The following is a 56,629-nucleotide window of genomic DNA, read 5'->3' as shown; positions in this document are numbered from 1 at the left end:
ACCGATGCCGCCTATGCCGAAGCTTGCGCCGCGATCCTCAGGAACGATCCGCACACGCGCGGCGTGGTCGTCCTTGGGCTCGACGCGCCGGAAGAGGCGCTGGTCGCCTCGCTGGAACGGGCGGCGGCGCATCCGCTGGTCAAGGGGTTCGCCATCGGGCGCACCATCTTTGGCGAGGCCGCGCGCGGCTGGCTCAGGGGCGATCTGGACGATGCCGAGGCGGTCGCCATGATGGCCGCCAACTATGAAAGGATGTGTCGCGTCTGGGACATGGCGCGATCCCGGAAAGGACTTGCCGCATGACCACGATCCGATTGACCGCAGCCCAGGCGATGGTGCGCTGGCTGGCCGCGCAGAAGACCGAAACCGGCGAGACGTTTCTTGCCGGATGCTGGGCGATCTTTGGCCACGGCAACGTGGCGGGCCTGGGCGAGGCGCTTCAGGCTGCGGGCGATGCCTTTCCCACCTTCCGGGGGCAGAACGAACAGTCGATGGCCCATGCCGCCATCGCCTATGCCAAGCAGCTTGGCCGCGCCCGCGCGATGGCGGTGACCTCGTCGATCGGGCCGGGCGCCACGAACATGGTGACGGCGGCGGCGCTGGCGCATGTGAACCGCCTGCCGGTCCTGTTCATCCCCGGTGATGTCTTCGCCAACCGTGGCCCCGATCCGGTGCTGCAACAGATCGAGGATTTCGCCGACGGGACCGTCAGCGCGAATGACTGCTTCCGCCCCGTCAGCCGCTATTTCGACCGGATCACGCGGCCCGAACAGTTGCTGACCGCACTGCCGCGCGCCCTGCGGGTGATGACCGATCCGGCCGATTGCGGCCCGGTGACACTGGCCTTCTGCCAGGATGTGCAGGCCGAAGCCTTCGACTGGCCCGAGGCCTTCTTTGCCGAACGGGTCTGGCGTCTGCGGCGGGTGCAGCCCGATCCGGTCGAACTGGATGCGGTCGCGGGGCTTCTGCGCACGGCGCGCCAGCCGGTCATCGTGGCGGGCGGCGGGGTGCATTACGCCTTTGCCACCGATGCGCTGCGCGAATTTGCCGAACGCCACGGGATTGCTGTCGTGGAAACCCAGGCGGGCAAGTCCGCCTTGCCGTGGGACCATCCGCTGAACCTGGGTCCGGTCGGGGTGACGGGGGCATCCAGCGCCAACGCGCTCTGCGAGACGGCGGACGTGATCCTGGGGGTCGGCACGCGGTTTCAGGATTTCACCACCGGAAGCTGGGCGCTGTTCAAGAACCCCGCCCGCCGTCTGATCAGCCTGAACGTCAACGCCTATGATGCGGTGAAGCACGGGGCGGTGCCGCTCTGTGCCGATGCGATGGTGGGGCTTCAGGCGCTTGGTCAGGCGCTTGGCGCGCAGCGCTTTGTCGAACCCGATCCGCGGCTCAAGGCGGATTGGTTCGCCGCCGTTGACCCGCTGTGTGCCGCACCGGGCGAGGGCAACGCGCTGGCCACCGACCAGCAGGTGATCGGCGCGGTGCAGCGTGCCGCGGGCCCCGACACGGTGGTGATGTGCGCGGCCGGCACCATGCCGGGCGAGTTGCACAAGCTGTGGAAGGCCACGCGCCCGATGTCCTATCACATGGAATACGGCTATTCCTGCATGGGATACGAAATTGCGGGCGCCATGGGGATCAAGATGGCCGAGACCGACCGCGATGTGATCTGCATGGTGGGCGACGGCAGCTACATGATGATGAACAGCGAAATGGCGACTGCCGCCATGCTGGGCGTTCGCTTCACCGTCGTCATCACCGACAACCGTGGCTACGGCTGCATCAACCGCCTGCAGATGGGCACCGGCGGGGCCGAGTTCAACAACCTCTACGCCCATGCCCGCGTCGCCCGTCAGCCGCGGATCGATTTTGCCGCCCATGCCGCCGCGATGGGGGCCGAGGCGGTGAAGGTCGCCAGCGTGGCCGAGCTTGAGGCCGCGCTTGCCCGCCGCGCCGGGGTCGATGGCCCCTATGTGATCGTGATCGACACCGATCCCTATCCCTCGACCCCGCACGGGGGCCACTGGTGGGATGTGGCGGTGCCCGAGGTCAGCGCGCGCAAGGAAGTTGCCGCGGCGCGCGAAAAATATGAAGAAAAAACGTCCAGCCAATGGCTTGGACACTGAACATAAGGTGATACATGATCCTTTTCGGCACCAACCCCATCGCTTGGGCCAATGACGACGACCAGACCATCGGCGCCGATATCCCCACCGCCCGCATCCTCGACGAGGCCGGGCGGCAGATCGGCTTTGACGGGATCGAGAATGGCCATCGCTGGCCGGACGACCCCGAGGAATTGCGTTCCTTGTTGGGCTCTTACGGGTTGAAGTTCATTGGTGGATGGTATTCGACGAACCTTCTGATCCGGTCGGTCGAAGAAGAAATCGCTGCCTGCCGGCACCATCTGGCGAAGCTGAAGCACAACGGCTGCACGGTCTTCATCGCCTGCGAAACGTCGAACGCCATCCACGGCGATCCGGCGCGGCCCGTGAACGACCGGCCGCGACTGTCGCCGGCGGAAATGACGGCCTTCTGCGAAAGGCTTGAGGCGTTTTCGGCCCATATCGCATCCGAAGGGCTGACGCTGGTCTATCACCACCACATGGGCACGATCATCGAAAGCCCCGAAGAGATCGACGCGCTGATGGCGAACACCGGCCCGCATACGCATCTTCTGTTCGATGCGGGGCATTGCGCCTTCGGGGGCGGCGATCCGGTGGCGGTGCTGACCCGGCATGTCGCGCGGGTCCGGCATTTCCATGCCAAGAACATCCGTCCCGATGTCGTCGCCAGGGTGCGTGCGGAAGGGCTTTCCTTCCTGCAGGGTGTGGTGGCCGGCGCCTTCACCGTGCCGGGCGACCAGGAAGGCGCGGTCGACTTCGGGCCGCTGCTGAAGATCCTTGCGGGCGCGGGATATGACGGCTGGATCGTGATCGAGGCCGAACAGGACCCCAAGGTGCGCAACCCGCTTCTGTATCAGACGCTGGGTCTGGCCACGCTGAAGCGTCTTGCGCGCGAGGCGGGGCTTGGCACGGCGTGACGACTGCGGCAGGATCGGCCCGTCATGCTGAATCCCGACTGGCCCCTTGCCATCCGCCTTCTGGTCGTCGCGCTTGCGATCGCCGCGGCGGCCCTGTCCTTCGCCAACGGCTCCGTCCTCTTCGGGGCCATTTTCACGGGTGTCCTGGGCTGGGTGTTCAACGCCCTGTTCATGCGCCCGCCCGGAGATGACACATGACGCTTCTGCGCCGCCCCGTGGCCGATCACGGCAAGGTCCATGACATCACGCCCGAAACGGCCGGGTGGGGCTATGTTGGCTTTGGCCTTTACCGGCTGAAACCGGGCGAGGCGGCCGCCGAGCCGACCGGCGACCGCGAGGTGATCCTTGTCCTGGTCGAGGGCAAGGCCCATGTCACCGCTGCCGGGCAGGACTGGGGTGAGATGGGCGACCGGATGGACGTGTTCGAACGCACCCCGCCGCATTGCCTCTATGTCCCGAACGGGCAGGACTGGCAGGCGGTGGCCACCACCGATTGCACGCTGGCGGTCTGTTCCGCGCCCGGAAAGGGCGGCCATCCCGCGCGCCGCCTTGGCCCCGAGGGGATCGAACTTACCCCGCGCGGGCAGGGCGCAAACACGCGCCATATCAACAACATCGCCATGGAGGCGCGCGAGGTCGCCGACAGCCTTCTGGTGACCGAGGTCTTTACCCCGAACGGCAACTGGTCGTCCTATCCCAGCCACCGGCACGACGAAGATGATTTTCCCCGGATGACCTATCTGGAGGAAAGCTATTACCACCGCCTGAACCCGGCACAGGGCTTCGGCATCCAGCGGGTCTATACCGAGGATGGCAGCCTCGATGAAACGATGACCGTGAAGAACCACGATGTGGTTCTGGTTCCGAAGGGCCATCACCCCTGTGGCGCGCCATATGGCTATGACATGTATTACCTGAACGTCATGGCGGGACCCCTGCGCAAGTGGCGGTTCCAGAACGATCCCGACCATGACTGGATCTTCCGCCGCGACAATCCCGGCGCCTGACCGGCCAGGCCAAAGGGGGGCCGCAGGCGGGTGCGCAAGCCTTGCGGTGCGGCCAAGCCTGCGGTAATCAGCGGCGAGGGGTGATTAGCTCAGTTGGTAGAGCGCTTCGTTTACACCGAAGATGTCGGCGGTTCGAGTCCGTCATCACCCACCATCTAATCCATGAAAGACAATGGGTTGCGGGGAAGTTCTCACGCGGTTTCGTGGGCTTCACCCCTGTCGTTCGGTGATGGTGGCCCCGTCGGTCAGGGTGCTGGCCGGGTAGATTACCACCTCGTCCCCTTCGGCCAGCCCCTCGACGATCTCGGCCCAGCCTTCGGACTGGCGGCCCACGGTGACGGGGGTCAGGCTTGCCCGCCCGTCGCGGCGGACGAAGGCGGCCCAGCCATCCCCCTGCCGGAACAGCGCGGCCTGCGGGACCTGAAGCAGGTTTTCCGCCTCCCAGACGATCAGGCGCACATGCACGCGGAAGCCTTCGCCAAGGCCGGGACGCGCCTCGGGCGGGGTCAGAAGATCAAGCCACAGCCGGACCCGCTGTTCCTCGATTCCGAGCGCCGAGATGCGGGTGAAGGCGGCCGGGTCGATCCGCCGCAGCCGCGCCTCAAGGATGCCCTCGCCGCCCCAGCGGTCGATTTCGGCCCGCGCGCCCGGCGGCACCTGCACGGCATCGGTGGACAGAAGATCCAGCTCGATCTCCATGTCGTCGAGGTCGCCGAGCGTCAGCAACGGTGCCCCGGCCTGCACAAGCCGCGCGCTTTCGTCGGCGACCTCCAGCACGATGCCGCCCTGCGGGGCAAGGATGCGCAGGCAACATTCCGCGCCATCGGCAAAGGGGATCGTGGTGCCTCCGGGGCCCAGCAGTTGCGCCTGCGCCCGCAGAAGCGCCGCGCGGTTCAGGTCAAGCTGCGATTGCGCGGCGGCCAGCGTCTGGCCCGCGGTTTCGAACCGCGCCGCAAGGTCATCGAGCATGCTTTGCGGGATGGTGCCGCGCGCCGCCAGCGCCTTGCCGCGTTCGTATTCCTGCGTCGCATGGGCCAGCGCGGTTTCCGCCTGGCGGCGGTTCGTGTCGGCCAGGGCGACGGCGGCTTCGGCCTCGGCAACGGCGGCTTCGGCCTGGGCGCGGCTGCGGGCGTCCATGAAGGCGGGGTCGGGGGGGCGGATCTCGGCCACAACGGTTTCGCCCGCGATGACGGGATCACCCACCTCGACCGGCGACCGGGCAAGCGTGCCGGTGATCGGCGCGGTGATCGCGTAGGGTTCGCGCACCCGCGTCACGCCCTGCGCGGCAAGCACCCCCTGCATCGGTCCGCGTTCGGCCTGTGCAAGATCCACCTGCACCGGCTGCGGCCAGAGCGCCCAGACCAGCGTGCCAAGAAGGCCCGCAGCCGCCGTTGCCATTCCGGCCCTGCGCAATGCCGACATCCGACCCTCCTATTCCCGCGCCTTCAGCGCGGTCGTCATTTCCATTTGGTCCAGCCGTCGCCGGACCACCATAACTGACCCGAGCGCGGCCAGAAACACCGCCATTGCCGCCAGCGCATAGGTGCGTCTTGTGACAAGGAAGGGGATCTGGATCAGATCGGTCGACATCGCCCCCACCAGCCCCCTGGCAAGGCCGTGGCCCGCAATCCAGCCAAGCGGGATCGCCAGCAGCGTCAGCAGCATCATCTCGCCCACCAGTACGAAGGCGACCTCGGCCCTGGTGAAGCCCAGAACACGGAGCGTCGCCAGTTCGTGGCGGCGTTCCGAAAGCTGGATGCGCGCGGCGTTATAGACGACGCCGATCGCGATCAGCACCCCGATCAGCGTGTAGATCGCCACCATCGTCAGAAGGTTCTCGCTGAGTGTGGCGTCGAACTGGCGGCGCACCTCGGACCAGTCGGCAAGACCCGCAACGGCCGGGGTTTCCTTGATCGTGGCGTTCAGGCGCGCCATCGCCTGCGGATCGACGGCAAGGTGGATCATGTTCACCTGCGGCGCCACCTGCATCGCCCGGAACAGCGCCGGTGCCGCGATATGGGCCTCTTGCCCCATGCCCTGCGCGATGATCGCCGTCACCGGCAGGGTCAGCACCTCGCGCGGGGGGGCAAGCATCTCGACCCGAAGCAGGTCGCCCCGGCGCAGGTCCAGCGCGCGGGCCAGCATCTCGGGCAGGACCAGCCCGCGATCGGGCAGCGGCACGACGCGGCCTTCGTCGTCGATCAGCCGCGCCAGTTCCGCGCCCTCGAAATGCGCCTGCAATGCCGTCAGCCGCGAACGGTGGCCGTGGATCAGGCGCACGGGCATGCCAAAGCCGCCCTCGGCGCGGTGCACGCCGGGCAGGGCGAGCGCATCCATGAGGGCCGCCTCGCCCTTCGCCTGCGACAGGCTCAGCGTGACCTGCTGGCGGTTGGCCTGGGCAAAGACGCTGTCGGCCAGGCGGTCGACGGAATCGAACATGAAATAGGACATCACCAGCACCGCGACCGAGGCCGCGACCCCAAGCCCGGTGACGGCGGCGCGCCCCGGCCAGCGCAGGATCGACCGGAAGATCATCATCGTCGTCTGCCGCAGCCCCAGCCGCGACAGGACCCGGTCGGTCGCGCTTTGCGCAAAGCGGGGCGGGGCGGGGGGAAGCATCGCCTCGGCCGGGGGCAACCGCATTGAGGCCCAGACCGCGCGCCCGGCCCCCACAAGCACCGTCGCAAGCCCCAGAAGCGCGGACACCGCCAACGCCCCGCTGCCGAAATCGCGGATGATGAAGGGAAAGCGGAAGTAATCGCCGTAAAGCCCGATCATCGCGTCGGCGATCCACCAGCCGAAGCCCCATCCGAGCGCGACGCTGATGACGCCGATCAGCAGCGCCAGCTTGAGGTAATGCGCGGCGATCTCGGCCCGGCTGTAGCCGATCGCCTTTAGAAGCCCGATCTGCGTCCGCTCCAGCGCGATCAGGCGTCCCAGAACCATGTTCACCAGAAAGCCCGCGACGATCAGGAAGATCGGCGGCATGTAGGCGGCCATCACGCCAAGCTGCTGCATCTCGCCATCCAGGAAGGCGTGCGACATCTGCCGGTCGCGGCCATGGGCGCCGGTCCCGCCATAGGGCTCCAGAAGCCGGTCGAGCGCCGCGATCACCGCCCGTTCGTCCGCCCCCCGCGCCAGCCGCAGGCTCAGGTCGTTGACCGCGCCCGTCATGTCGGCGGCCGAGGCGGCGGCGGGTTCGGTCATCCAGATCAGGCCGAAGCGGCGGTCATCGGGCATCATCGACCCGGGCGCGATGGTGTAGACGAATTCCGGGCTCAGAACCCATCCCGTCACCTCAAGCTCACGCAACTGGCCGTTCAGGACCGCGCGGAAGGTCCGGCCGGGAACAAGTCCATGCGCCTCGGCGAAAGGTTCGTTCAGCGCGACCTCGGCCGCGCGGTCGGGCAGGGGCAGCCGGCCCCGGCGCACCAGCGGCAGGTTCAGCGCCGGGCCCTCGGGGGAAAGCGACAGGATGCGCGCCGTCGCCGGTTCGGCCATTCCGGCAATGTCGAGAACCGCCTGAAAGGCGATCCGGCCCTCGGCCCGGGCCACGCCGTCGATCTGTTCGGCCGCCTCGACGATCGAGGCGGGCGCGCGCGTGGCCCCGGCAAAGACATCGGCAAAGCGGTGCCTGTCGTAATAGGCGCTGCGGCTTTCCTCGAGCGTGGCCTGCGTGGCCTGCGCGCCCACCAGCACCATGATCCCGCAGCCCATCACCAGCGCGATGGCCAGAACCTGCGGCCAGAGCCGCCCCAGTTCGCGCATCATCTTGCGGTCCAGCGCCGTCACCAGCTGACCTCCGCCGGCAAGACGCGGGCTGCGTTGCGTTCGTCGCGCACCACCTTGCCGTCGGCCAGCACGATCACCCGATGTGCGATGCGCTGGATCGCGGCGTTGTGGGTGATCAGCACGGTGGCCGTTCCCAGATCGCGGTTCACCTCATAAAGCGCTTCCAGCACCTGCACGCCGGTCGCGCTGTCCAGCGCCCCGGTCGGTTCGTCGCACAGAAGCACGTCGGGCTGCTTGGCGATGGCGCGGGCGATGGCCACGCGCTGCTGTTCGCCGCCCGACAGCTCGGCTGGGAAGTGATCCATCCTGTGCGCCAGACCGACCCGCGCCAGCGCCTCTTCGGCGGGCATCGGGCGGCGGGCGATCTCGGTCACAAGGGCCACGTTTTCCCGCGCCGTCAGGCTTGGCACCAGATTGTAGAACTGGAAGACGAATCCCACATGGTCGCGCCGGTAGGCGGTCAGTTCCCGGTCGCTGGCGCGCGACAGGTCCTGACCACGGAAGAAGACACGCCCGCTTGTCGCAAGATCGAGCCCGCCAAGGATGTTGACCAGCGTCGACTTGCCCGACCCCGAGGCGCCCAGAAGGACCACCAGTTCGCCTTCCGCAAGCGTCAGGTCCACCCCGCGCAGCGCCCAGACATCCACCGCGCCGGTGCGATAGACGCGGGTCACGGCTTCAGTCCGGAAGACGGGAGGGGAATCTGGGCTTTCTGACATGGCCGAACCTCGCCCGACAGTGAACGCGGGTCGTTGACGCAGGTCAAGCGGCAGGCCGCGCCTTTCGCCTTCGGCTTCAGCCTTCGGGCGCGACGCCGCCCCTTCTGCGCCCTTCGGCGAGGTAGGGCGCCAGCCGTTCGGCCACACCCTCGCAGGCGGCGGGGGGTGTGAAGTCGGCCAGCACGCGCTGCCAGATCGCGGTGGCGCGCTGATCGGCGGTCAGGCTGCCGTTCTCGCGCCACTGGCCGTGGTTCGACAGATCGGCCACCAGCGGCGCATAGAAGGCGGTCTGGTAGCGTTCCATCGTGTGCTGCGCGGCAAAGAAATGCCCGCCCGGTTCGACCTCGGCAATCGCGTCATAGGCCAGCGCCGCCATGTCGGCGGGGGCCTTGCGGCAGAGTTCGGCCACCGTCTGAAGCGCCTCGATGTCGATGATGAATTTCTCGTAGCCGAAGGTCAGCCCGCCCTCCAGCCAGCCCGCCGCGTGGATCGTCACCGTGGCCTGCGCCAGAAGCGCCCCCCAGAGCGCCATCACCGTTTCCTGCGCGCCCTGCGCATCGGCCACGTTCGAGGCCGCCCCCGAGGCCGACCGCCACGGCAGGCCGATGTGGCGGGCAAGCTGGCCGGACCCGAGGTTCGCGCGGATGTGTTCGGGCGTGCCGAAGGCCGGTGCGCCGGATTTCATGTCCACATTCGAGGCAAAGCCGCCATAGGCCACCGGCGCGCCCGGCCGGGCAAGCTGCGCCAGCGTGATCCCGGCCAGCGCCTCGGCATGCTGCAGGACCAGCGCGCCCGCCATCGTGACCGGCGCCATCGCCCCGGCAAGGCAGAAGGGGGTGATCAGGCTCAACTGCCCGGCGCGGGCAAAGTCGATGATCCCGCGCGCCATCGGCACGTCAAGCTGGCGCGGCGAATTCGAGTTGATCACCGTCGTCGCCCAGACCCCGTCCTGAAACGCGGCCTCGTCAAGGTTGCGGGCCAGCCGGATCATCTCGAACGACTGTTCGACCTGCCCGCGCCCGCGCGCATAGACGAACAGCGGCTTGGTGCAATTGGTCAGCTGATCCTCCATCAGCGCGTAATGGCGCAGATCGGTCGGCACGTCCTGCGGTTCGGCGGACGGCCCGTGCATGTGGATCACGTCGAAGGATTGCTGAAGGCGCAGCGTCTCGACATAGGTTTCGCGCGACCCGGCGCGGCGGCCGCGCAGCCGGTCGGTGACATTGGGGCAGCCCGACCCCGCCTCAAGCAGCAGCGCGCCCGGCTCGAAGCGCTGTTCATGGCCGGGATCGGCGGCGCGCAGGCGGATCGACCGGGGCGCCGTGGCCAGCGCCGCCTCGACCATCTCGCGCCCGATGCGAACCATCTGGGCGCTGTCATCCACGATTGCACCGCCCGCCCGGTAAAGCGCGCGCGCCTCGTCCAGCAACACGCGGATGCCAAGGTTTTCCAGAACCCGCAGCGCGGTGTCGTGCATCGCCGCAACCTCGTCTTCCGAAAAGGTGCCCTGCGGCGCGAAAGGGTGGCGCAGGTGGCCATAGCCCGCGCGGGCGGGCACCTCGGACCGGTCGCGGCGGCGGTGGCGGTGCTGCGTGGTCATCGGGCGGGCCTTTCGCGAAAGCGGCGTTCGGCGCCAGCATGCAACGCCGGCCCCTGCGCTTCAATGGATGGCGTGAATTCCACCGCTGTTCCGGGGGCTTGCGCCGGGTGGGGCGCCCGATGTGCCCTCATGCACAAGACCCGTGCGGGGGGCGGGCCGGTTTCAAGGGTGAAAACCCACGGATCGGGGTTATCTTTTCGGGCAATGAAAGGATATGCGAGATGAGCTGGAACCCCGTTCTCGACCCGGAAATCCCGATCGGCGATGCCGTCGATGCCATTGAAACGGTCATCGTGGCCCGCGCCCGCGACCTTGGCGGGTTCGAGGTGCGCCGCGCGCTGCCCTCGGCCCGGCGGCAGATGGTGGGGCCGTTCATCTTCTTCGACCAGATGGGCCCGGCGGAGTTCCTGACGGGGCAGGGGATCGACGTGCGCCCGCACCCGCATATCGGGCTGGCGACCGTGACCTATCTGCTGAAGGGCAAGCTCCATCACCGCGACAGCCTGGGAACCGACATCTGGATCGAGCCCGGCGCGGTGAACCTGATGACGGCGGGGCACGGGATCACCCATTCCGAACGCACCGACGGCGATCTGCGCCACAGGCCGCATGCGATGTTCGGCCTGCAAAGCTGGATGGCCCTGCCCAAGGACGCCGAAGACGACCCGGCCGCCTTCCTGCATGCCGGGTCCGACCGGCTGCCGGTGCTGGAGGGCGAGGGAAAGTCCGTCCGCCTGATCCTCGGCTCGGCCTGGGGGGAAACGGTGCCTGTGCCGGTCGCCTCGGAAACCTTCTACGCCGACGCGACGCTGGCCCCCGGCGCCGCGCTGCCGCTGCCCGACAATCACGAGGACCGGGGCGTCTATGTCCTGACCGGCGAGGTCACGGTGGCCGGGCAGGGCTTCGGGCCGGGCCAGATGCTGGTGTTCCGGCCCGGCGACCGGATCAGCGTCAAGGCCGGCGCCGAGGGGGCACGGCTGATGCTGCTTGGCGGGGCCACGATGGACGGGCCCCGATACATCTGGTGGAACTTCGTCGCCTCTTCGCAGGAACGCATCGACGCCGCGCGCGAGGCATGGCGGGCGGGGGACTGGGCGCATGGCCGCTTCCGCCTTCCGCCCGAGGATGACGCCGAATTCATTCCCGCGCCACTGCGCTGAACGACGGGGTGAAAAATCGCGTCGCGGGCGCTTGACGTCCCCCCAAGGGATGCGTAAACACCCCCCACGTTCGGTCCTTGGGCCGGGCAGCAGACGCGCGGTTGTAGCTCAGTCGGTTAGAGTACCGGCCTGTCACGCCGGGGGTCGCGGGTTCGAGCCCCGTCAACCGCGCCACTGCCTGCCCATACACAGACCAGACGCCCCAATGCGCGGTTGTAGCTCAGTCGGTTAGAGTACCGGCCTGTCACGCCGGGGGTCGCGGGTTCGAGCCCCGTCAACCGCGCCACTTTCTTCCGCAAGGGCCGCCCACCGGGCGGCTGTTCGCTTTACGCGGGGCTTCGAACGCCGGATGCGGATGCGGCCGCAGGCGATACGGTTATTGCCACAGGCGACACGGCAAGCGCCACTTGCGCGACCGGTTGCAGGATCACCCGTCCGTTCCGTCCGCCGTGACCGCCCGCCATGAACGGGGCCCGCTTCACATCCCCGTCACAACGAATTCCCGCCGGATCCCCGCCGTGGCCTTTCCCCAGAGTGAGGCGCGCGTTCGGGTCTGATGGGCGGTGAAGGCGGCGGGATCGGCGAAGGTTTCCTCGACCTGCCAGACCATCGGGTCCGCCGTCCCGGTCACCTCGAAAGACAGGCAACCGGGTTCCGCGCGGGTCAGGCGGATGTGTTCGGGCAGGTGGCGCAGCACCGTTTCCGCCTCGGCTTCGGTTGCACAGATCAGCCGGCCCGAAAGCCGGACCTCGCCGGATGTGGCCGTCCTGTCGGGGGTGGTTTCCATCGGTGATGTCCTTTCCGGGGTCATGTGCAGGGGCAGGGGACGCTGGTGCCAGTCCGGACGCTTCCGTCCAGGGGTTTCATATTCCTTACCGTGAATGTATAAGCGGGCCGAAACCGGAGACGCCCATGCAATTCCTCGACTCGCTGCCGTTGAACATCCTGATCCTCGCTTCGCTGACACTGGGCCTCGCGCCGTTCTTCCCCGAGCCGCATATCGTGGAAAAGCTCAGGATGCTGGCGCAGGGGCAACTGACAAAGCCAATCGACATCGGCGACCTTCTTATGCATGGCGCGCCCTGGGTCCTTCTGCTGGCCAAACTGGCGCGGATGGCGCTTGTCAAAGGATAGCGCCGGCCCGCATCAAAGCGGCATTCGATACCGGATATGGCCGTCGCTTTCGGTGAACCGGTCATAAAGCGCCCGCGCATCTGCGTTTGCGGCATCCGTGTTCCAGTAGAGCCGCCTCCACCCCCGGGCGCGGGCGATCCCGATCAGATCCTCGATCAGCGCGCGGGCCACGCCCCGGCGGCGGGCGTGCCCGGCGACGTAGAGGTCTTCGAGATAGCAGTCGCAGCCCTTCACCCAGGTCGAATCGTGATGGTGATGGATGGCGAACCCCGCCATCCGACCGTCAAGGAAAGCGAGCCGCGCCGACAGCCTGTTTTCGGGGTCCATCAGCCGCGCCCAGGTGTGATCCGTCACCTCCGGGTCAAGCGTGACGCCGTAATAGGCCAGAAACCCCGCCCAGAGGTCGCGCCAGCCCGCTTCATCGGCGGGCATGGCATCCCGGATCTCAAGACCGGGGGGGCCGGGGGGACCGGAGGGGCCGGGGCGGGACGCGATGTCGCTCATCCGGTCAGCCCGGCCAGAACCCGCGCCCAGGACCGGATCCCCTTGTGGAAGCATTCCAGATCGTATTTCTCGTTAGGGCTGTGGATCTGGTCATCGTCCCGGCCGAATCCCAGAAGCATCGCATCCATCCCCAGGATCGACTTGAAATAGCCCGCGATCGGGATCGACCCGCCGCAGCCGACATAGGCCGCAGGCCGCCCCCATTCCGCCGAAAGCGCCCGCCGTGCGGCATCGAAAGCCGGATGCCCGATCTGCATCTGCCCCGCAGGGCTGGCGCCGTGGTCCTGGAATTCGACGCTGCAATCGGGGGGAAGCTGGGCGCGCACCCAGTCGCGGAAATGGGTTCTCAGCGCCTGAGGGTCCTGCCCGCCCACCAGGCGGAAGCTGACCTTGGCATGGGCCTCGGAGGGCAGCACGGTCTTGAACCCGTCGCCGGTGTAGCCGCCCCAGATGCCGTTGATCTCGGCCGTCGGGCGCGACCAGATCATCTCGAGCGGCGTGCGGTCCTGTTCGCCCGCGGGCTGCGACAGGCCCACATCGCCCAGAAACCGCGCATGATCGAAGGCCAGCGCCTGCCACTGGGCGCGAATCTCGTCCGGCAGTTCCGTCACCCCGTCATAGAAATGCGGAATCGTGATGCGTCCGGCGGCATCATGCATGTTGGCCAGAATCCGCGACAGCACCCGGATCGGGTTGATCGCAGCCCCGCCATACATCCCCGAATGAAGGTCCTTCGACGGGCCGCGGATCGTGATCTCTTCGCCCAGGAGCCCCCGCAGCATGGTCACAATGGCGGGCGCGGTGTCCTGGAACAGGCCGGTGTCGCAGATCATCGCGATGTCCGCGCGCAATTCTTCGGCGTTCTCCTGCATGAACGGGATCAGCGAGGGCGACCCCGATTCCTCTTCGCCCTCAAGGAAGATCGTGATCCGGCAGGGCATCTCGCCGTGGACGGCCTTCCAGGCCCGCATCGCCTCGATGAAGGTCATCAGCTGGCCCTTGTCGTCGGAGGCGCCGCGCGCGCGGATCACCCGGCCCTTTGGCGTCTCCTGCAACTCGGGGTCGAACGGGTCGCGGTCCCACAGGGACAGCGGATCGACCGGCTGCACGTCGTAATGCCCGTAGAACAGGAAATGCGGCGTGGCACGGCCCTTCGGACCCTCGGCATGTGCGACCACCATCGGATGCCCTGGCGTCGGTCGGCTCGACGCGTCGAAGCCAAGCGATTTCAGGTCCTCGACCAGCCAGTCGGCGGCCCGGGCGCAGTCGGCCGCATAGGCCGGGTCGGTCGAGATCGACGGAATGCGCAAGAGCGCCATCAAACGGTCGAGCGCTTGGGGAAGATCGGCGTCGATACGGGTCAGAACGGGATCAAGCGTCATGCGGGCCTCCTTCGCAGCGGTGGCGCCACGCTAGCAGGTGGCACGGCACTGTCCAGACCGGCACTGTCCAGACCGGCGCTGCCCGGACCGGCGCTGGCAGCGGGCTCTGCCCCCCTCGCCGCCTGCGGCGGCTCACCCCCGGGATACTTGAGCCAGTGTGAAGCAAATTTGACTTAAAATGTCGTTCAACCTGAAGAAAATCCCCTCGGGGGGTGAATTTGGCGCAGCCAAACAGCGGGGCAGACAGCCCCCCTTGCCTTCGCCGGGGAACGGGGGCGGCAAATTGACCGATATTCGAGTCATGATTTGACCGATATCAAGGCAATGTGCAAAAGGGGGCGCTACCCCTGAACCCAGCCTGCCGGAGCGAACCCGGCGCAAGGGAGACTGAAATGGACTATTCCGCCGCTCTGGACGCCGCCCTCAACCGCCTGCACGAAGAGGGGCGTTACCGGACCTTCATCGACATCGAGCGCCGGCGCGGCCAGTTTCCCAATGCCGTCTGGAAGCGCCCCGACGGAAGCGAGAAGGCGATCACCGTCTGGTGCGGCAACGACTACCTGGGCATGGGCCAGCACCCCGAGGTTCTGGCCGCCATGCACGAGGCGCTGGATGCCACCGGCGCGGGGTCGGGCGGCACGCGCAACATCTCGGGCACGACGGTCTATCACAAGCGGCTCGAGGCCGAGATCGCCGATCTGCACCAGAAGGAAGCGGCGCTGATCTTTTCCTCGGCCTACATCGCCAATGACGCGACGCTGTCGACGCTGCGCACGATCTTTCCGGGGCTGATCATCTATTCCGACGCGCTGAACCACGCCTCGATGATCGAAGGCGTGCGGCGCGGAAACGGGCTGAAGCGGATCTTCCGGCACAATGACGTGGCGCATCTGCGTGAACTGATCGCCGCCGACGATCCGGCCGCGCCCAAGCTGATCGCCTTTGAATCGGTCTATTCGATGGATGGCGATTTCGGGCCGATCGCCGAAATCTGTGACGTCGCCGACGAATTCGGCGCGCTGACCTATCTGGATGAGGTTCATGCCGTTGGCATGTACGGCGCGCGGGGCGCCGGTGTGGCCGAACGCGACGGCGTGATGCACCGGCTCGACATCATCAACGCCACGATGGGCAAGGCCTTCGGGGTCTTTGGCGGCTATATCGCGGCCAGCGCAAAGATGGTGGATGCGATCCGGTCCTATGCGCCGGGCTTCATCTTCACCACCTCGCTGCCGCCGGTGGTGGCGGCAGGCGCGGCGGCCTCGATCCGCTTCCTGAAGGGCGAGGGCGGCGCCGCGCTGCGCGAGAAGCACCAGATGCATGCGAAGGTGCTGAAGATGCGGCTCAAGGCGCTTGGCCTGCCGATCATCGACCACGGCAGCCACATCGTTCCGGTCCATGTCGGCGATCCGGTGCATTGCAAGATGCTGTCGGACATGTTGCTGGAACAGTTCGGCGTCTATGTGCAGCCGATCAACTTCCCGACCGTGCCGCGGGGCACCGAACGGCTGCGCTTCACGCCCTCGCCGGTGCATGACCTGGGCGAGATCGACCGGCTGGTGAAGGCGATGGACAAGCTCTGGCAGCATTGTGCGCTGAATCGTGCCGAGGTCTCTGCCTGACGGGTTTCTGCGGATGCAAATCCCCTTGCCCTGTGCTAGTTTCTAACCAATAGAAACGTTGATGAGTCGTTACTTGAAGCGACTCGCGCGGTAACGGGGCAGGATGGGGCACGCATGATCTGGCGGAGGAACACTCCTTCCACCACGGATGAGGACAAGCCGAAGGGATTCGACGATTTCGAACTGCGTCTGGGGGACCTGATGCGGGGCGAACGGGCCACCCTTGGCAAGTCGCTTCTGGACGTGCAGCGGGAGCTGAAGATCAAGGCCACCTACATCGCCGCGATCGAGAACGCGGATGTATCGGCCTTCGAGACGCCCGGCTTCATCGCCGGTTATGTCCGGTCCTACGCGCGCTATCTGGGCATGAACCCGGACGAGGCGTTCCAGCGGTTCTGCCGCGAGGCGAATTTCGAGGTCGCGCATGGCATGTCGGCAGCCGCCAGCACCGCGTCGGTGACGGCACTGCGCAGCCGTGCGACGCTGTCCGAGGCACGCGATCCCTTTGCCGACCCGAACGCCAGCTTCATTCCCCGCAGCGAAAGCATCCTGTCGCGGATCGAGCCCGGCGCGGTCGGCTCTCTGGTGGTGCTGGTCGGCCTGATCGGCCTGATCGGCTATGGCGGCTGGTCGGTCCTGCAGGAGGTCCAGCGCGTCCAGCTGGCCCCGGTCGAACGTGCGCCCGCCGTCGTGGCCGAGATCGACCCGTTGCGCAACGTGGCCGTGGCCGATCCGCAAGGTGCGGCTGCCCCCGCCGATGCGCTGGTGACAGCCGAGGCCCCCGGCATGACGCCGGCGCCCGGCTCGGCCGAACTGATGAACCGGCTCTACCGCCCGCAGGCGCTGGATGTGCCGGTGCTTGTTTCGCGCGATGGTCCGATCGCCAGCATCGATCCGCGGCAGACCGGCACGCTGGCCCAGACCGCCGCCGCCGACACAACCGCAGGCGCGGTTCCGGGGCAGGCCGATGCAATGCCCGGCGAGCCGGCGCAACCGGGCCCGGTGGTCGTGGCTGCGGCGAAACCGGGGGTGGAGCTTTTGGCGGTGCGCCCCTCGTGGGTGCGCGTGTCGGCCGCCGACGGGACCGTGCTGTTCGAAAAGATCCTCGACGCCGGGGAACGCTACGAAGTGCCGATGATGGAACAGGCGGCCCAGCTTCGGTCGGGCAATGCCGGTTCGGTCTATTTCGTGGTGAACGGTGAAACCTACGGCCCTGCGGGCGACGGCCCCTCGGTCGTCAAGGGCGTGGCGCTGTCGGCGGATGCGCTGAAGCAAAGCTATGCGCTCGCCGATGTGACGGGCGATGCCGATCTCGCTGCGGCGGTGGCCGTGGCGCAGGCCGTGACGCCTGATGCCGGTGGCCTCGCGCAGGAGTGATCCTTTCCCGCGGAATTGAACCCAAGGGCGCCCCGGCAGCATTGCTCCGGGGCGTTTTCACGTCTATTTCTGGCGCGTCCGTTCGGGAAAGAGGCCGCACATGTCGCTGAACCACGTTCGCCCCTGGCGCAACATCTATCGCCGCAAGTCGCGTCAGATCATGGTGGGCAAGGTTGCCGTGGGCGGCGATGCGCCGATCTCGGTCCAGACGATGACGAACACCATCACCTCGGATGTCGCGGCCACCATCGAACAGGTCCAGCGCTGCGCCATCGCCGGGGCGGATATCGTCCGCATCTCGACGCCCGACGAGGACAGCACCCGCGCCCTGCGCGAGATCGTGGCCGAAAGCCCGGTGCCGATCGTGGCCGACATCCATTTCCACTACAAACGCGCGATCGAGGCGGCCGAGGCGGGCGCGGCCTGCCTGCGCATCAACCCCGGCAACATCGGGGATGAAAAGCGCGTGCGAGAGGTGATCCGGGCGGCGAAGGATTACGGCTGTTCCATCCGCATCGGGGTGAACGCCGGGAGCCTGGAAAAGCACCTGCTGGACAAGTACGGCGAACCCTGCCCGGATGCGATGGTGGAATCCGGCATGGATCACATCAAGATCCTGCAGGACAACGATTTCCACGAATTCAAAATCAGCGTGAAGGCCTCCGACGTGTTCCTCGCCGCCGCCGCCTATCAGCAGCTGGCAGAGGCGACCGATGCGCCGATCCACCTTGGCATCACCGAGGCCGGCGGCCTGATGTCGGGCACGGTGAAATCGGCCATCGGCCTTGGTAACCTGCTGTGGATGGGGATCGGCGACACGATCCGCGTGTCACTGTCCGCCGATCCGGTCGAAGAGGTGAAGGTCGGCTACGAGATCCTGAAATCGCTTGGCCTGCGGCATCGGGGGGTGACGATCATTTCCTGCCCGTCCTGCGCGCGCCAGGGGTTCGACGTGATCAAGACGGTGGCGGCGCTGGAGGATCGTCTGGCGCATGTCACCACCTCGATGAGCCTCAGCATCATCGGCTGCGTGGTGAACGGCCCGGGCGAGGCGCTGATGACCGATATCGGCTTCACCGGCGGCGGGGCCGGGTCGGGGATGGTCTATCTGGCGGGCAAGCAAAGCCACAAGATGACCAACGACCAGATGATCGACCATATCGTCGAACTGGTGGAACGGCGCGCGGCGGAAATCGACGCGGCCGAGCGGGAAAAGGCCGACCAGCCCGCCTGATGCTACGGCAGGCGAAACCGGGCGGGAACCGTCTCGCCGGGTTCGTGTCCGGTGTTCATTCAGGCGGTAACGACCGTCTGGAATGACTGGAAAATCAGATGTTTGCCAAGACCCTTGCTGCCGTTTCGGCGACCAGACTTTTGTTGTCTTGCGCCGCCTTCGGCCAGACGAGGGGGGTGGCCACGTGCCCTGATCCGAACCTGCGTGCCGCGCGACAGATCCATGCCGTCGGGGGCCGTCCGGATCGTCACCGCAATCCCGAAATCCACGACCGGACCCGAAAAACCCTGCATGTTCATCAGGGTGTTTGCTGCGATCTGCACCAATGCACCCTCTGGCCTGAAGGCTGCCCGGGCATCCCGGTCACGGGGCGTGGCGATGGCGGAAATTCGGCACCTGGGGGTGCCGAAAATTGATCGCGAATTTCGGAAATTCCGGTCTCAGCCGTCCTTGCGCTGGCCGTCGACGATCTGGCGCATCCCGTCCAGCGGCACGTAGCCGCGCACCATCGTCTTGTCGATCACGAAGGTGGGGGTGCCGTTGATCTGCAGGCGGCTTGCCAATGCGTGGTTCGCGTCGATGATCGCGGTCACTTCGGCCGCATCCGCCCGCGCCGCGATGGCCGCGCCGTCAAGGCCCAGATCGTTGGCGAGCGTCGTCAGGTTTTCCGCCGTCGCATTGCCCCTGAGCGCGATCAGCGCGTCATGCATCTTCTTGTAGGCCTCGTCACCCGCCACGAGCCGCGTTGCGATGGCAAACCGGGACGAGATCACCGATTCCTCGCCGAGGATCGGGAATTCCTTCAGCACGAACCGGATGTTGCCGTCCGAGGCCACCAGTTCGGCCACCTCGTCATGCGCCTTGCGGCAATAGCCGCAGCGGTAGTCGACGAATTCCACCAGCGTGACGTCACCGTCGAGGTTGCCGCCGACCCAGGAATTCGGATCGTTCATGATCTCGTCGCGATTGGTTTCCAGAAGCGCCAGATCGTTTTCCATCGCCTCTTGCTGCTGGCGCTGTTCCAGAACGCCGATCGCCTCCATCAGCACCTCGGGGTTTTCCAGAAGATAGGCGCGCACGGCCTCGCCGAAGGCAGCCTTGTCCGTATCGGTCATCGCGGCGGGGTCGAAGGCATGGGCGGGCAGGGCAAGGCCGAACGCCAGGGCGGTGCTTGCAAGGAAGCTGCGGGTCATCATCACTCCGTTTCCGGCGGATGGCCCGCCTTCTAAGTCCGTCATTCATGCGTCCGGCGTACACTGCCCGCAAGGCGACCCGTCTGGCAAGCAGGTCGTTGGGTTCTTGACGTCGCAGGGGGGACGCGCCAGTTTCGCGCGACCATAACGGGGGCAACATGCGGCTTTCAAGACGCGGGGACGTCGATCCCTTCATTGTGATGGATGTGATGGAGGCCGCGCGTGCGGCCGAGGCCGCGGGCCGCCACATCATCCACATGGAAGTCGGCCAGCCCGGCACGCCGGCACCCGCAGGCGCCCGCGCGGCCCTTGCCCGCGCAATGGAGGCGGGGCCGCTTGGCTATACCGTGGCGCTTGGCCTGCCCGAACTGCGCGCGGGCATCGCGGCCCTCTACCGGCGCTGGTACGGCGTCGACCTGAACCCCGACCGGGTGATCGTGACTTCGGGTTCCTCGGCGGCCTTCCTGTTGGCCTTCACCGCGCTGTTCGACGCGGGCGACCGGGTGGCCTTGGGCGAACCCGGTTATCCCAGCTATCGCCAGATCCTGCGCGCGCTGTCGCTGGAACCGGTGGGCATTCCCACGCGCGATGAAAACCGCCTGCAGCCGGTGCCGTCGGATCTGGAGGGCGTCGAAATGCAGGGGCTGATCGTGGCCAGCCCGGGCAACCCGTCGGGCACGATGCTGTCGCATCGGGCGCTGGCGGCGCTGATGGACCACGCGCGCGGGCGCGGCATCAGCTTTGTCTCGGACGAGATCTATCACGGGCTGCATTACGGCGACCGCGCCGTTTCGGCGCTGGAGATCGGCGACGATGCCTATGTGATCAACTCCTTCTCGAAATACTTCAGCATGACGGGATGGCGCGTCGGCTGGATGGTGGTCCCCGAGGATCACATCCGCACCGTCGAACGCCTGGCGCAGAACATGTTCATCTGCCCGCCGCACGCCAGCCAGATCGCCGCGCTGGCCGCGCTGGACTGCATCGACGAACTTGAGGCGAACCGCGCCACCTATGCCGAAAACCGGCGCCTGATGCTGGACGGGCTGCCAACGGCGGGCTTCACCCGGATCGCGCCGCCCGACGGTGCCTTCTACATCTATGCAGATGTGTCGGACCTGACCGACAATTCACTGGCCTTCGCATCCGAGATCCTTGACCGGGCCGGTGTCGCGGTCACGCCGGGGCTGGATTTCGACCCAAGGCGGGGCGCGCGCACCCTGCGGTTTTCCTATGCGCGGGCCACCGCCGACATCGCCGAGGGCCTGAGCCGCCTTCAGGCTTTCATGGCGGACCGGTCCGACAAGTGATTGGACAAACCGCGCCGTCTTGGCGATAGTCCGGCCAATCAAGACCAAGAGGCAGGCGGTGCGGTTCTTTCTGGCGATCTGGGCGGTATGCCTCTGGGCGGCGGCAGTGTCCGCACAGGATCTTTCGGCTCTGGCCCGGTTCGATCCGTCCCGGTCCTTCGTCTCGGATGAGGGGCGGGGGATCGCCGCAGAATTCGCCCTGTCGCAGCCGGTGCCGTGGCGGGTCCGGGTGCTGGACAATCCCCCCCGGCTGATCCTCGACGTGCGCGAGGTGGACTGGACCGGCATCGGCACGCTGCGCCGCGGGGATCGCGTCGCCGACCTGCGTGCCGGTGTCTTCCGCAGCGGCTGGTCGCGTCTGGTGGTCGAGATGAACGCCCCCTATCTGGTCGGCGAGGCCGCGATGGACACCGGGGACCGGGGCGCGGTGATCCGGCTCAGGCTTGATCCCGCCGAGGCCGGGGACTTTGCCGCGAAGGCCGCGCTGCCCGAACCGCCCGGCTGGGCGCTGCCCGAACCGTCCCGCATCGCCACGCCCCCGGCGCGCAGCGGCAACCGCCTGATGGTGGTGCTTGATCCGGGGCATGGGGGTCTTGATCCGGGGGCCGAAAACGGCCCGCACCGCGAAGCGCATCTGATGCTGACCTTCGCGCGCGAGTTCAAGGAACTCTTGCAGCGCGACGGACGCTTCGACGTGGTGATGACGCGCGAGGAAGATGTTTTCGTGCCGCTGGAAACGCGGATATCCATCGCCCGGGCCGTGCAGGCGGATGTGTTCCTGTCGCTGCATGCCGACGCGCTGGCCGAGGGGCAGGCGGTGGGGGCCACGATCTATTCGCTGGCCGACGAGGCATCGGACGCGGCATCGGCCGCGCTGGCCGAACGGCATGACCGCGACGACCTTCTGGCCGGGGTGGACCTGACGGGGCAGGACGATCTGGTGGCGCGGGTGCTGCTGGACATGGCGCGCACCGAAACCCGGCCCCGGATCGACCGGCTGGCCATGTCGCTGGAAGGCGCGATCAAGGCCGAGGGTCTGAAGATGCATCGCCGCCCCCGGCAAGAGGCCGGGTTTTCCGTGCTGAAATCCCCCGATATTCCGTCGGTCCTGGTGGAACTGGGGTTCATGTCGTCGGATCGCGATCTGGAACGCCTGATCGATCCCGAATGGCGCGCGCGGATGGCCGCTGCGCTGCGAGACGGGATCGCCCGTTGGGCCGCCGAGGATGCGGCGCTGGCCGGGCTTGTGCGCCGATAGGCGGGGGCTTGCCCATTGGCCGCGCAAGGGGGCGGAAATGCCCTTTTTTCCCGCCTATCTCGCCCCCATGTGTTTTGACTTGGAACCCGGCACCCGTATATAGAGGCGCCATCACCAAAAGGGGGCATCGCGCTTGGTCAGGTTCGTCGGTTCGTTCTTCGGGGGCATCTTCACGGCCATCACGCTTGGCCTGCTGTTTGGCGCCCTGTCGATCGGCGCGATCTTCTACATGTATTCGCATGACCTGCCGAGCCACGAAAGCCTGTCGCAATACGCCCCACCCACGATCAGCCGGATCTATTCGGGCGAAGGCCGGATCATCGACGAATTCGCGCAGGAACGCCGCCTGTTCGTCCCGATCGAGGATGTGCCCGAGCTGGTGAAACAGGCCTTCGTCGCGGCCGAGGACCAGAATTTCTATACCCACAAGGGATATGACCCGCGCGGCATGCTGGCGGCCTTCATCGATGCGGTGAAATCGCGCGGACAGAACGTGCGCGGCGCCTCGACGATCACCCAGCAGGTGATGAAGAACTTCCTTCTGTCGTCGGACCGCACGGGCGAACGGAAGATCAAGGAAATCATCCTGGCCAGCCGGATCGAAAAGACCCTGTCAAAGGACAAGATCCTTGAGCTTTACCTCAACGAGATCTTCCTTGGGCAGAACTCCTTTGGCGTGGCCGCCGCGGCGCAGACCTACTTCAACAAGGCGCTGGTCGAACTGACGCCGGGCGAGGCGGCCTATCTGGCGACCCTGCCCAAGGCGCCGTCCGACCTGCATCCGGTGCGCAACAAGGACCGCGCGCTGGAACGCCGGGCCTATGTGCTTAACCGCATGGTCGAGGATGGCTACATCACCCGCGAGGTGGCCGAGGCCGAAAAGGCGCAACCGCTGAAGACAGTGCAGAACGGCGATTACCCCGCCTTCCGGTCGGCCCTGCCGCCGCGCGACTATTTCACCGACGAAATCCGCCGCCAGCTTTCGGGCAGCTTCGGGGAAGAGGAATTCTTTACCGGCGGGCTGACCATTCGCGCGACGGTCGATCCTGAACTGCAATCTGCCGCGGCCCGCGCGCTGCAGCAGGGTCTGGAACGCTATGACCGCGGGCGCGGCGTCTGGCGCGGCACGGGCAAGACGATCCCCGCCGATCAGCTGTCGGGCGAGGCGACCTGGCGCGAGGCGCTGGCCTCGGTCGAGGTGCCGCGCGATGTCGAGGGCTGGTATCCCGCCGTGGTGCTGGAACTGGGCGAAAACGCCGCGCGGATCGGCATCGAGGGTGTCGAGGAAGACGCGGACGGCCATTTCATCCCCGCCGAGGATGTGACCTGGGCGCGCAAGCGCCTGGCCGACGGCAAGCTGGGCCGCAAGGCCACCCGCGCGGCCGATCTGGTCGAGGTGGGCGATGTGGTCCTGGTTCGCGCCGTGACGAACGAGGACGGCAGCTTCAAGCGCTGGTCGCTGCGCCAGGTGCCCGAGGTGCAGGGCGCCTTCATGGCGATGGACGTGAATTCGGGTCGCGTGCTGGCGATGCAGGGGGGCTTTTCCTATCAGGCCTCGGTTTTCAACCGCACCACGCAGGCAACGCGCCAGCCGGGTTCGTCCTTCAAGCCCTTCGTCTATGCCGCCGCGCTGGACAGCGGTTTCACGCCGGCCACCATCGTCGTCGACGCCCCGATCGAGGTGAACACGCCGCAGGGCCTGTGGCGGCCCAAGAACGCCTCGAACAAGTTTTACGGCCCCACGCCGCTGCGCACCGGGATCGAACAGTCGCGCAACCTGATGACCGTGCGGATCGCCGAGGAAATCGGGATGGAAACCGTGGCGGGCTATGCCGAACGGTTTGGCGTCTACGACCGGATGAAGCCGTTCCTGGCCAACTCGCTTGGTTCGCAGGAAAGCACGCTGTTCAAGATGGTCGCGGCCTATGCGATGTTCGCCAACGGCGGCGAGCGGGTGGAACCCACGCTGGTGGACCGGGTGCAGGACCGCTTTGGCAAGACGATCTATCGGCACGATCAGCGCCAGTGCCAGGAATGTACCGCGCCAACGCTGGCGCGCGGCGAGGCTCCGCGCATCGTGTCGAACCGCGAACGCGTCATGGATGCCATCACCGCCTATCAGCTGACCTCGATGATGGAAGGCGTGATCGAACGTGGCACCGCGCGGGGCATCAACCTGCCGGTGCCGATCGCGGGCAAGACCGGCACGACGAACGATGCCAAGGACGTGTGGTTCATCGGCTATTCGTCGAACATCGCGGCAGGCTGCTACATCGGCTATGACCAGCCCCGGACCCTGGGCAGCAGCGCATCGGGCGGCGGGTTCTGCGGGCCGGTGTTCGAGAATTTCATGAAGACCGCGATCCGCAAGTATGGCGGATCGAAGTTCCGCGTGCCGCCGGGCGGCTATTTCGTGAAGATCGACCGCTTCACCGGTGCGCGCCTTCCCGACAATGCCAGCGGACCGAACGTCGTGGCCGAATACTTCCGCGAGGGCGAAGACCCGATCTTCGGTATCGGCGCGCTGGTCGATGGCGGCTTTGCGATGGGGGCGAACCTGCCGCTCTTTGCCTATGGCGAAACCGAAGGGGGGGGCGCTGCGCAGGCCGTGACCACCGCCACCGGCAAGACCAAGGTCATTCCCAAGAAGGCCGATTTCGGCACGCTGAGTTCGGGCGGGCTTTACTGAGCCCGCCTTGCCCCACGCGGCCGAAGCGGGTATGACCCGCGCCTGAATACAGATCCCGAGGATACCGAACGATGCGCGCCGAGACGCAGAACCATGTCGAAGCGATCCGGAAATCGCTGAAACTTCTGGCACAGCGGATGGATTGGGAAACCGCTCCGCACCGGCTTGAGGAATTCAACGCGATGATCGAGGCGCCGGACCTGTGGAACGATCCGGCCAAGGCGCAGAAACTGATGCGCGAACGTCAGGCGCTGCTGGATGCCGTATCCACCTACAAGCTGATCGACAGCGGGCTGCGCGACAATGTCGAACTGATCGAACTGGGCGAGGCCGAGGGCGATGACGAGGTCGTGGCAGATGCCGAGGCGGCGCTGAAATCGCTGGTGGACCTGGCCGCGCAGAAAGAGCTAGAGGCGCTTCTGGACGGCGAGGCCGACAGCAACGACACCTTCCTTGAAATCAACGCCGGCGCAGGCGGCACGGAAAGCTGCGACTGGGCCAGCATGCTGGCGCGGATGTACACCCGTTGGGCCGAAAAGAAGGGATACAAGGTCGAACTTCAGGCCATCTCGGAAGGTGAAGAGGCGGGCATAAAGTCGGTCAGCTACAAGATTTCGGGCCATAACGCCTATGGCTGGCTGAAATCGGAATCGGGCGTGCACCGGCTGGTGCGCATCTCGCCCTATGACAGCGCGGCGCGGCGGCACACGTCGTTCTCGTCGGTCTGGGTCTATCCGGTGGTTGACGACAACATCGAGATCGAGATCCCCGCAAGCGACATCCGCATCGACACATACCGGTCGTCCGGCGCGGGCGGTCAGCACGTGAACACCACCGACTCGGCGGTCAGGATCACCCACCTGCCGACGAACATCGTCGTGACCAGCTCGATGAAATCGCAGCACCAGAACCGCGAGGCGGCGATGAACGCGCTGAAGGCGCGGCTTTATCAGCTGGAGCTTGATCGGCGCAACGCCGCGATCAACGCGCAGCACGAGGCCAAGGGCGAGGCGGGCTGGGGCAACCAGATCCGGTCCTACGTCCTGCAACCCTACCAGATGGTGAAGGACCTGCGCACCGGCGTGGAAACCAGCGATACCCAAGGCGTGCTGGACGGCGATCTGGATCGGTTCATGGCGGCGACGCTTGCGATGGACGTGGCAGGCAAAAGCAGGGCCGAGGCCACCGCCGCCGACTGATCGGGCCGCCCTCGGGCGTCAGTCGCGGAACAGACGGTCGGTCCACCCGGCCTCCTGCGCCAGACGGAAGTTCAGTGCGCAGGCCTGGCGCCTTGCGTCCGGTGACAGGCCGCGAAGCCGCGTGCCTATGCCGCCCCCGTCCTCGTCGGCGATCAGGAAAGTCGCGAACCGGTCTTCGGCCAGGATCGTGGGCAGTGGCGGGGCCGCGATCATCATTCCGTAACTCTGAAACAGTTTCAGCGCGCCCGATGTCAGGATGCGGTCATAGGACAGCAGCCCCAGATTGTGGGACAGGCAAAGGTCGTGCAGTTCGGTATCGCTGACCTTCCGCAAAAGGACATTGGCACCGGTCTCGTCGGCCAGTTCTGCAATCCGGTTGCCGATGGCGGCGCTGAAGGGCCGGCCCGCGATGGTGACCGGAACGCCCGCGCCGCGCAGGTCCCGGACCATTCGGCACAGGCGGTCGATCCCCTTGTAAGGCCTGAGCGTTCCCAGAAACAGCGCGCGCGGCCCGTCGCGGTCCATCCCCGCCAGCCGATCAGGCAGGGAAAAGGGCCCGTAATGGCCGATGTAATGGCCATGCGGCACGATCCGGATGCGCCCTTCGCGCAGGGGCAAGTGGGACAGTTCTGCCCGGTGGCTGGCGTCATGCAGGTGCAACCGGTCGGCGTGTCGCGCCAGAAAGCGGCGCAGCCGCAGGTCCTGTCCCGTGAACCTTGGCTCGTGCGGCGCGATGTTGTGGATCGTCCATAGAACGAACCCCCCGGCCGCCTGGAACCGGCGAAGCCCGGCGATGAAATCATCGACCCGGGCGGCGGCCTCGGCCGGGGTGTGCAGATCGCGGAACAGTGCATTCAGCCAGTGGATGTGGAAGATCATGCGCGTTGCCGGACGGCAGGCCAGCGCCGTCTCCAGATCACCGGGGGTGACCGTGAAGCCTGCCGCGATGCAGGGTGCATACATCAGGCGCTGATAGGGATTGTCGCCGGTGTAATCGGGGTAGAACACGATTTGGTCACGCCGCTGGCGGGCATCGCGCGAAAAGATCGCGCGCCCACGCTCAAGCCCCGAACGAAGGGCCCTCCAGATCGGGCGTCGCAATGTCATGCGGACCTGCCTTTCAGCTTCCCGTCCGGTTTGCCTGCTTCGACAGGAAACGACAAGGCCGGCGCCGCGAAAAACCATTTGGCGAAGCGTTCCAGTGCATTCTAGTCTTTCCCCCGGCAGAGGGAGGAATGCCATGAGTGATGTGACGACCACGGCTTCGGTCGTGCCGGAGCCCAACGAATTGACGCTTTCCGATCTGACCGCCGTGCTGAAGGCGGGCTGGCAGGATTTCCGCCGCGCGCCGATTTACGGCCTGTTCTTCAGCGCGGTCTATGTCCTTGGCGGCTGGCTCATCGTCTGGGCGGTCAGCGCCAAGGGACAGCTGTGGTGGACGCTGCCCGCCAGCGCGGGCTTTCCCATCCTCGGCCCCTTCATCGCCTGCGGGTTCTACGAAATCAGCCGCAGGCTGGAAGCGGGCGAAAGCCTGGACAACCCCGGCATCCTGACAGTGATCTTCCGCCAGAAGGATCGCCAGATCCCGTCGATGGCGGCCGTGATCGTGGTGTTCTTCCTGTTCTGGAACTTCCTCGCGCACATGATCTTTGCGCTGTTCATGGGCACGAAGGTGCTGACCAACATCAGCTCGTCCTTCGAGGTCTTCCTGACCCCCTCGGGCCTGACCATGCTGGCGGTCGGCACGGCTGTCGGTGCGGTCTTTGCGGGCGTGCTGTTTTCGCTGACCGTGATCAGCCTGCCGCTGCTGCTGCACCGCGAAGTGGATTTCGTGACCGCAATGATCACCAGTTTCCGCACCGTGACGGCCAACCCTGTCACCATGATGATCTGGGGGGCGATCATCGCGGTTCTGCTGTTTGCCGGGATGGCGCTGTGGTTTCTGGGGCTGTTCATCGTGCTGCCGGTCCTCGGCCATGCCACATGGCACCTGTATCGCCGGGCGCTGGACTGAACGCAGGACGGACGTGACCGCAAGACTTAAGTGACCGCAGGCCTGACAAACAAAAAAGGGCGCCCGCATCGGGCGCCCTTTTTCGTATCATGTTGCCGGCTTCCGGCCTTATTCGGCCTTCGCGGCGGCGGCTGCGGTCTTGGTGCCCGACAGCGGGTCATCCTGACGCTGCACCGAGCCTTCGAAATGCGCGCCGCTTTCGATGGCGATGGTCTTGTGGATGATGTCGCCTTCGACCCGCGCGGTCGAGGTCAAGCGCACCTTGAGGCCACGGACGCGACCGATCACGCGGCCGTTGACCACGATGTCATCGGCCACGATCTCGCCCCGGATGGTGGCGGTTTCGCCCACGGTCAGCAGATGGGCGCGGATGTCGCCCTCCACGGTGCCTTCCACCTGGATGTCGCCCGTCGTCTTCAGGTTGCCGACAACCGTCAGGTCCGACGACAGGACCGACGCCGCGGGCTTGGCCTTCGGCGCCGAAGCGGTGAAATCCATTGCAGGCTTGGCGGCCGGGGCGTCGGGGGCCTTGGCCTTGTCTGCCTCTGCCTGTTTCGGACCGGGTTCGTTGATTCTGCTTTTAGAAAACATTGCTGGCTGCCCTGATGAAGGTCATCGGATTGACGGGGTTGCCCCCGATGCGGACCTCGTAGTGAAGATGTGTGCCGGTGGACCGGCCCGAATTGCCCATATCACCGATCCGGTCGCCGCGCGATACCCTTTGTCCCTCGCTGACGCGGATTTGCGACAGATGGGCGTAAAGCGTTTCGATCCCGAAATCGTGGCGGATCTTGACCATCCGGCCATAGCCGTTGCCCCAGCCCGCCTCGACCACGACGCCATCGGCGGTGGCGTGGATCGGCGTGCCATAGGCGCCGGCGAAATCCAGCCCCGAATGCATCCGGGTGCCCGCGCCCTTGGGATCGCGGCGATAGCCGAAGCCCGAGGTGAAACGGTAGCTGCCGCGCACCGGATTGGCGAAGGGCGACTTAACCGCCGCCAGACGGTAGAGGTTCATGTGATCCAGCCCCTTGAGGATCGCATTGGCGCGGATCTCGTCCGGGGTCAGCTTGCCGCCCATCGACGAGGCGGAGAAGGGCAGAAGCGGGCCGCCCTGGCCCGAATAGCCCCGGCGCACCTGGTTCAGCAGATCGTCGGGTGACATGCCGGCGGCGCGGAACATGTTGTCGAGCGGTTCCATCGACACGGTGACCGCCTCTTCCAGCCGGGCGAAGATCGCGTCGTTCTTCAGTTCCAGTTGCCGCTTTTCATCGGCGATGGCCTTGGCATCCTCGCGCGCCTTTTCGGCGTTCGCCTCCATCGCGTCGCGTTCCTCGGCGGTTTCGGCAAGCGCCGAGGTGACGATGTCGAGCGTTGCCATCGCCTCGCGGGCGCGGCCCTCACCAGTCCGGGTGCTGCCGGTCTGTTCCGACAGCGCCAGCGTGATGCGGTCAACCTCGGCGCGGGCTTCGTCGCGTTCCTTGATCGTGCGGCGCAGGGTGTTCTGGATCACGTCGATGCCGGTCTCAAGCTCCTTGCGGCGGTCTTCCGAGGCCAGCAGCGCCTCCTGCATTTCCGACACCTGCTGCAGCGCAAGGTTGAACCGTTCCTGGGCGCGCACCGCCTCTTCGGCGCGCAGGTCGCGGTCGGTCGAAAGCGCGTTCAGGCGCGATTCATACATCGTCTGCTGGCGGGCGGCCTGATCGCGACCCGAACCGGCGGAAATCGAATCCAGAAGCAGGACCGAGGTGGCGATCGTCGTCCAGGTCAGAAGCGCCGCACCCACCGCAAGCGCGATGGCCTGCGTCATCGGACGGAGGCGGACAAAGCGGGTGCCCTGATCGGATTTCAGATAAAGCCGCTGCTCGGGCAAAGTCCGCTCAAGCGTCGAATTGATCCGGTAGGCCAGTTTGGTCAGCAAGGGTCTGTTTACCTTCGTCTGTCAGACGGCGGGCCGAAGGGCGCGTCGTGCCCCGATAAAAGGGGACCCCGGTGAAAGGGGCGGTGCCGTCTGGTCTCATCCCGCTGACTGATTAGCCACGGGGGCAGGGTGTGGCAACAAAATTGACCAGTTTCCCCGGCTTCATCCGTAGCGCTCCGGAATTTCGGCAGAATCCTGCCGATCGGCCCCGTGCCGCAGGGTCGGGTGCGGCGGGGTTTGGGGCGGTCAGTCCCCGGTCTCCCACTCTTCGGCCAGCGGCCAGTAGAAATCCGGCGGAAGGCCCGCCTCGGCCCGCTTTTCTTCGTTGAACGGGGGCTTCAGCGCGCCGTGGAAATACTTGCGCACAAGGCCGTGGAAGACCTCCTTCGGGTCAAGCCCGTCGCGCCCGCACAGCCAGTTGAACCATTTCGAGCCATAGGCGACATGGCCCACTTCCTCGGCATAGATCACCGACAGCGCGTCAAGCGCCTGCGTCTCGCCCGCCTTGCGGAAGATGTCGATCATGCCCGGCGTCACGTCCAGACCGCGCGCCTCTAGCACCATGGGCACCACGGCAAGCCGCCCCAGCATGTCTTCGGCGGTGTCTTCGGCCGCGCGCCACATCCCGGCATGCGCGGGAAGCGCGCCGTAATGGCTTCCCATCGCTTCAAGGCAGTCGCAGATCATGTTGAAATGCTTGCACTCTTCATCAGCGGCCTTGATCCAGTCGTCATAGAAACCCAGGGGCATGGGCACGTCGGCAAAGCGCGCAACGATGTCGAAATGCAGGTCCACGGCATTGAGTTCGATATGCGCGACCGCATGCAGCAGCGCGATGCGCCCCTGCGGGCTGCCGGGTCTGCGGCGGGGCACCTCGCGCGGGGGCAGAAGTTCGGGCCTTTCGGGTCGTGCGGGGCGCAGGGGCGGGGCGGCACGCCCGATGGGCAGCGGATCGCCCGCCGCGCGTGCGGCGAACCACGCCGCCGCATGGGCGCGGCCAAGCGCGGTCTTGGCGCGCCCGTCGGCGGTTGTCAGCACTTCGACCGCCCGTTCAGCAAGGCTTTGCATCGCGTCGGTTCCTTCCCTTGTCGCGTCCCTGGCTACGAAAAGGCCGATCCCCCGCGGGGACCGGCCCGTTCATCCGCCGTTCCCGCGCGGGATATCAGAGCGCCCGCGCCGCCTCCAGCACCTCGTCAGCATGGCCCTTGACCGATACCTTGCGCCAGATGCGCGCGATCCGGCCCTCGCCGTCGATCAGGAAAGTCGACCGGTCGATGCCCATGTAGGTCTTGCCATACATGCTTTTCTCGACCCAGACGCCGTAATCCTCGCAGGTGTGGCCCGCCTCGTCGGAAGCCAGCGCAATGCCAAGCCCGTGCTTCTTGCAGAACTTGTCATGCGCCTTCACGCTGTCCTTGGAAATCCCGATGACGGTCGTTCCGGCGGCGGCGAAATCGGCGGCGCGGGCGGTGAAATCCAGCGCCTCGGTGGTGCAGCCGGGCGTGTCGTCCTTGGGGTAGAAATACAGCACCACCTTGCCCGGGCGATGCGCCGAAAGGGTGATGTCGCCGCCGCCGTCGCGGGGCAGGGTGAAATCGGGTGCGAGATCGCCTTGGTCGGGCATGGGCAACTCCTTGCTTGGGGCGCGGCCACAGGCGGGCCGCGGGCCGGTTGACCCTTGGTGTTTTAGTTGCCTTCAGGCAAAGATAAAGGCAAGCGCGGCAAAGAAGCGGGCCCGAAGAATGGCCGGAACAAGGGCAAGGCAGGCGGATCGCCCCGGATGACCGAGGAGACGGACAAGATCGACGCGGCCGGATCGGCCGACGCCGCGCAGGCGGCAGCCACCCCGCAACCAGCGGGGCGGCGGCGGCGGCGCGGGCGCTTCGGCCTGTGGCTGCTGGCGTCGGTCCTCTTGATCGTGTCCGTTCTGGGGTTCGCGGTGATGGGGCTTACCGGTAAGACCATCCGCCTTCCGGTCTGGGCCGTGGCCGAGGCCGAGGCGCGCATCAACCGCGGCCTGGACATGGGCGGCCGGGTGCAGGTGTCGCTTGGCGGCGCGGACATCCGCGTGGATGGCGACTGGGTGCCCCGCCTCAGGCTCGAGGACGTGCGGCTTCTGCAGGGGGGCACCTCGCTTCTGACCCTGCCCGAGGCGCGCATCGCCTTCGATCCGGGGGCGGTCACCGAAGGCAAGATCCGCGTCCGCAGGTTGCAGCTTGTCGGCGCGCAGGCGGTTTTGCGACGCGATGCCGATGGCCGGTTCGATCTTGAACTGGGCGGGGGCGCGGCGGCCGGGAATGTCGACAGCCTCGCCGCGCTGCTGGATCAGGTGGATGCGGTCTTTGCCATGCCCGCCCTGTCGCACCTTCGCCGGATCGAGGCCGAGGCGCTGACGCTGACGCTGCGCGACGACCGCGCGGGCCGGGTCTGGGAAATGGGTGACGGCCGCTTTGCACTGGACAACGAAGACGACCGGCTGAGCATGGAGCTTGGCGTGTCGCTGGTGGCAGGTGGCGAGGCACCGGCGCAGGCCACGCTGACCTTCGTCAGCGAAAAGGGCAGTACGGCGGCGCGGATCAATGCGACGGTGAACGGGGTGGCTGCCCGTGACCTGGCCACGCAGGCGGCCCCTCTGGCCTTCCTGTCGGTGCTGGATGCGCCGCTGTCGGGCCGCCTTTCGGCGGGGATCGACACCGGGGGCAGCGTGGCCTCTCTCGATGGCGCGCTGGAAATCGCGGCGGGATCGCTGAAACCCACCGATGACACCAATCCGCTGGGGTTCGAACGCGCGGCGCTGCAATTCGCCTATGACCCGCAGGCCGAACGGATCGACTTTTCCGAGATCGCCATCGACAGCCCGTCGCTGAGGCTTGCGGCATCGGGCCGGGTCTATGTGCCGGGGATCGCGTCGGGCATTGCCAACGAATTCATCGCGCAGGTTTCCGTCGGTCAGCTTCTGGTCGACCAGGAGGGCGTCTTTGCCGAGCCTGTGCGCTTTTCGCAAGGTGCGGCCGATCTCAGGCTGCGGCTCAATCCGTTCTCGCTGGATATCGGTCAGGTCGCGCTGGTCGAGGAAGGTCGGCACCTGCATGCGCGCGGGCGGGCGACTGCCGAGGCCGAAGGATGGGCGCTGTCGCTTGACCTGGGGCTGAACCGGATAGGGCACGACAACCTTTTGGCGCTCTGGCCGGTGCGGATCGTGCCGCGCACCCGCGCCTGGCTGGTCGAGAACGTGCAGGAGGGCGAGCTGTTCGACGTGAAGGCCAGCCTGCGGATCCATCCCGAGCGGGCGCCGCGCCTGTCGCTTGTCTACGAATTCGCCGATGCGGATGTGCGTTTTCTCAAGACGCTGCCGCCGATCCGGCGCGGGCATGGCTATGCCACGATCGAGGGGCAGGCCTATACGATGGTGCTGGACCGCGGGCAGGTCACGCCCGAAAAGGGCGGCACGATCCGGATGGCCGGGTCGGTCTTTTCGGTGCCCGACGTCACCCGGCGCCCGGCCATCGCCGACATCCGGCTGAAGACCGACAGCACGATCACGGCGGCACTGTCGCTGCTGGACGAACCCCCCTTCAACTTCATGACCAAGGCAGGCCGCCCGGTGGATCTGGCCGAAGGTCGCGCCCGGATCGACACCCGGATCAAGGTGCCCCTGATCCCGAAGGTGCAGATCGGCGACGTGACCTATGATGTCGCGGGCGAGCTTACCGGGGTCACGTCCTCGGTCCTGGTTCCGGGCCGCGTCCTGCGGGCGGATCGTCTGACGCTGACGGCAGATCGCGAGGGGATGACGATCGCGGGCCCCGGTCGGATTGGCGAGGTGGCCTTCGATGCGGCATACCGGCAGGGATTCACCCCCGACCAGAAGGGGCGGTCCAGGGTGAACGGCACGGTCGAGCTTTCGCAGGCCACGATCCGCGAATTCAACATCGGCCTGCCCGAGGGCATGGCAGAGGGCCGGGGGCGCGGCAGTTTCGACATCGGCCTTGTCCGGGACGAGGCGCCCCGCCTGCTGCTGACCTCGGACCTGCGCGGCCTTGCGGTGGCGATCCCCGCGCTTGGCTGGAGAAAGCCCGCCGAGGCCGCCGGGCGGCTGGAGGTCGCGGCCCGGCTGGGCAAGACGCCTGCCGTCGACCGGATCGAGATCGAGGGCGCAGGGCTTTCGGCGCGAGGCAGCATCAGCCTTGCCGAAGGCGGCGGCCTGCGCGCGGCGACCTTCGATCGCGTGCGCTATGGCGGCTGGCTTGATGCGCCCGTGACCCTGACCGGGCGCGGCGCGGGCCGCCCCCCCGCCATCGCCGTGGCCGGCGGGACGATCGACCTTGGGCGCATGGTCCTTGGCAGCGGCGGGACGGGGCAGGGGGGCGGCGCGCCGATCAGCGTGCAGCTTGACAGCCTGACCGTCAGCGAAGGCATCTCGCTGACCGGGTTCCGGGGCGAATTCGGATCGTCCGGGGGCTTCAACGGGCGCTTCACGGCACGGGTGAACGGCGTGGGCCAGATCGCGGGAACGGTCGTGCCCGCGCCCAACGGCAGCGCCGTTCGGATCACGTCGGAGGATGCGGGGCGGGTCATGGCCTCGGCCGGGCTTTTTGCCAATGCGCGCGGCGGGACGCTTCAATTGCAGCTGGTGCCGACGGGCGGCAAGGGGCGCTATGCCGGAACCGCCTCGGTCCGCAACCTGCGGGTCATCAACGCGCCGGTGCTGGCCGAACTGCTTTCGGCCATCAGCGTGATCGGCATTCTCGAACAGTTGAACGGCGCAGGGCTGGTCTTTGGCGAGGCCGAGGCCGAGTTCCGCTTGACGCCCGACCTGATCGAGGTCACCAGAGGCTCCGCCGTGGGGGCCTCGCTGGGGGTGTCGATGGCCGGAATCTACGAAACACAGGGCAAGCGGCTGGACATGCGGGGCGTCATTTCGCCGATCTACATGCTGAACGGGATCGGGGCGGTCCTGACCCGGCGGGGCGAGGGGCTGTTCGGCTTCAACTATCGCCTGCATGGCACGTCAGAGCGGCCGCGGGTCGAGGTGAACCCGCTGTCGATCCTGACCCCGGGCATGTTCCGCGAAATCTTCCGCACCGCCCCGCCGACCGCCGGAGCAGGCAATTGAAGCTGAGCGATTTCGATTTCGACCTGCCCGAGGCGCTGATCGCCACGCGGCCCGCACGTCCGCGCACCTCGGCGCGGCTCTTGCTGGCCGAGGGCGACCGGTTCACCGACCTGCATGTGCGCGATCTGGTGGATGTCTTCCGCAAGGGCGACCTGCTGGTCCTGAACAACACCCGCGTGATCCCGGCGCGGCTGACCGGGCAGCGGACGCGCCAGACCGGGCAAGGGCCTGTCACCGCGAAGGTCGAGATCACGCTGCTGGAGGCCGCCGCGGCGGGCGGCTGGCGGGCTTTGGCCAAACCCCTGCGCAAGCTCGATGCGGGCGAGCTGATCCGCTTTTCCGATGCGCTTTCAGCCACTGTCGCGGAAAAGGGCGATACCGACCTGCGGCTGGAGTTCAACCTGACGGGCGAGGATTTCGACGCAGCCTTGGCCGAGGCCGGCGCGATGCCGTTGCCGCCCTATATCGCCGCGCGCCGCGCACCCGACGAACAGGACCGCGACGATTACCAGACGGTGTTTGCCCGCCATGCCGGGGCCGTCGCCGCCCCCACCGCCAGCCTGCATTTCGACGAGGCGCTGCTGCGCGCGCTGGCCGACAAGGGCGTGGAATTCGCCGAGGTCACGCTGCATGTGGGTGCGGGCACCTTCCTGCCGGTCAAGGTCGAGGACGTGACCACCCACCGGATGCACGCCGAATGGGGCGAGGTCACGCCCGAGGCCGCCGCCGCCATCGCCGCCGCGAAGGCGCGCGGCGGGCGGGTCATCCCTGTTGGCACCACCGCGCTGCGCCTGATCGAGACGGCGGCGCGCGACGGCCAGATCGCGCCCTGGCGGGGGGATACCGACATTTTCATCTACCCCGGCTTCCGTTTCCACGTCACCGATGCGCTGATGACGAACTTCCACCTGCCGAAATCGACGCTACTGATGCTGGTGTCGGCACTGATGGGCAAGGACCGGATCGACCGCATCTATGCCCATGCCGTCGCTTCGGGGTATCGTTTCTTCAGCTATGGCGATGCCTCGCTTCTGATTCCCGAAAGCGGCAGGTGATGTCGCTTTTCCCTGTTCCCCGTCGCGCCGGGGGGCGTTTCCCTGGCGTTCCTCGCCGACACTGCGACCTGGAGGCCGGGCGACCGGACCGCCGGGCAACCGAAAGACCGCTGCCATGCTGATCGTTCTGCGCAACTCCTGGGCCCTGCTTCTGGGTCTGATGCTTCTGATGCTGGGCAACGGCATGCAGGGCACGCTTCTGGGCATCCGGGGCGGGATCGAGGAATTCACGACGCTGCAGATGTCGGTGGTCATGTCGTCCTATTTCCTCGGCTTCCTGTTCGGGTCGCGCATGGTGCCCGAGATGATCCGCCGCGTGGGCCATGTGCGGGTTTTCGCCGCGCTCGGGTCGATGATCTCGGCGGTGCTGATCGCCTATGCCGCCGCGCCCGACTGGATCGCCTGGTCCGTGATGCGCGTGCTGATCGGCTTTTCCTTCTCGGGCGTCTACATCGCCGCCGAAAGCTGGCTGAACGCGGCCTCGACGAACGAAACCCGCGGGCAGGCCATGTCGCTTTACCTGATCGTGCAGATGATCGGGATCATCGCGGCGCAGGCTCTTTTGAACGTCGGCGATCCGTCGGGCTACATCCTGTTCGTGATCCCGTCGATCCTGGTGTCGCTGGCCTTCACGCCGATCCTTCTGTCGGTCAGCCCCGCCCCCTCGTTCGAGACGACAAAGCGGTTGAGCATCCTCAGCCTGTTCCGCGCCTCGCCCCTGGGATGCGTGGGCATGTTCCTTCTGGGCGGGGTGTTTTCGGCGCAGTTTGGCATGGCCTCGGTCTGGGGCACGCAGGCGGGGCTGTCGATCCGCGACATCTCGATCTTCGTCGCTGGGATCTATGTGGGCGGGCTTGTCGCGCAATACCCGATCGGCTGGCTGTCGGACCGGATGGACCGCCGCCAGCTTGTGCTGTGGCTGTCGGCCTTCGGGGCGGTCGTGCTGATGGTGCCTGTGGTGTGGAATGTGCCCTTCATGCTGCTTCTGGCCGTGGGCGCGATTGCCGGGGGCATCTCGAACCCGCTCTATTCGCTGCTGGTCGCCTATGTGAACGACTACATGGACAAGTCGAACATGGCGGCGGCATCGGCCGGACTTCTTTTCATCAACGGGCTGGGGGCGATCACCGGGCCCGTCATCACCGGCTGGGTGATGGCACAGGTCGGGCCTTCGGGCTTCTTCCTGTTCATGGCCATCCTGTTCGCGGCGCTGGCGATCTATACGGTCTGGCGGATGGGCCGCCGCCGCCAGACGCCCGACGTCTCGGGCGGCTTTGCGCCGCTGACGCCATCGGTCACGGCGGTTGGGGTCGAGGCCGCGCTGGAAACCCGTCAGAACGATTGATTGCACCCTGCGTCCTTTCCTGTCACGCTGACCGGAAAGGACGGCGGAACAGGGCGCCGTGGATCCCGCTACGGCCCTGACGTGAAAGGATTGTGCATGTCGGACCCGGTCGAGGTTCTGGATTTCTGGCTGGGTGAGGTCGGCCCCGAAGGCTGGTATGCGGGGGGCGACGATCTTGACGCGCTGATCCGCGACCGGTTCGCCGATCTTTGGCAGGCGGCTCATGACGGCGGGCTTAACCACTGGGTTGACAGAACCGTGGGCACGCTGGCCTTCCTGATCCTGACGGACCAGTTTCCGCGCAACATGTGGCGCGGTTCGGATCGCGCCTTCGCGACCGATCCCCTGGCCCGCGCCGCCGCGCGCCGCGCGGTGGCCGAAGGCTGGGACATGGGCGCACCTGAACCGGAACGGCAGTTCTTCTATCTGCCCTTCGAACATTCCGAGGATATGGACGACCAGGCCACCGCGGTGGACCTGATCGGCGCGCGGATGCCCGAGACCGGCGCCGAAACCCTGCTGCATGCCCGTGCCCATGCCGAAATCATCCGCCGCTTTGGCCGGTTTCCGTTTCGCAATGCAGCGCTCGGGCGCGAGACGACCGCCGCCGAAAAGGACTTCATGGAACAAGGCGGCTATGCGACTGTGGTCAACGGCCTGCGGGAGACAGGCTGACCAAACAGCCATGCGCCCCGTGCATGGCCCTGCGGCGGTGGGTGAATTGCTCGCCCGGAAAAAATAGTTTAAGGGCAAACTAAATTCTCTGGAGGAGGGAAGGATGTCTGCGAAAGCCTTTGATGTGATCGTGATCGGTGCAGGGCCGGGGGGCTATGTCGCCGCGATCCGGGCCGCCCAGTTGGGCAAGAACGTCTGTATCGTCGAACGCGAACATCTGGGCGGCATCTGCCTGAATTGGGGCTGCATCCCGACCAAGGCGCTGTTGCGTTCGGCCGAGGTGTTCCACCTGATGCACCGCGCCAAGGAATTCGGCCTGAAGGTCGAGGGCGCGTCCTATGATCTTGACGCGGTGGTCGCACGCTCGCGCGCCGTGGCCAAACAGCTTTCGGGCGGCATCGGCCATCTGATGAAGAAGAACAAGGTCAGCGTCGTGATGGGCGCGGCGACCATCCCCGCCAAGGGCCGCGTGTCGGTGAAGACCGACAAGGGGGTGGAGGAACTGACCGCCCCCGCGATCGTTCTGGCCACCGGGGCACGGGCGCGCGAATTGCCGGGGCTCGAGGCCGACGGCGATCTGGTCTGGACCTACAAGCACGCGCTGCAACCCAAACGCATGCCGAAGAAACTGCTGGTCATCGGCTCGGGCGCGATCGGGATCGAATTCGCCTCGTTCTTCAACACGCTTGGCGCCGATGTCACGGTCTGCGAGGTGATGGACCGCGTCCTGCCCGTGGAAGACGCGGAAATCAGCGCCTTTGCGAAAAAGCAGTTCGTCAAGCAGGGGATGAAGATCCTTGAAAAGACGACGGTGAAAAAGCTGGACCGCAAGCCGGGCGTGGGTGTGACCGCGCATCTGGAATCGAACGGCAAGACCGAAACCGCCGAATTCGACACGGTGATTTCCGCCGTGGGCATCGTTGGCAATGTCGAGGGGCTGGGACTTGAGGCGCTTGGCGTGAAGATCGACCGCACCCATGTGGTGACGGATGAATATTGCCGCACCGGGGTCGAGGGGCTTTATGCCATCGGCGACATTGCCGGCGCGCCGTGGCTTGCGCACAAGGCATCCCATGAAGGCGTGATGGTGGCCGAACTGATCGCGGGCGGGCATCCGCACCCGATCAAGCCGAACTCCATCGCAGGCTGCACCTATTGCCATCCGCAGGTGGCCTCGGTCGGGCTGACCGAGGCGAAGGCGAAGGAAGCGGGCCATGACGTGAAGGTGGGCCGCTTCCCCTTCATCGGCAACGGCAAGGCGATCGCGCTTGGCGAATCCGAAGGCATGATCAAGACCGTCTTCGATGCGAAGACCGGCGAATTGCTGGGCGCGCATATGGTGGGCGCCGAGGTGACGGAACTGATCCAGGGCTATGTCGTCGGCCGCAGCCTTGAAACCACCGAGGAAGACCTGATGAACACCGTCTTCCCGCATCCGACCCTGTCCGAGATGATGCACGAGGCGGTGCTGGATGCCTATGGCCGCGCGCTTCACATCTGACGGCGGCGGGGGGGCGCACCCCGCACCCCCCGCGGCCTTCGGGCCAAGATGAACGGCCGATGCGAAACCTTCTGACCATTTTCGCCGTCTGGGCCGCGGGCCTTGGCGCCGCGGCACAATTCGGCAAGATCTCGGTCGCCTTCGCTGAACTGGGCGCGGCCTATGCCGGGCAGTCGGCGGTGATGATCGGGCTGATGGTGTCGGTCGTGGGCACGGTCGGGCTGATCTTCGGCACGACCGCCGGGCTGGTGGTCGCCCGTGTCGGGGCGCGGCGTGCGATGCTGGCGGCGCTGGTCCTGGGGGCTGCGGTCAGCGCGGTGCAGGCGCTGCTGCCACCCTTTCCGGTGATGATGGCGACGCGGGTTCTGGAAGGTGTCTCGCATCTGGCGATCGTCGTCGTCGGGCCCGTGGCGATTGCCGAGGCGGCGGGGACGCGGTGGCAGGGGGCCGCGATGACGCTGTGGTCGTCCTTCTTTGGCGTCACCTACGCGTTTCTGTTCTGGATCGGCCCCTGGGTGCTGGCGGCGGGGCCGGGGCCGCTGTTCCTTGGTCATGCGCTGTGGATGCTGGCGATTGCGGCGGTCTTGTCCTTGCTGATGCCGCGCGTGGCGGTTCGGGCGGTGCCGCCGGGCGCGGGCGTTCTGGCGCAGCATGCGCAGATCTATGCCTCGCCCTGGCTGGCCGCGCCGGCGATGGGTTTCGTCTGCTATACCGTGACCTATGTCGCGATCCTGACGCTGCTTCCGCCCGCGCTGTCCCTGCCCTGGGTGGGCGTGGCGATGCCGCTGGTGTCGATCGCGGTTTCGCTGACGCTGGGTGTCTGGCTTCTGGGGGTGATGCCCGCGGTGCGGCTGGTGCAGGCGGGGTTCGCGGTGGCGGTCCTGGCGGGCATCGGCTTTGCCCTTGGCGAGGGCGTGCCGCGCCTTGCGGCGGCGCTGGTCATCGCGGCGGCGCTTGGCGTGGTTCAGGGGGCCAGCTTTGCCGCGCTGGCGCAACTGAACCCCGCCCCCGAGGATCGCGCCCGCGCCGCGGGGGCCATTGCGCAACTGGGCAACCTTGGCACCGTGACCGGCACGCCGATGCTGGCGCTGATCATGGAAAAGGCCGGGATGACCGGCCTTTCGCTGTTCGTCCTGGGGTTTTCCGGGCTGGGGATCGTGATCCACGCCTGGCAGGAGGCGCGGCGCCGTCAGGCGCGTTCGATCTGACCGCCCGCGGCATGCCAATCATAGAGGCCGCCAAGGTTGTAGACCTCGGCATAACCCATCTTGGCCAGCATCCCCGCCGCCATCTGGCTGCGCGCACCCGACGCACAGTAAAGCGCGACCGGCTTTTCGACCGACAGGGCCGACAGGCATTCCGGGCTGTTCGGGTCGCAGCGGGTGGCCAGCATCATCAGGGGCACATGCAGCGCCCCCTTGGCCTTGCCGCTGGATTTCAGTTCGGAAATGTCGCGCACGTCGATCACCGTAAGCTCGCCCGAGGCGGCGCGTGCCACGGCGTCCTTCGGGTCGATGCGGCCTGCGCCGGCGTTGCGGGAAGCGGGGTTGAGGAAACCGAACATGAAGGCTGCTCCGGATGGGGAATGGTTTTCCTCCAGATGGCATGTCCCGCGCGCCAATCAAGGCCCGCGGGATAAAAAATATTCAAAAAGTGGAATGTGATGCGCCGCCGCAACGAAAGATGCGGCGGCGGGGCGGTGTCACTCCACCGTCAGGGGCACAGTGGCCAGCGGAACCTCGTCGCGGCCGAGGTAATAGACCACCTCGTAGGCGCCCGGTTCCTCGGGCAGGCGCACCTTCACCTGCGGCTCGCCGCGCACATACTGATAGGTCACATAGCCGCCTTCGCCCGCTTTCGCGATGGCGATGTAGTCGCGGTCATAGCCGGGGCCGGTATGGGCCACGGTGATCTCGGTCGCCTTTGGCGCGCTGGCGGGGGCCGTCAGCGCCACCACGTGGCCTGACAGCGTGACGGGCTGGCTGGCGAGGATCTTTTCCTTGTCGCCCGCCGCAATGTAGCGGATCTCGTAGGTGCCCGGTTCGCTGTGCAGTTCAAGCTCCAGCGGGTTGCCTCGGTTGGCATAGGTGTAGCTGACGTAATCGCCCGGCTCGCTGCCCGGAATGGCCAGCGAGATATAGTCGCGATCGGCACCGGGGCCTTCCCAGGCGACCTCGACCACCTGGCCGATCTTCGCTTCGGCCGGGCCGCTGACCAAGGACTTCGCCTCAAGCACCCGGATCGGGCGGCTGGCAAAGATCGTATCGTCCTGGCCAAGGATATAGCGCACCTCGTAGTCACCCGGATCGACCGGCAGTTTCAGTTCCGCGGGATTGCCGCGGTTGGCATAGACATAAGTCACATATTCGCCGCCCTTCGCGCCGGGCTTTGCGATGGCAATGTAATCGCGGTCATAGCCGCCCGCGGTCCAGTCCACCTTGATCGTCGTTCCGGCCACGGCCTCGTCGGGGGCCGAGAGGCCGCCCGCGACCGCGACCACCGTGATCGGGCGGGTGGCCAGAACCACATCCTCGTTCCCCGACTGCCAGATGTAGCGGATTTCATAGCTGCCGGGCTGGGTCGGCATCACCAGTTCGCCCGGATTGCCGCGATTTGTGTAGACATAGTTGATGTACTTGTCGTCCTTCTGGTCGGAGGTGGCGACCGAAAGGTAATCGCGATCCCCGCCGGGGCCTTTCCAGTCCACCTTGATCGTCGCGCCCGCGTCGGCCTGATCGGGGGCGGCCAGCGTCGCGCCCGGCCGATAGGGTTGCAGCACGAGGATCACCTCTTCGCTTTCCCCGTCGGTCAGTTCGACGGCGGCCTCGGCAGTCGCCTCGTCGATGATGCGCAGCACCGAGACGGCATATTGCCCCGGCGAAAGCTCCTTGCCTGCCTCCGCGATGGCGGCGGGGTCCTCGTCTGTCTCGCTCTCGGGGGCAGTCAGGAACACCTTGATCCCGTCAAGGATCTGCGGCCCGGTCTTCGACCCTTCGCGCACCGTCACCCGCAGGCGCGCGGGCAGGGGGGCCACGGGCTCTGCCGGTTCGGCGGCAACGACCTGGGTCAGCGCCTCGGCCAGTTCGGCGGCGTTCGAGGCCCCGCGATACTGGCCGCCGGTGTTTCCGGCCAGGCATTGCAGCTGCGCCTGCGCCTGCGGGTCGCCCGCCACGTCGAAGCCAACCACATGGGCGGTGAAGTTGACGCCCGCCTCTTCAAGCGCGGCCGCGGCGGCACAGGGATCGGGGTTGCAGGTTTCGATCCCGTCCGAGACGAGAATGACGGTCGCCGCCTCTTCTGTGTATTTCAGCGCCTCGGCGGCCGCCACGACCGCATCGGTCATCGGGGTCTTGCCCCTGGGCTTGATCGCCATCACCGCCGCGCGGATCGCCTCGCGCGTGCCGGGGCCGGGGGGCACCACTGTTTCAATGTCGGTGCAGTCGCCCCTGGTGCGGTGGCCATAGACCGTCAGGCCCAGATTCTGGCCATCGGGCAGCGTGTCCAAGAGCGTGCCCACGACATCCTGCGCGATCTGGATCTTGGCCGTGCCGTCGATCTGGCCCCACATCGAGCCCGAGGCATCCAGCACGAGGATCGTGTTCGGGGCTTCGCCGGTTTGCGCGCTGGCGGTGGCAACAGTGGCGACAGTGAAAATCGCTGCGGCAAGTGTCTGTTTCATCTCAAATGACCTGTGGCGTTTCATCCTATGGCCGAGAGGCTAACCCGTCAGCGGATTCCCGCAACTGCTAATCCCGCCACGCTGTCATTGTTCATTGTTTGTTCACATATTTTGATTGGAGACTCGCTGAACATGCCCTATCTAGGCGCTGAGGTCCCGGGGGCAGTGTCATGGCCGAACAGAAGTTCATCGAAGTGCGCGGCGCGCGCGAACACAATCTGAAGGGCGTGGATCTGGACATCCCGCGCGACCGGCTGGTTGTGATCACCGGGCTGTCGGGTTCGGGCAAGTCGTCGCTTGCGTTCGACACGATCTATGCCGAGGGCCAGCGCCGCTATGTCGAAAGCCTGTCGGCCTATGCGCGGCAGTTCCTCGACATGATGGGCAAGCCCGATGTGGACCACATCAGCGGCCTTTCCCCAGCGATCTCCATCGAACAGAAGACCACGTCGAAGAACCCACGCTCGACCGTGGGCACGGTCACGGAAATCTACGACTACCTTCGCCTGTTGTTCGCCCGCGTCGGCACGCCCTATTCCCCCGCGACCGGCCTGCCGATCACCGCGATGCAGGTGCAGGACATGGTCGATGCGGTCATGGCGATGGAGGAGGGCACGCGCGCCTATCTGCTGGCGCCGATCGTGCGCGACCGCAAGGGCGAATACCGCAAGGAATTCCTTGAATTGCGCAAGCAGGGGTTCCAGCGCGTCAAGGTGAACGGCGCCTTCTACGATCTTGAGGAACCGCCCACCCTGGACAAGAAGTTCCGTCATAACATCGACGTGGTGGTCGACCGGATCGTGGTGCGCCCGGACATCGCCACGCGGCTGGCCGACAGTTTCCGCACCGCCCTGGACCTGGCCGACGGCATCGCCGTTCTGGAAACCGCCCCGGCCGAGGGCGAGGGGCAGCGCACCACATTCTCGGAAAACTTCGCCTGTCCGGTGTCGGGCTTCACCATTCCGGAGATCGAGCCGCGCCTGTTTTCCTTCAACGCGCCCTTCGGGGCCTGCCCGTCCTGTGACGGGCTGGGGGTGGAGCTGTTCTTTGACGAACGCCTCGTCGTGCCGGATCAGAACCTGACCCTGCTGCAGGGGGCGCTTGCGCCCTGGGCCAAGTCGAAATCGCCCTATTTCACCCAGACGATCGAGGCGCTGGCAAAGCATTACGAATTCGACCGGAAGGCCAAGTGGAAGGACCTGCCCGCCCATGTGCGGCAGTTGTTCCTGTATGGGTCCGGCGACGAGGAAATCACCTTCCGCTATGACGAGGGCGGGCGCATCTATCAGGTGGCGCGCGTGTTCGAGGGGGTGATCCCGAACATGGAACGCCGCTACCGCGAGACTGACAGCGCCTGGGTGCGCGAGGAATTCGAACGCTATCAGAACAACCGCGCCTGCGGCACCTGCGGCGGCCACCGCCTGAAGCCCGAGGCGCTGGCGGTCAAGATCGCGGGGCTGCATGTGGGCGAGGTCGTGCAGATGTCGATCCGCGAGGCCCATGCCTGGATCGGAACCGTCCCTGAAAGCCTGACCAACCAGAAGAACGAGATCGCCCGCGCGATCCTCAAGGAAATCCGTGAACGCCTTGGTTTCCTTGTGAATGTGGGCCTGGATTACCTGACGCTGTCGCGCAACGCCGGCACCCTTTCGGGCGGGGAATCGCAACGCATCCGGCTGGCCAGCCAGATCGGCAGCGGCCTGACCGGGGTGCTTTATGTGCTGGACGAACCCTCGATCGGGCTCCACCAGCGCGACAATGACCGGCTGTTGACCACGCTGAAGAACCTGCGCGATCAGGGCAATACGGTGCTGGTCGTGGAACATGACGAGGATGCGATCCGCGAGGCGGATTACGTCTTTGACATCGGCCCCGGCGCGGGCGTGCATGGCGGGCAGGTCGTGGCGCGCGGCACACCGGCCGAAATCGCCGCCGATCCGGCCAGCCTGACCGGACAATACCTGTCGGGCACGCGCGAGATTGCGGTGCCCAAGGTCCGCCGCAAGGGCAGCGGCAAGAAGCTGACCGTGGTGGGCGCCACCGGCAACAACCTGAAAGAGGTGACGGCCGAATTTCCCCTGGGCAAGTTCGTCTGCGTCACCGGCGTTTCCGGCGGGGGCAAATCGACCCTGACCATCGAAACCCTGTTCAAGACGGCGGCGATGCGGCTGAACGGTGCGCGCGAGACGCCCGCCCCCTGCGAGACGATCAAGGGGTTCGAGCACCTCGACAAGGTGATCGACATCGACCAGCGCCCGATCGGGCGTACGCCGCGGTCCAACCCCGCCACATATACCGGGGCCTTCACGCCGATCCGCGACTGGTTCGCGGGACTGCCGGAATCGAAGGCGCGCGGCTATCAACCGGGGCGGTTTTCCTTCAACGTCAAGGGCGGGCGCTGCGAGGCCTGCCAGGGCGACGGCGTCATCAAGATCGAGATGCACTTCCTGCCTGATGTCTATGTCACCTGCGAGACGTGCAAGGGTCATCGCTATAACCGAGAAACTCTAGAAATAAAGTTCAAAGGCAAGAGTATAGCGGATGTTCTTGAGATGACGTGTGAAGATGCGCGCGAGTTCTTCGGCGCGGTGCCGTCGATCCGCGAAAAGATGGACGCGCTCTGCGAGGTGGGCCTTGGCTACATCAAGGTCGGCCAGCAGGCGACCACGCTTTCAGGCGGCGAGGCGCAGCGCGTGAAGCTTTCCAAGGAGCTCAGCCGCCGGGCGACGGGGCGCACGCTGTACATTCTGGACGAGCCGACCACCGGCCTGCATTTCGAGGATGTGAGGAAACTTCTGGAAGTGCTTCATTCCCTTGTGGAACAGGGAAATACGGTGGTGGTGATCGAACACAACCTCGACGTCATCAAGACTGCCGACTGGATCATCGACATCGGGCCCGAGGGCGGCGATGGCGGCGGTCGGATCGTGGCGACCGGAACGCCCGAGGATGTCGCCAAGGTGGAAGCAAGCCATACCGGCCGCTACCTGAAGGACATGCTGAACCCGCGCCGGGTGGCGGCCGAATAGCAGGGTGGGCGCAATGAAAAAGGGCGGCCGAAAGGCCACCCGTCACTCGTACCACAAACCGGAGTCCCGGCCGGTTGCGCGGGTGATCACTTCTTCATCGGGCAGGTGTTGATCCCGAAGATCGAATAGGCGGGGCAGCTTCCCATCAGGCCGGTGGCCAGCGGGATGATCCCGATCAGATAGAGCCAGCGCATGGAGGCATCGGCGTTCAGGAAAAAGCCCGCGAGCAGGGCAAGGCCCACGACGATGCGCAGGATGCGGTCGATGCCGCCGACATTTGTCTTTAACATGGTGTTCCCTTTCCAGTGACAGGTCCGCCCGTGGCGGTCGCGGGGTGACGTTAGCCGAATCGCCACCTTCTGTATGTGATCTTATCACTGAATGGCGTCTGTCCGACGTGCTTTACACTTCCGTGTCGCCGATCTCGGCCAGAACCAGCAGGGCGTCCGGGTCCTTCAGCCGGATCAGCCCACGTTCGGTTGCCACCAGCCCGCGCCGGGCCAGCATGTCAAGCCGCCGCGACACCACCTCGCGCGCCGAACCGATGCGCTGCGCCAGATCGGCCTGGGTGGCGCGCACCTCGCCCGCCTCGGCCAGGTCCAGCAGCGCTCGCGACAGCCGCGACTCCACGGTCTGGAAGGCCACGCGTTCCAGCATCCGGGTGATCGATCCCATCCGCTGCCCGAAGGCGCGAAAGACATAGCGGCGGAAATCCGGTGCCTCGTCCATCAGGCTGAGGAACAGCCTGCGCGGGATGGTGACGGCATGGACCTCGGTCGCGGTGACGGCCTCGCCGGCATAGTGTTCGTCGGCCAGAAGGCCAAGCGTCGTCTGCACGCAGCTTTCGCCCGGTTCCACCGCATAAAGCAGGATGCCGCGCCCGGTGGGGCCGTGCAGGAACACCTCGACCCGGCCCTGAAGCACGACGGCAAAGCCGGTGGCCCGGTCACCGGGGCGAAAAAGAACCGTCCCCTGCGGCAGCGCGCGCGGCGACAGCGCCCCAAGGGCCGCGATCTGGGGTGGCGAAAGACTGGCAAGCTGCGGCGCGGACTGAACCCATGACATGCCCTCGGACATAACGATGATTCCGCGATCCGCCAAGGGGGTGTGACGGCGCGGTCGGTCATGGCGTGTTGCGATCCGCTCCCCGTCCGTCAGGCCCGCCCGCCAGATCCGCCCGCCAGACCCGCCCGCCAACCTACCATCAGCCCCGTCCGCGCGCCTCGAACCGCGGCAGCATGGCCGAAAAATCCATCCCGCGGCCATTCTCGTCCTCGACAAAGCGGCGATAAAGTTCGGCAGCAAGCTGGCCCATCGGTGTATCGGCATCCGCCGCCGTTGCGGCCTGCTGCGACAGGTTCAGGTCCTTCAGCATCAGTTCGGCGGCGAAGCCGGGCTTGTATCCGTTGTCGGCGGGCGATTTCGGCCCCACGCCGGGCGCCGGGCAATAGGCGTTCATCGTCCAGCTGTAGCCCGACGATGTGCTGACCACGTCGAACATCTTCTGCCGGTCCAGGCCCAGCTTGTCGGCCAGCGCGAAGGCCTCGCAGGTGGCGATCATGGTGACGCCGAGGATCATGTTGTTGCAGATCTTGGCCGCTTGCCCCGCGCCTGCGTCGCCGCAATGCACGGCCTTCTGGCCCATGATGTCGAAAAGCGGCCGGACGGTTTCGAAGGCCGCCGGGCTGCCGCCTGCCATGAAGGTGAGCGTGCCCGCCGTGGCCCCGCCGACGCCGCCTGAAACGGGCGCATCCAGTGCGCCCAGGCCCGCCGCCGCCGCCTGAGCCGCAACTGCGCGGGCGCTTTCCACATCGACGGTGGAACAGTCGCAGAGGACGGCACCTTTCCGCATCGCCGGGATCACCTGATCGGCGACCGACCGCAGGATCGCGCCATTGGGCAGCATGGTGATGACCACATCCGCGCCCGTCGCGGCCTCGGCGGCGCTGGCCGCAGCGGTCACGCCCGCAGGCATCGGCGCGGTCAGGTCAAAGCCCGCCACACTGTGGCCCGCGGCCACCAGATTGGCGGCCATCGGGCCGCCCATGTTGCCAAGTCCGATGAAACCGATCTGCATGGGATCACTCCGTGAAAGTCAATGTCTGGGGGCCAAGCGGCATCAGCATGCGGCTGACATCCACCGGGGGCACGGCGGCGGGATCGTCGTGGCGCCATCGCGGGGAGCGATCCTTGTCGATGATCGCGGCGCGGATTCCTTCGAGGAAATCGCTGTGTTCCTGTGCGCGGAAGGTAAAGCGGTATTCCATCTCCAACGCCCGGCGCAGGGGCGGGGCCTCGCCCAGACGGTGCTGCATCTCGACGGTGCAGGCTGCTGCAAGGGGCGAGACGCGCGCCAGCGCCTTGAGAGCACCCGCCGCGAAGGGGCTGTCATCGGCACGCAGGCTGCGGACGATGTCGCCCAGGGTTTCGCCGCCAAAGTGGCGGTCGATCTGCGGCAAGAGGGCGGGCAGGCCGGCATCGGGGGCAGGGCGGGCAAAGCGCTCGATCGCCGCCACATCGCCCGTGCAGAGTTCCGCAATCAGCGCGGGCCAGTCGGCCTGCGGGACGAAAGTATCCGCGAAGCCGGCAAAGATCGCGTCTCCTGGCCCCATCCGCGTGCCAGTGGTGCCAAGGTATTCACCCAACCGCCCCGGCGCCAGGGCAAGCAGGAACGACCCGCCAACATCCGGCACAAGGCCGATGCCGCATTCCGGCATGGCCACCTGCGCGGTCTCGCCCACGATGCGGTGGCTGGCGTGGCACGACACCCCGACGCCGCCGCCCATGGTGAAGCCTTGCATCAGGCTGACCACGGGTTTGGGGAATTCGGCGATGCGCGCATTCATGCGGTATTCGTCGCGCCAGAAATCCTGTCCGAAATGGTATTCGCCCGCGCGGCCCTTGGCATAAAGCTCGGCAATGTCGCCGCCCGCACAAAACGCGCGGTCGCCGGCCGCGTCGATCACCACCAGATCGACCGAGGGATCGTCGCGCCAGCCGATCAGGGCCGCATCCAGCGCAAGGCACATCGGGTAGGTCAAGGCATTCAACGCCGCCGGGCGGTTCAGCGTCACGCGACCGGCGCGCCCCTCGATGCGGATCAGGATGTCGTCACTCACCCCCGCGCCTCCAGCATCTGGCGGCTGACGATCAGTCGCATGATCTCGTTCGTGCCCTCAAGGATCTGGTGCACGCGCAGATCACGCACGATCTTTTCGATCCCGTAATCGGCCAGATAGCCATAGCCGCCATGCAGTTGCAGGCACTGGTTGGCCACGTCGAAGGCGGCATCGGTCACATACATCTTGGCCATAGCGCAGAATTTCGTGGCGTCAGGGGCGGCATTGTCCAGTTTCCACGCGGCCTGCCGCAGGAAGATACGGGCCGATTGCAGTTTCACCTCCAGTTCCGCCAGCCGGAATTGCAGCGCCTGGAACTGGTCCAGCGTGCGGCCAAAGGCACGGCGTTCGCCCATATAGGCCAGCGTTGCATCAAGCGCCGCCTGCGCGCCGCCAAGGGCGCTGGCCGCGATGTTCAGGCGGCCCCCGTCCAGCCCCGCCATCGCATAGGCGAAACCGCGCCCTTCCTCGCCGATCAGGTTGTCGGCCGGGGTGGGGCAGTCGTCGAACTGCACCTGACGGGTGGGTTGGGCGCGCCAGCCCATCTTGTCCTCCAGCCCGCCGAACGAAAGGCCCGGCTGTCCATCCTCGACGATCAGCGCCGAAATCCCCTTCGGCCCGTCGCCGCCGGTGCGCGCCATCACGACATAGGCATCCGAATAGCCCCCACCCGAGATGAAGGCCTTGGTGCCGGTCAGCCGCCATCCGTCATTCGTGCGTTCGGCGCGCGTGCGCAGGGCGACCGCGTCAGACCCCGATCCGGGTTCCGTCAGGCAGTAGCTATAGACCTTGTCCATCGCGCAAAGGCCCGGCAGCACACGGGATTTCATTTCGGGGCTGGCGAACTTGTCGATCATGCCGCCGCACATGTTGTGGATCGACAGGAACGACCCCACCGCCGGGCAGGACATCGCCAGAGCCTCGAAGACCAGCGTGGCATCCAGCCGCGACAGGCCCGAGCCGCCGTATTCGTCCGAGACATAGATCCCGCCAAGACCAAGCGCCGCGACCCTTGGCCACAGGTCTTTCGGAATGGTGCCCTCGGCCTCCCACTGGCGGGCGAAGGGGGCGATGTTTTCCTGCCCGAAGGCAAGGGACATGTCAAAGATCGCTTCCTGTTCCGGGCTCAGGGCAAAATCCATCGGCGTCCTCCCGCGCATGAATTGAACGCATGTTTAGTTTTCAAACCTTGCAGGAGTTTTGCAAGCCCGAAAGAGCGCGCGATGTGCAGGGCGCGTGCATGACAGTGAACGCCGGGCCGGTGGTCGGGCCGTGCACCCCGTGGCGATCCGGCAGAGCGGATCCCGAAAAGGCCACGGTCGGTTAGGATGCGGAATCTGGCGGTCAGCTGCGGACGGGGATCACTCTGCCGCCGGGGGCCGCTGTTCGGCGGCGTCCTGCGTGGCAAGAAGCGAACCGATCCGGTCTTCGGGCAGGCCCAGGACGCGCATCACGTCGGTTTCGTCCTCGAGCGCGACCAGAAGCGCCCAATCCAGACCCTCCCACGACTTGCGCACCATCTGCACCATTTCCTGCCCTGGCCGCGTCGGGGCGAAATAGACGAACATCTGGTCCGTCGGGCCGCGCGGGAATTCCTCCATCAGCCGCGCCTGCATGGCGAAGAACTTCGGGAAATCGCGTTCGTATCCGGTGACGCGTGACAGGTCGATCAGATGCCGCATGGTCGGGCGGAAATCCGGGTGCCGGCCGCATTCCGCACCACGCTGGATCGTCTCGTCGATCCCGGCGAACCCGGAATAGGTGACGACCACCAGATCGTGCCGTGGCAGGATCGTGAAGGTCACAGGCATGTCGCACCCCCCTCTGGACGTTTGTTTTTCCCGGTCTGGGGAACGGCAACCGGGGCGGCGGATTCGTTCGGCTGCACGGCACCGGCTTTCGTCAACAGTTGCGAGATCCGGGTTTCTCGCAGGCCGAGGATCGACAGCGCGCCTTCCTCGTCCTCTTGCACGACAAGGCGCACATGCGCGGTTTCGGCCCAGGATTTGGCCACGGTCTGCGCCATTTCCTGACCGATCCGTGTGGGCGCATACCACAGCACGATCGTCGGCTCCTCGATCACGGGGAAATCGTCCAGAACCTTGGCCTGCATCGACAGAAGCGTGGGAAAGACCTTTTCAAACCCGGTGATGGCCGAGACATCCACCAGATGACGCATGCCGGGCCGAAATGCCGGGTGGCGCGCGGCTGCGGTGATGGCCGCCATCGATTCACCCATGCCGACATGGCCCGAGTAGGTGAACAGCACAAGACCGTGAACGGGCAGGGGCAGGAAGGAAACCGGCATGATGATCGTAAGATGTTTGCGCGCGCCTCAAGCAGTGGAGGCGCGCACGTCTTGTGTCAAACTTTTTCTTTTTTTCCGGCTGGCTTGGCGTCAGTCCATCGCCTTGAAGTTGAAGGCCGAGCCTTCCTTGATTCCGGACGGCCAGCGCGAGGTGATCGTCTTCGTGCGGGTGTAGAACCGGAAGGCGTCGGGGCCGTGCTGGTTCAGGTCGCCGAAGCCCGATTTCTTCCAGCCGCCGAAGGTGTGATAGGCCAGCGGAACCGGGATCGGCACGTTGATACCGATCATCCCGATGTTGACGCGGTTGGCGAAATCGCGGGCGGTGTCGCCATCGCGGGTGAAGATCGCCGTGCCGTTTCCATATTCGTGGTCGATGGCATAGCCGATCGCCTCTTCATAGGTCTTGGCGCGCACGGTCGACAGCACCGGGCCGAAGATCTCTTGCTTGTAGATCTCCATGTCGCGGGTGACGTTGTCGAACAGGGTCGGGCCGACGAAGAAACCGTTTTCATAGCCCTGCAGCTTGAAGTTGCGGCCATCGCAAACCAGTTTCGCGCCCTGTTCCACGCCCGAGGTGATCAGGCCCTTCACACGTTCCATGGCGGCGCCCGTGACAAGCGGGCCGTAATCCACATCGTTCCCGGCGGTCCACGGGCCGACCTTCAGCTTCTCGATCCGCGGGATCAGCCGTTCGATCAGCGCATCGGCCGTCTTGTCGCCCACCGGCACCGCGACCGAGATCGCCATGCAGCGTTCGCCCGCCGCCCCATAGCCCGCGCCGACCAGCGCATCGGCGGCCTGATCCATGTCGGCATCCGGCATGATGATCATGTGGTTCTTTGCACCGCCGAAGCACTGCACGCGCTTGCCGTTCGAACAGCCGCGGCCATAGATGTATTCGGCGATCGGGGTCGATCCGACAAAGCCGATCGCGGCAATGGTCGGGTTGTCGAGGATCGCATCCACCGATTCCTTGTCGCCGTTGACGACCTGCAGCACGCCGTCGGGCAGGCCCGCTTCCTGGAACAGCGCCGCCAGCATCAGCGGCACCGAGGGGTCACGTTCGGACGGCTTCAGGATGAAGGCATTGCCCGCCGAAAGGGCCGGGCCCATCTTCCACAGCGGGATCATGGCGGGGAAGTTGAAGGGCGTGATGCCCGCCGCCACGCCGACCGGCTGGCGCATCGAATACATGTCGATGCCGGGGCCCGCGCTGTCGGTGAATTCGCCCTTCAGAAGATGCGGTGCGCCGATGCAGAACTCGATCACCTCAAGCCCGCGCTGGATGTCGCCCTTGGCGTCGGGGAAGGTCTTGCCGTGTTCGGACGACAGCGCCTCGGCCAGCTTGTCCATGTCGCGGTTGATGAGGCGGACCATCTCCATCATCACACGGGCGCGGCGCTGCGGGTTGGTGGCGCCCCAGGCCTTCTGCGCCTCGGCGGCATCGGCGACCGCCTGGTCAAGCTCTGCCTTCGTGGCCAGCGCCACGCGGGCCTGAACCTCGCCCGTGGCGGGATTGAACACATCGGCGAAGCGGCCGGACGTGCCCTTGACCAGCTTGCCATTGATCCAGTGACCGATCTCTTTCATGGAGTCCTCCCATAATGCTGGCAGCATAATAGCCTTGCATTTTCGCCGAACAAACAAGCAAGTTGTCAAAAAGGTTTTGCATTCCTGCAAAGGATGGGGACGCGGTCGGAAATGGCTGACTGGGATGATCTGCGCCTGTTTCTGGCGGTGGCGCGCGCCGAAAGCCTGAGCGGGGCAGGGCGGCAGCTGCGGCTGGACCCGGCCACCGTGGGCCGCCGCGTCGCGCGGCTGGAAGAGGCGCTGTCGGCGCGGCTGTTCGTGAAATCGCCCCAGGGCTATGCGCTGACGGAAGACGGGCAGCGGCTTCTGGACCATGCCGAACGGGCCGAACAGGCCATGCTGGCCGCCTGGGAAGAGCTGCGCGGCGGCGGCGGGGATGGCGGGCTGTCCGGGCAGATTCGCATCGGCGCGCCCGACGGCTGCGCCAATTATCTTCTGCCGCAGGTGCTGACGGAAATCTGCGCGGAAAATCCGGGGCTTGAGGTGCAGGTGGTCGCCCTGCCGAGGGTCTTCAACCTGTCGCGGCGCGAGGCCGACATGGCGATCGGCGTCAGCCGCCCCGAGGCCGGACGGCTGACGGTGCAGAAACTGACCGATTATCGCCTGTCGCTGGCTGCCGCGCGCGGTTATCTGGCGGCAAGTCCGCCGATCGAAGCGCCCGAGGATCTGCGCGGGCACCGGATGGTGGGCTACATCCCCGACATGATCTTCGACAAGGAACTGGATTACCTGTCGGGCATCGCACCGGGGCCGGTGGCGCTGACCTCGAACTCGGTCTCGGTGCAGCTGAACCTGTTGCGCGCGGGCGCGGGCCTGGGTGTGGTGCACGACTTCGCGCTGCCCGCTGCCCCCGAACTTTGCCGGGTGCTGCCCGACCGGATCGCGCTGACGCGCAGCTTCTGGCTGATCCGGCATGTCGATGACGGGCGCGTGGACCGGCTGAACCGTTTTGCCGCGCGCCTCGTCGATGGGACGCGTCGCGAATTGCAGCGGCTTGAGTCGCTCAGCCGGGCGGGGGCGTCAGGCTGATCCCGTGCCGGCGGCAGAACCACAGGAACAGCGGTAGTTCCATCGCCATCAGCGTCAGAAGCGAAAAGACGAACCAGTTGGCCTGAAACAGGATCAGGTCGAACCGCTGGCCGCTGCCCCAGTACAGAAGCCCGGCGACCAGAAGCGCCGCCCCCGTGATCGCCAGATCGCCCTTGGCCAGGGCCTCGGCGGTCTTTTCTTTCATCGCCGGGTAGGCGAACAGATAGGCAAAGGCCAGAAAGCAGGCGTTGACGATCAGCAGGACAGCTTCGGGCGGCATCTGAGACCTTTCCTTCGGGAACATCCCCGCATGTGTTGGTGCGGGCAACTCAATACAACTCTTGACATAAAGTATCGTCAGGTGAACGCTTTCAACAACAGTCTTGCGCAAGGGAGGTGCCCATGCTGGTGCAGCAGATCCTGAAGTCGAAAGGTGACGAGCGGGTGTTCACCATCCGGCCGGGGGCTTCGGTTGCCGAAGCGGCCCAGGTGCTTTCCACCAACCGGATCGGGGCGGTGATCGTCTCGCCCGATGGGCGCAAGGTGCAGGGCATCGTCTCGGAACGCGACATCGTGCGCGAACTGGGGCGCCGCGGCACCGGATGCCTGACCGACAAGGTCGATAACATCATGACGGCCAAGACGGTGGGCTGCGCGCGCACCGACAGCGCCGACCAGGTGATGGAGATGATGACCAACGGCCGTTTCCGCCACATGCCGGTGATGGAAGGGGGCGACATGGTCGGACTCATCTCGATCGGCGATGTGGTCAAGGCGCGGCTTTCCGAACTGGCGATGGAAAAGGACGCGCTGGAGGGGATGATCAAGGGCTTCTGACAGGATGCCGCAGCGCGGCGGATTCGCACTTGCATCCGGCTGCGCAATAATGTTGCGTGTGCGCGGAACCTGAAACGGGGGGCATCATGCGCATCGGCCTTTACCCTGGCACCTTCGACCCGATCACCCTCGGGCATGTCGATATCATCCAGCGCGCGATGGCCCTGGTGGATCGCCTCGTGATCGGGGTGGCGATCAACCGCGACAAGGGGCCGCTGTTCAATCTCGAGGACCGTGTCGCGATGGTCGAGGCGGAATGCCGCGAAATCGCCGACCGCACCGGGGGCGAGATCGTCGTGCATCCGTTCGAGAACCTGCTGATCGACTGCGCCCGCGACGTGGGCGCGGGGATCATTGTGCGGGGTCTCCGGGCGGTCGCGGATTTCGAATACGAATTCCAGATGGTGGGAATGAACCGCGCGCTCGACGCCTCGATCGAGACGGTGTTCCTGATGGCCGATGCCCGGCGGCAGGCCATTGCCTCGAAACTGGTGAAGGAAATCGCCCGCCTTGGCGGCGACGTTTCGAAATTCGTGACCCCCCCGGTCGAAACCGCACTGAAGGCGCGGTTCCGCGGCTAGGTTCCGGGTCAATTGTTCGGGTCAATTGATCGGGGGAATTGACGGGGCGACCCTACGGCCGATAGGCCGCCCCACGGCTCTGCAACGCCTCCCCAGTCGGGCGGAGAGCCGATCCTTGCGTCACACCTCGCCGTAGACGGCGCGGCGCGCGATACGATCCGCGTCGCCCGGGTAGATCCCCAGATCCAGCGCCACATCCAGCGGCATGCGGGCGATTTCGTCGCGGGTGCTGATGTAGCGGGCGCGCTGTTCCAGCGTCCGGGTCAGCAGGGTGAAGAAATGCGTCATCGGTGGTGTCCTTTCCTGCGGGGTCTGCTTTTCCTCCGCTTGCGGACATCAGATGGGGGCTGGTGTTAGCGTTAACAACTGTGAATAGGGGAAATGCCGCATTGCAGAAAATGCATGGCTAGCCGTGCATTCACGGCAATCGGGCGCCTGAAGAGGCGCCCGCAAATAGCCGAATTATCGTTGATTTCAGATCAATCTGCCCATGGCGACGGCGGTGTCGGCCATGCGGTTCGAGAAGCCCCATTCGTTGTCGTACCAGGCGAGGATGCGGCACATGGTGCCTTCCATCACGCGGGTCTGGTCCATGTGGAAG

At 66.3% G+C, this 56,629-nt stretch carries 51 protein-coding genes, 3 tRNA genes and 1 pseudogene (1 of these 55 cut by a window edge); 28 read left to right on the top strand and 27 right to left on the bottom strand.

The genetic code is table 11. From position 1 onward, the window contains the following. The 6 genes from E7811_RS00265 to E7811_RS00245 all read left to right on the top strand — a co-directional run. A protein-coding gene (locus E7811_RS00265; protein ID WP_136392613.1) for a bifunctional 5-dehydro-2-deoxygluconokinase/5-dehydro-2-deoxyphosphogluconate aldolase crosses the window boundary here: on the top strand, positions 1-303 show its 3' end. Its footprint begins 1,605 nt before the window's first position; the window shows 303 of its 1,908 coding nt (coding positions 1,606-1,908); its start codon lies beyond the left edge, outside the window; it ends in the stop codon at positions 301-303. Next, entirely contained in the window at positions 300-2,132 is a 1,833-nt protein-coding gene (gene iolD / locus E7811_RS00260) for a 3D-(3,5/4)-trihydroxycyclohexane-1,2-dione acylhydrolase (decyclizing) (RefSeq protein ID WP_136392612.1), read from the top strand. The genes E7811_RS00265 and iolD overlap by 4 nt, the downstream gene beginning before the upstream one ends. Before the next feature lie 14 nt (positions 2,133-2,146). Beyond that, a complete protein-coding gene (iolE, locus tag E7811_RS00255; RefSeq protein ID WP_136392611.1) occupies positions 2,147-3,049 on the top strand; it encodes a myo-inosose-2 dehydratase in 903 nt (300 codons plus the stop codon). 24 nt (positions 3,050-3,073) lie between these two features. Further along, positions 3,074-3,247: a hypothetical protein gene (locus E7811_RS17845; protein ID WP_168732887.1), complete on the top strand. Its 174-nt coding sequence runs from the start codon at positions 3,074-3,076 to the stop codon at positions 3,245-3,247. Next, a complete protein-coding gene (gene iolB, locus E7811_RS00250; RefSeq protein WP_136392610.1) occupies positions 3,244-4,056 on the top strand; it encodes a 5-deoxy-glucuronate isomerase in 813 nt (270 codons plus the stop codon). The genes E7811_RS17845 and iolB overlap by 4 nt, the downstream gene beginning before the upstream one ends. Before the next feature lie 78 nt (positions 4,057-4,134). After that, a tRNA-Val gene (locus tag E7811_RS00245) sits at positions 4,135-4,210 on the top strand. Between the two features lie 56 nt (positions 4,211-4,266). Here E7811_RS00245 and E7811_RS00240 read toward each other — a convergent pair. The 4 genes from E7811_RS00240 to E7811_RS00225 all read right to left on the bottom strand — a co-directional run bounded on the left by E7811_RS00240 (position 4,267) and on the right by E7811_RS00225 (position 10,167). Then, positions 4,267-5,478: an efflux RND transporter periplasmic adaptor subunit gene (locus tag E7811_RS00240; RefSeq protein WP_136392609.1), complete on the bottom strand. Its 1,212-nt coding sequence runs from the start codon at positions 5,476-5,478 to the stop codon at positions 4,267-4,269. 9 nt (positions 5,479-5,487) lie between these two features. Beyond that, positions 5,488-7,848, bottom strand: coding sequence for an ABC transporter permease (locus tag E7811_RS00235; RefSeq protein ID WP_246020141.1), 2,361 nt, complete (start codon positions 7,846-7,848; stop codon positions 5,488-5,490). After that, a complete protein-coding gene (locus E7811_RS00230; protein ID WP_136392607.1) occupies positions 7,845-8,567 on the bottom strand; it encodes an ABC transporter ATP-binding protein in 723 nt (240 codons plus the stop codon). Before E7811_RS00230 ends, E7811_RS00235 begins: the two co-directional genes overlap by 4 nt. Before the next feature lie 76 nt (positions 8,568-8,643). Then, the gene (locus E7811_RS00225; RefSeq protein WP_136392606.1) at positions 8,644-10,167 is read right to left on the bottom strand and encodes a trimethylamine methyltransferase family protein; all 1,524 of its coding nucleotides are present in this window, start codon (positions 10,165-10,167) and stop codon (positions 8,644-8,646) included. 221 nt (positions 10,168-10,388) lie between these two features. Here E7811_RS00225 and E7811_RS00220 point away from each other — a divergent pair, with 221 nt between their 5' ends. From E7811_RS00220 to E7811_RS00210, 3 genes are all read left to right on the top strand, one after another. After that, complete coding sequence (locus tag E7811_RS00220) at positions 10,389-11,327, top strand: pirin family protein (protein WP_136392605.1); 939 nt, start codon at positions 10,389-10,391, stop codon at positions 11,325-11,327. Between the two features lie 97 nt (positions 11,328-11,424). Continuing rightward, positions 11,425-11,501 (top strand) — tRNA-Asp (locus E7811_RS00215). Between the two features lie 35 nt (positions 11,502-11,536). Further along, positions 11,537-11,613, top strand: a tRNA-Asp gene (locus tag E7811_RS00210). 192 nt (positions 11,614-11,805) lie between these two features. Here E7811_RS00210 and E7811_RS00205 read toward each other — a convergent pair. Then, positions 11,806-12,114 (bottom strand): putative quinol monooxygenase, encoded by a 309-nt coding sequence (locus tag E7811_RS00205; RefSeq protein WP_136392604.1) that lies wholly within the window; start codon positions 12,112-12,114, stop codon positions 11,806-11,808. A 125-nt stretch (positions 12,115-12,239) separates the two neighbouring features. Here E7811_RS00205 and E7811_RS00200 point away from each other — a divergent pair, with 125 nt between their 5' ends. Next, positions 12,240-12,461, top strand: coding sequence for an RND transporter (locus E7811_RS00200; protein ID WP_136392603.1), 222 nt, complete (start codon positions 12,240-12,242; stop codon positions 12,459-12,461). A gap of 12 nt (positions 12,462-12,473) precedes the next feature. On the opposite strand, the gene E7811_RS00195 is transcribed toward E7811_RS00200, so the two are convergent. Continuing rightward, positions 12,474-12,893: a GNAT family N-acetyltransferase gene (locus tag E7811_RS00195; RefSeq protein ID WP_211092074.1), complete on the bottom strand. Its 420-nt coding sequence runs from the start codon at positions 12,891-12,893 to the stop codon at positions 12,474-12,476. A 68-nt stretch (positions 12,894-12,961) separates the two neighbouring features. Next, complete coding sequence (locus E7811_RS00190; RefSeq protein ID WP_136392601.1) at positions 12,962-14,347, bottom strand: M20/M25/M40 family metallo-hydrolase; 1,386 nt, start codon at positions 14,345-14,347, stop codon at positions 12,962-12,964. A gap of 392 nt (positions 14,348-14,739) precedes the next feature. Here E7811_RS00190 and hemA point away from each other — a divergent pair, with 392 nt between their 5' ends. The 3 genes from hemA to ispG all read left to right on the top strand — a co-directional run bounded on the left by hemA (position 14,740) and on the right by ispG (position 18,580). After that, positions 14,740-15,969: a 5-aminolevulinate synthase gene (gene hemA / locus E7811_RS00185; protein WP_136392600.1), complete on the top strand. Its 1,230-nt coding sequence runs from the start codon at positions 14,740-14,742 to the stop codon at positions 15,967-15,969. A gap of 114 nt (positions 15,970-16,083) precedes the next feature. Then, a complete protein-coding gene (locus tag E7811_RS00180) occupies positions 16,084-17,346 on the top strand; it encodes a helix-turn-helix domain-containing protein (RefSeq protein ID WP_136392599.1) in 1,263 nt (420 codons plus the stop codon). A gap of 100 nt (positions 17,347-17,446) precedes the next feature. Then, positions 17,447-18,580 carry a flavodoxin-dependent (E)-4-hydroxy-3-methylbut-2-enyl-diphosphate synthase gene (gene ispG / locus E7811_RS00175; protein ID WP_136392598.1) on the top strand — a complete coding sequence of 378 codons (1,134 nt, stop codon included), beginning with the start codon at positions 17,447-17,449 and terminating at the stop codon, positions 18,578-18,580. Between the two features lie 59 nt (positions 18,581-18,639). Here ispG and E7811_RS00170 read toward each other — a convergent pair whose 3' ends face one another. After that, positions 18,640-18,903, bottom strand: coding sequence for a hypothetical protein (locus E7811_RS00170; RefSeq protein ID WP_136392597.1), 264 nt, complete (start codon positions 18,901-18,903; stop codon positions 18,640-18,642). A gap of 117 nt (positions 18,904-19,020) precedes the next feature. Beyond that, complete coding sequence (locus tag E7811_RS00165; RefSeq protein WP_136392596.1) at positions 19,021-19,773, bottom strand: DsbA family protein; 753 nt, start codon at positions 19,771-19,773, stop codon at positions 19,021-19,023. A 158-nt stretch (positions 19,774-19,931) separates the two neighbouring features. Between E7811_RS00165 and E7811_RS00160 the strand changes: the two genes are divergently transcribed. From E7811_RS00160 to prfB, 4 genes are all read left to right on the top strand, one after another. After that, a complete protein-coding gene (locus E7811_RS00160) occupies positions 19,932-21,083 on the top strand; it encodes a pyridoxal phosphate-dependent aminotransferase (RefSeq protein ID WP_136392595.1) in 1,152 nt (383 codons plus the stop codon). Positions 21,084-21,141: 58 nt separating this feature from the next. Continuing rightward, on the top strand, positions 21,142-22,341 hold the full coding sequence (locus E7811_RS00155; protein WP_136392594.1) for an N-acetylmuramoyl-L-alanine amidase: 1,200 nt from the start codon (positions 21,142-21,144) through the stop codon (positions 22,339-22,341). A 133-nt stretch (positions 22,342-22,474) separates the two neighbouring features. Next, positions 22,475-25,030: a penicillin-binding protein 1A gene (locus E7811_RS00150; RefSeq protein WP_136392593.1), complete on the top strand. Its 2,556-nt coding sequence runs from the start codon at positions 22,475-22,477 to the stop codon at positions 25,028-25,030. 71 nt (positions 25,031-25,101) lie between these two features. Next, positions 25,102-26,229 carry a peptide chain release factor 2 gene (gene prfB, locus E7811_RS00145; RefSeq protein WP_136392592.1) on the top strand — a complete coding sequence of 376 codons (1,128 nt, stop codon included), beginning with the start codon at positions 25,102-25,104 and terminating at the stop codon, positions 26,227-26,229. An 18-nt stretch (positions 26,230-26,247) separates the two neighbouring features. Here prfB and E7811_RS00140 read toward each other — a convergent pair whose 3' ends face one another. Then, a complete protein-coding gene (locus E7811_RS00140; RefSeq protein ID WP_136392591.1) occupies positions 26,248-27,336 on the bottom strand; it encodes a glycosyltransferase family protein in 1,089 nt (362 codons plus the stop codon). 133 nt (positions 27,337-27,469) lie between these two features. Between E7811_RS00140 and E7811_RS00135 the strand changes: the two genes are divergently transcribed. Beyond that, complete coding sequence (locus tag E7811_RS00135; RefSeq protein ID WP_136392590.1) at positions 27,470-28,243, top strand: DUF2189 domain-containing protein; 774 nt, start codon at positions 27,470-27,472, stop codon at positions 28,241-28,243. 108 nt (positions 28,244-28,351) lie between these two features. On the opposite strand, the gene E7811_RS00130 is transcribed toward E7811_RS00135, so the two are convergent. The 4 genes from E7811_RS00130 to E7811_RS00115 form a co-directional block, all read right to left on the bottom strand. After that, entirely contained in the window at positions 28,352-28,834 is a 483-nt protein-coding gene (locus tag E7811_RS00130) for a bactofilin family protein (protein WP_136392589.1), read from the bottom strand. Beyond that, positions 28,824-30,164, bottom strand: coding sequence for a M23 family metallopeptidase (locus E7811_RS00125; RefSeq protein WP_136392588.1), 1,341 nt, complete (start codon positions 30,162-30,164; stop codon positions 28,824-28,826). The genes E7811_RS00130 and E7811_RS00125 overlap by 11 nt, the downstream gene beginning before the upstream one ends. A 246-nt stretch (positions 30,165-30,410) precedes the next feature. Next, positions 30,411-31,232, bottom strand: coding sequence for a ferritin-like domain-containing protein (locus tag E7811_RS00120; RefSeq protein ID WP_136392587.1), 822 nt, complete (start codon positions 31,230-31,232; stop codon positions 30,411-30,413). A gap of 94 nt (positions 31,233-31,326) precedes the next feature. Then, positions 31,327-31,788 (bottom strand): peroxiredoxin, encoded by a 462-nt coding sequence (locus E7811_RS00115; protein WP_136392586.1) that lies wholly within the window; start codon positions 31,786-31,788, stop codon positions 31,327-31,329. A gap of 156 nt (positions 31,789-31,944) precedes the next feature. Here E7811_RS00115 and E7811_RS00110 point away from each other — a divergent pair, with 156 nt between their 5' ends. The 6 genes from E7811_RS00110 (at position 31,945) to E7811_RS00085 (ending at position 41,064) form a co-directional block, all read left to right on the top strand. Continuing rightward, positions 31,945-35,280, top strand: coding sequence for a hypothetical protein (locus E7811_RS00110; protein ID WP_246020138.1), 3,336 nt, complete (start codon positions 31,945-31,947; stop codon positions 35,278-35,280). Beyond that, positions 35,277-36,335: a tRNA preQ1(34) S-adenosylmethionine ribosyltransferase-isomerase QueA gene (gene queA, locus E7811_RS00105; RefSeq protein WP_136392585.1), complete on the top strand. Its 1,059-nt coding sequence runs from the start codon at positions 35,277-35,279 to the stop codon at positions 36,333-36,335. The genes E7811_RS00110 and queA overlap by 4 nt, the downstream gene beginning before the upstream one ends. A 115-nt stretch (positions 36,336-36,450) precedes the next feature. Next, positions 36,451-37,680, top strand: a complete 1,230-nt coding sequence (locus E7811_RS00100; protein ID WP_136392584.1) for an MFS transporter — start codon at positions 36,451-36,453, stop codon at positions 37,678-37,680. A gap of 96 nt (positions 37,681-37,776) precedes the next feature. Then, entirely contained in the window at positions 37,777-38,355 is a 579-nt protein-coding gene (locus E7811_RS00095) for a DUF924 family protein (protein WP_136392583.1), read from the top strand. 103 nt (positions 38,356-38,458) lie between these two features. Beyond that, positions 38,459-39,856: a dihydrolipoyl dehydrogenase gene (gene lpdA / locus E7811_RS00090; protein ID WP_136392582.1), complete on the top strand. Its 1,398-nt coding sequence runs from the start codon at positions 38,459-38,461 to the stop codon at positions 39,854-39,856. Positions 39,857-39,915: 59 nt separating this feature from the next. Continuing rightward, the gene (locus tag E7811_RS00085) at positions 39,916-41,064 is read left to right on the top strand and encodes an MFS transporter (RefSeq protein ID WP_136392581.1); all 1,149 of its coding nucleotides are present in this window, start codon (positions 39,916-39,918) and stop codon (positions 41,062-41,064) included. On the opposite strand, the gene E7811_RS00080 is transcribed toward E7811_RS00085, so the two are convergent. Together E7811_RS00080 and E7811_RS00075 are read right to left on the bottom strand one after the other, a co-directional pair. Further along, positions 41,046-41,420 (bottom strand): rhodanese-like domain-containing protein, encoded by a 375-nt coding sequence (locus E7811_RS00080; RefSeq protein WP_136392580.1) that lies wholly within the window; start codon positions 41,418-41,420, stop codon positions 41,046-41,048. The two genes, E7811_RS00085 and E7811_RS00080, sit on opposite strands and share 19 nt — an antisense overlap. Before the next feature lie 138 nt (positions 41,421-41,558). Beyond that, positions 41,559-43,535, bottom strand: coding sequence for a vWA domain-containing protein (locus tag E7811_RS00075; RefSeq protein ID WP_168732886.1), 1,977 nt, complete (start codon positions 43,533-43,535; stop codon positions 41,559-41,561). A 170-nt stretch (positions 43,536-43,705) separates the two neighbouring features. Here E7811_RS00075 and uvrA point away from each other — a divergent pair, with 170 nt between their 5' ends. Then, a complete protein-coding gene (gene uvrA / locus E7811_RS00070) occupies positions 43,706-46,564 on the top strand; it encodes an excinuclease ABC subunit UvrA (protein WP_136392578.1) in 2,859 nt (952 codons plus the stop codon). Positions 46,565-46,650: 86 nt separating this feature from the next. Here uvrA and E7811_RS00065 read toward each other — a convergent pair whose 3' ends face one another. From E7811_RS00065 to E7811_RS00030, 8 genes are all read right to left on the bottom strand, one after another. Next, complete coding sequence (locus tag E7811_RS00065) at positions 46,651-46,854, bottom strand: YgaP family membrane protein (RefSeq protein WP_136392577.1); 204 nt, start codon at positions 46,852-46,854, stop codon at positions 46,651-46,653. Positions 46,855-46,966: 112 nt separating this feature from the next. After that, positions 46,967-47,629 carry a Crp/Fnr family transcriptional regulator gene (locus E7811_RS00060; protein ID WP_136392576.1) on the bottom strand — a complete coding sequence of 221 codons (663 nt, stop codon included), beginning with the start codon at positions 47,627-47,629 and terminating at the stop codon, positions 46,967-46,969. A gap of 139 nt (positions 47,630-47,768) precedes the next feature. Beyond that, a complete protein-coding gene (gene mmsB, locus E7811_RS00055) occupies positions 47,769-48,641 on the bottom strand; it encodes a 3-hydroxyisobutyrate dehydrogenase (protein WP_136392575.1) in 873 nt (290 codons plus the stop codon). 4 nt (positions 48,642-48,645) lie between these two features. Further along, positions 48,646-49,683, bottom strand: a complete 1,038-nt coding sequence (locus tag E7811_RS00050) for an enoyl-CoA hydratase/isomerase family protein (protein ID WP_168732885.1) — start codon at positions 49,681-49,683, stop codon at positions 48,646-48,648. Next, positions 49,680-50,825 carry an acyl-CoA dehydrogenase family protein gene (locus E7811_RS00045; RefSeq protein WP_136392574.1) on the bottom strand — a complete coding sequence of 382 codons (1,146 nt, stop codon included), beginning with the start codon at positions 50,823-50,825 and terminating at the stop codon, positions 49,680-49,682. Before E7811_RS00045 ends, E7811_RS00050 begins: the two co-directional genes overlap by 4 nt. Before the next feature lie 219 nt (positions 50,826-51,044). After that, a complete protein-coding gene (locus E7811_RS00040) occupies positions 51,045-51,494 on the bottom strand; it encodes a hypothetical protein (protein ID WP_136392573.1) in 450 nt (149 codons plus the stop codon). Then, on the bottom strand, positions 51,485-51,991 hold the full coding sequence (locus E7811_RS00035) for a hypothetical protein (protein WP_136392572.1): 507 nt from the start codon (positions 51,989-51,991) through the stop codon (positions 51,485-51,487). Before E7811_RS00035 ends, E7811_RS00040 begins: the two co-directional genes overlap by 10 nt. A 90-nt stretch (positions 51,992-52,081) precedes the next feature. After that, positions 52,082-53,581 carry a CoA-acylating methylmalonate-semialdehyde dehydrogenase gene (locus E7811_RS00030; protein WP_136392571.1) on the bottom strand — a complete coding sequence of 500 codons (1,500 nt, stop codon included), beginning with the start codon at positions 53,579-53,581 and terminating at the stop codon, positions 52,082-52,084. A 111-nt stretch (positions 53,582-53,692) separates the two neighbouring features. Here E7811_RS00030 and E7811_RS00025 point away from each other — a divergent pair, with 111 nt between their 5' ends. Continuing rightward, positions 53,693-54,610, top strand: a complete 918-nt coding sequence (locus tag E7811_RS00025; protein WP_136392570.1) for a LysR family transcriptional regulator — start codon at positions 53,693-53,695, stop codon at positions 54,608-54,610. Here the strand turns inward: E7811_RS00025 and E7811_RS00020 are convergent. Then, on the bottom strand, positions 54,585-54,890 hold the full coding sequence (locus tag E7811_RS00020) for a hypothetical protein (protein ID WP_136392569.1): 306 nt from the start codon (positions 54,888-54,890) through the stop codon (positions 54,585-54,587). The genes E7811_RS00025 and E7811_RS00020 overlap by 26 nt on opposite strands. Positions 54,891-55,012: 122 nt before the next feature. Here E7811_RS00020 and E7811_RS00015 point away from each other — a divergent pair, with 122 nt between their 5' ends. Beyond that, positions 55,013-55,447 (top strand): CBS domain-containing protein, encoded by a 435-nt coding sequence (locus tag E7811_RS00015; RefSeq protein ID WP_136392568.1) that lies wholly within the window; start codon positions 55,013-55,015, stop codon positions 55,445-55,447. 86 nt (positions 55,448-55,533) lie between these two features. Next, the gene (coaD, locus tag E7811_RS00010) at positions 55,534-56,028 is read left to right on the top strand and encodes a pantetheine-phosphate adenylyltransferase (RefSeq protein WP_136392567.1); all 495 of its coding nucleotides are present in this window, start codon (positions 55,534-55,536) and stop codon (positions 56,026-56,028) included. Between the two features lie 120 nt (positions 56,029-56,148). On the opposite strand, the gene E7811_RS17840 is transcribed toward coaD, so the two are convergent. Both E7811_RS17840 and E7811_RS00005 read right to left on the bottom strand, forming a co-directional pair. Next, positions 56,149-56,316, bottom strand: coding sequence for a hypothetical protein (locus tag E7811_RS17840; protein ID WP_168732884.1), 168 nt, complete (start codon positions 56,314-56,316; stop codon positions 56,149-56,151). 186 nt (positions 56,317-56,502) lie between these two features. Then, positions 56,503-56,629 (bottom strand): annotated as a pseudogene (locus E7811_RS00005) (erythrose-4-phosphate dehydrogenase); the annotation flags it as partial.

Source organism: Aliigemmobacter aestuarii, from assembly GCF_004799285.1.
Classification (GTDB): Bacteria; Pseudomonadota; Alphaproteobacteria; order Rhodobacterales; family Rhodobacteraceae; genus Aliigemmobacter; species Aliigemmobacter aestuarii.
Note: the sequence above shows the minus strand (reverse complement) of the source record. Positions and strands in the feature narration are given on the sequence as shown.

Bases quoted from the DNA above. Each gene is read 5' to 3' on its own strand.
- iolD (WP_136392612.1), top strand. From the start codon at position 300: ATGACCACGATCCGATTGACCGCAGCCCAGGCGATGGTGCGCTGGCTG.
- iolE (WP_136392611.1), top strand. From the start codon at position 2,147: ATGATCCTTTTCGGCACCAACCCCATCGCTTGGGCCAATGACGACGAC.
- E7811_RS17845 (WP_168732887.1), top strand. From the start codon at position 3,074: ATGCTGAATCCCGACTGGCCCCTTGCCATCCGCCTTCTGGTCGTCGCG.
- iolB (WP_136392610.1), top strand. From the start codon at position 3,244: ATGACGCTTCTGCGCCGCCCCGTGGCCGATCACGGCAAGGTCCATGAC.
- E7811_RS00240 (WP_136392609.1), bottom strand. From the start codon at position 5,478: ATGTCGGCATTGCGCAGGGCCGGAATGGCAACGGCGGCTGCGGGCCTT.
- E7811_RS00230 (WP_136392607.1), bottom strand. From the start codon at position 8,567: ATGTCAGAAAGCCCAGATTCCCCTCCCGTCTTCCGGACTGAAGCCGTG.
- E7811_RS00225 (WP_136392606.1), bottom strand. From the start codon at position 10,167: ATGACCACGCAGCACCGCCACCGCCGCCGCGACCGGTCCGAGGTGCCC.
- E7811_RS00220 (WP_136392605.1), top strand. From the start codon at position 10,389: ATGAGCTGGAACCCCGTTCTCGACCCGGAAATCCCGATCGGCGATGCC.
- E7811_RS00205 (WP_136392604.1), bottom strand. From the start codon at position 12,114: ATGGAAACCACCCCCGACAGGACGGCCACATCCGGCGAGGTCCGGCTT.
- E7811_RS00200 (WP_136392603.1), top strand. From the start codon at position 12,240: ATGCAATTCCTCGACTCGCTGCCGTTGAACATCCTGATCCTCGCTTCG.
- E7811_RS00195 (WP_211092074.1), bottom strand. From the start codon at position 12,893: ATGCCCGCCGATGAAGCGGGCTGGCGCGACCTCTGGGCGGGGTTTCTG.
- E7811_RS00190 (WP_136392601.1), bottom strand. From the start codon at position 14,347: ATGACGCTTGATCCCGTTCTGACCCGTATCGACGCCGATCTTCCCCAA.
- hemA (WP_136392600.1), top strand. From the start codon at position 14,740: ATGGACTATTCCGCCGCTCTGGACGCCGCCCTCAACCGCCTGCACGAA.
- E7811_RS00180 (WP_136392599.1), top strand. From the start codon at position 16,084: ATGATCTGGCGGAGGAACACTCCTTCCACCACGGATGAGGACAAGCCG.
- ispG (WP_136392598.1), top strand. From the start codon at position 17,447: ATGTCGCTGAACCACGTTCGCCCCTGGCGCAACATCTATCGCCGCAAG.
- E7811_RS00165 (WP_136392596.1), bottom strand. From the start codon at position 19,773: ATGACCCGCAGCTTCCTTGCAAGCACCGCCCTGGCGTTCGGCCTTGCC.
- E7811_RS00160 (WP_136392595.1), top strand. From the start codon at position 19,932: ATGCGGCTTTCAAGACGCGGGGACGTCGATCCCTTCATTGTGATGGAT.
- prfB (WP_136392592.1), top strand. From the start codon at position 25,102: ATGCGCGCCGAGACGCAGAACCATGTCGAAGCGATCCGGAAATCGCTG.
- E7811_RS00140 (WP_136392591.1), bottom strand. From the start codon at position 27,336: ATGACATTGCGACGCCCGATCTGGAGGGCCCTTCGTTCGGGGCTTGAG.
- E7811_RS00135 (WP_136392590.1), top strand. From the start codon at position 27,470: ATGAGTGATGTGACGACCACGGCTTCGGTCGTGCCGGAGCCCAACGAA.
- E7811_RS00130 (WP_136392589.1), bottom strand. From the start codon at position 28,834: ATGTTTTCTAAAAGCAGAATCAACGAACCCGGTCCGAAACAGGCAGAG.
- E7811_RS00120 (WP_136392587.1), bottom strand. From the start codon at position 31,232: ATGCAAAGCCTTGCTGAACGGGCGGTCGAAGTGCTGACAACCGCCGAC.
- E7811_RS00115 (WP_136392586.1), bottom strand. From the start codon at position 31,788: ATGCCCGACCAAGGCGATCTCGCACCCGATTTCACCCTGCCCCGCGAC.
- E7811_RS00110 (WP_246020138.1), top strand. From the start codon at position 31,945: ATGACCGAGGAGACGGACAAGATCGACGCGGCCGGATCGGCCGACGCC.
- E7811_RS00100 (WP_136392584.1), top strand. From the start codon at position 36,451: ATGCTGATCGTTCTGCGCAACTCCTGGGCCCTGCTTCTGGGTCTGATG.
- E7811_RS00095 (WP_136392583.1), top strand. From the start codon at position 37,777: ATGTCGGACCCGGTCGAGGTTCTGGATTTCTGGCTGGGTGAGGTCGGC.
- lpdA (WP_136392582.1), top strand. From the start codon at position 38,459: ATGTCTGCGAAAGCCTTTGATGTGATCGTGATCGGTGCAGGGCCGGGG.
- E7811_RS00085 (WP_136392581.1), top strand. From the start codon at position 39,916: ATGCGAAACCTTCTGACCATTTTCGCCGTCTGGGCCGCGGGCCTTGGC.
- E7811_RS00080 (WP_136392580.1), bottom strand. From the start codon at position 41,420: ATGTTCGGTTTCCTCAACCCCGCTTCCCGCAACGCCGGCGCAGGCCGC.
- E7811_RS00075 (WP_168732886.1), bottom strand. From the start codon at position 43,535: ATGAAACAGACACTTGCCGCAGCGATTTTCACTGTCGCCACTGTTGCC.
- uvrA (WP_136392578.1), top strand. From the start codon at position 43,706: ATGGCCGAACAGAAGTTCATCGAAGTGCGCGGCGCGCGCGAACACAAT.
- E7811_RS00065 (WP_136392577.1), bottom strand. From the start codon at position 46,854: ATGTTAAAGACAAATGTCGGCGGCATCGACCGCATCCTGCGCATCGTC.
- E7811_RS00060 (WP_136392576.1), bottom strand. From the start codon at position 47,629: ATGTCATGGGTTCAGTCCGCGCCGCAGCTTGCCAGTCTTTCGCCACCC.
- mmsB (WP_136392575.1), bottom strand. From the start codon at position 48,641: ATGCAGATCGGTTTCATCGGACTTGGCAACATGGGCGGCCCGATGGCC.
- E7811_RS00045 (WP_136392574.1), bottom strand. From the start codon at position 50,825: ATGGATTTTGCCCTGAGCCCGGAACAGGAAGCGATCTTTGACATGTCC.
- E7811_RS00040 (WP_136392573.1), bottom strand. From the start codon at position 51,494: ATGCCTGTGACCTTCACGATCCTGCCACGGCACGATCTGGTGGTCGTC.
- E7811_RS00035 (WP_136392572.1), bottom strand. From the start codon at position 51,991: ATGCCGGTTTCCTTCCTGCCCCTGCCCGTTCACGGTCTTGTGCTGTTC.
- E7811_RS00030 (WP_136392571.1), bottom strand. From the start codon at position 53,581: ATGAAAGAGATCGGTCACTGGATCAATGGCAAGCTGGTCAAGGGCACG.
- E7811_RS00025 (WP_136392570.1), top strand. From the start codon at position 53,693: ATGGCTGACTGGGATGATCTGCGCCTGTTTCTGGCGGTGGCGCGCGCC.
- E7811_RS00020 (WP_136392569.1), bottom strand. From the start codon at position 54,890: ATGCCGCCCGAAGCTGTCCTGCTGATCGTCAACGCCTGCTTTCTGGCC.
- E7811_RS00015 (WP_136392568.1), top strand. From the start codon at position 55,013: ATGCTGGTGCAGCAGATCCTGAAGTCGAAAGGTGACGAGCGGGTGTTC.
- coaD (WP_136392567.1), top strand. From the start codon at position 55,534: ATGCGCATCGGCCTTTACCCTGGCACCTTCGACCCGATCACCCTCGGG.
- E7811_RS17840 (WP_168732884.1), bottom strand. From the start codon at position 56,316: ATGACGCATTTCTTCACCCTGCTGACCCGGACGCTGGAACAGCGCGCC.